Origin of the sequence: Fodinibius sp., from assembly GCF_034521915.1 — a bacterium.
In the GTDB taxonomy this organism is placed as follows: Bacteria; Bacteroidota; Rhodothermia; order Balneolales; family Balneolaceae; genus Fodinibius.
Map to the genome: position 1 here is coordinate 1 of NZ_JAXHLU010000009.1, position 57,671 is coordinate 57,671.

Sequence of the window (57,671 nt, forward strand, 5' to 3'; positions counted from 1 at the left end):
CAGGCTTATTTATTTTATAAAGCTTGCTTAAGCAAGCTTTAATAAGATTAGCCTACTTATTTTATCGTTGGGTCACTATTACATTCATCCGACTGCACACTCAGCATTCGGATGAAATTCTATCAAATAAGAAAAGGCGGCCCAATAGCCGCCTTTTCTTATGATTGGATTAAATTTACGAAGGGCAAGTACCCCATTCAGGCTTGTTGCTTTCTGCTAAAGCACTGCCGTCAGAAAAGCTAACCGGTTCATCTGAAATATTTTCAACACACCATTCGGTGAGGTCTCCATTAAAGACAGAAGCATTTTCAAACATATTACTCATATCTCCCACACTGCTGACATCCCATAGACTTATGCTGCTACTAAATGAAGAAGCTTTAAAGAACATCCCACTCATATCATATACCCCGGACACATCCCAGCTTCCTATATTTCCATTAAACGAAGTAGCCTCGGCAAACATCGAACCCATATCTTCTACACTGCTAACATCCCAGTTATTTAACCCCCAATTAAAGGACTCCGCACCCCAAAACATTTGATACATATTTTTTACACTGCTGACATCCCAGTTGCCGATATTTTGATCAAACACTGTTGCGCCATGAAACATCCCATGCATATCTACAACATTACCTACATCCCAGCTACCGATATCACCATTGAAGGAAGAAGCATTCTGAAACATTTCATTCATCACCGTAACACTAGAAACATCCCAGTTATTTAAATCTTGATTGAACGATGAAGCATTATCAAACATTAAATCTATCTCCCATACATTAGACACATCCCAACTTCCTATATCACGATTAAAGGATGTAGCATCATGAAACATAGCACTCATATCCGAAACACTGGATACATCCCATCCACTAATATCTCCATTAAAGTCAGTAGCCTCATCAAACATTCTTGCCATATTCTGCACACCAGACACATCCCAGCTGCTGATATCACCATTGAAGGACGTGGCACCGGCAAACATTGTTTGCATCTTGTTTACTGTGGTGACATCCCAATTGTTGAGATCCTGATCAAAAGAAGAAGCTCCAAAAAACATTCCGACCATATTCATCACGTTGGAAACATCCCAGCTGCTAATATCCCCATTAAAATCGGTAGCACCATCAAACATGGATTCCATACGTGTTACACTGCTGACATCCCAACCGCTAAGATCTTGATTAAAGGAGGTAGCGTCACGAAACATATCATTCATGTTTGTCACGTTAGAGACATCCCAACTTCCTATGTTGCCATTAAAGATGTCGGCCTCAACAAACATTTGTTCCATATCTTCTACGGATGAGACATCCCAATGACTGAGATCACCATTAAAAGAGGTAGCACCATCGAACATGCGATACATGCTGGTTACACTACTGACATCCCAGTGACTAATATTACCATTAAAGGTTGACGCATCCTGAAATAACTCATGCATACCTATAATGTCTGAAGTACAGGTAGTTTCTACATTGGAAGTAGTAATCTGGGACTTGTCACGCTTGGTATAGGTAACCCCATCCACCGTTCCGGTATCACCCACCTCAGCGTTTTCACATTTTATGGTAACCCCGTTTTCAGCCACATAGAATTTTGCTTGTTTCTCCTCAAAAACGGCCGTTACTTCTTTGGGTTCATCTACTGTAATTTGCTTGGGATTTTCCGAGCCAGTTAGATCTCCGGTCCATTCAGAGAATTTATATCCATCCCCCGGTTCTGCGGTAAGCTCCACAACGGTGCCGTGCTCATACTCTTTTGACGTCTGCTCTACAACTTCTTCGGCAACCTGACCTTCGCCCTCGGTATTTATCGTAAGCTGATAGGATTTTAATTCAAAGGTGGCCGTCAGCTCGTAATCCTGGTCCACCGTAAGCGATAGAGGATTCTCTGGACTCTCCACATCCCCAGTCCATTCGGTAAACACATATTCGTCATTGGGCATCGCTTCCACTTCAATCTCTTCTCCTTCATCGTAAGAATCCTCCAGATCAGAAATGCTTCCGGCATCAGAAGGATCCATATCCACGGAAATGGTATAAGTGGTTGGCTCGCTGTTGTTGCCATCATCCTCGTCCGTATCGGGCCCCGTGCTCGACTCTCCGCATGCGGCAAGTGTTATCGTGATCATGGTTACAATAGAAATGTATAGTAGTCGTCTCATAGTAGTTAGCCTCTCTTTTGGCTGATTAATAAACGTTAGTATCCCAAACTTTTCTAAACTGAATAGTTTATTAAACTAATACTAACAGAAAAAAAGCAGCTTGTAAAATTTTGAGCATATATACCATGCTAAAAGACTGTCATTCTTCTTCTTGGGTACTCATTTAATGAGGTCTCAAGTACTTTTATCAGTTTCAAAATATTCTTCAGTATTGCTAAAACATCTTACTATATCCACTAAAATGTGGTTAAAGCCATAAGCCTGATCAATAAATAGCCTTGCTTGGTCAAGCTTCTGGCACATTTATCACTAATTCTACCGAGGAGGTAATGACACATGAACATCCTATTCATTAGTTCCCATATACTTCCAAGGATTCTACTGCAGCCTGATACCCCCGCTCAATCATTTTGGTCGTGCCTTTGGTATCACTGCGACTAAACTCCGCTAAATTCGGTTGAATAAGCAGGTCAATTTCATTCGTATTAACATTGGCTAAATGCTTTAGCGCAATTTCCAGCGTATTATTCAGGATATCTAAAATATTTTCCGGACGCTCATAATTGCGGTGGGCATTTAAGTCAACGCCAATGGTGTATTCTGCTCCAAACGACTGAATAGCTGATAGTGGCACGCTCTCCTTTAATCCACCATCAACAAGAAGACGTCCGTCGAATGTGACAGGCTCAAAAAGCACGGGAATACAGGTACTGGCTTTAACTGCTTCGGAAACATCTCCCTCACTAATAATTACTTTTTCTCCTGTTGATATATCTGTGGCTACGACCGAAAATGGAATTTGGGCCTCATCAAACTGAACATCCCCCAAATGGGTATCGATCAGCTTACCCATGGCATGATTTGTAAGCAATCCCATTTTGGAAAGAGTTAAACCAGACACATCAGGCCAGTCAAGCTCCAGGGCAATATCTTTAATTTCATCTACCGGCATCCCAAAGGAATAAAACGCTCCCACCATTGCTCCAATGCTTGTACCCGCTATGCAATCAACTTCAATTTTAGATTCCTCTAACGCCCGCAGCACACCTACATGAGCAGCGCCCAAGGTTGCTCCACCTCCCAATGCCAGTCCTAGTTTCTTCTCTCTTTTTTTGCTATTCCAAAGCTTTTCAATCATTTCTTTCATTTGTGGTCTGCCATCTTCAAAAGTCAACGAGTAATTTTATTACTTTATGAGTGTACAAAATAGATAGACAAAATTGGAATTATTTAGGCTTCATATTAATTTAACATTGAACTAATATCAGTATTGAAATCCGCGGGATAAAATCACAACCATGGCAGAAAAAGGTATACATCATATTACAGCAGTAGCTGGAAATCCTAATGAGAATTATAAATTTTATACCCAAGTTCTGGGTCTGCGGTTGGTAAAGAAAACCGTAAATTTTGATGATCCTTCCGTTTATCATCTTTATTATGGAAATGAGTCCGGGGATCCCGGAAGTATTCTCACTTTTTTTCCCTGGAAACATCTACAAGATGGTGATCCCGATCGCGGACAAGTTGTAGCCGTTTCCTTTTCAATTCCTACCGGCTCAAAGGCTTTTTGGCTTGATCACCTTCGCGACCATAACCTTGATATTGAAGAACCTTTCTCTCGCTTCGGAAAAGAAGTCATTGGACTGCAAGATCCCGATGGACTGCATCTTGAACTCGTCCTCGATCCAACAGCAAATAATTTTGAAGGCTGGCCTGAGGGCCCAATCCCAGAGGAGCATACCATCCGTGGCTTGCATGGGGCAACCCTGGCAGAAGAAAACTATTCCGGAGCAGGAAGACTGCTCGAAGAAGATTTGGGATTTAAGCTAACCAATCAGTTAGAATCCCGGTATCTGTATGAAACAGATGCTGACTTTGGATCTGTAATTGAAATTATTGATGGGTTCGATCTCAATGGACGTCCGGGCAAAGGCACCGTGCACCACATCGCTTTTAGAGTAAAAGATGAGAAAGAGCAAGATTCACTGAGAAAGCAATTGCTAAACAAAGGGTATTATCTTACCGAAGTAAAAGATCGCGACTACTTTAAATCGGTCTATTTCCACGAACCGGGCGGCATTCTGTTTGAAATTGCTACCGATCCACCCGGCTTTACCAAGGACGAACCATTGGATGAACTTGGGTCTTCACTAAAGCTGCCTAAATGGCTTGAAAATGAACGAAACATTATTGAAGAGGAATTACCAAAACTAAACAATTAGTTAATTTTATCATGTCTAATCACAGAGGCCTTCATCATATTTCAGTTATCGCCAGTGACCCTCAGGACAACTACGATTTTTATGTCAAAAAGCTGGGCATGCGGATGGTTAAGAAAACGGTTAATCAAGATGACCCTACGAAATATCACCTATTTTATGCCAACGCAGAGGGTGGTCCAGGATCCAGCCTCACCTTTTTCCCGTGGCCGCGCGCCCGACAGGGAACCCCCGGATCGGGAGAAGCAACTGAGGTTTCGCTGGTGGTTCCCAAAAGTTCTCAGGATTACTGGCAAGAACGACTGGAGGAACAAAACATCCCTCACAGCAAACCCTTTGATCGCTTCGGAAAAACACACATTTCCTTCAAGGATCCCGATGGACTTCAGCTTCACCTGGTTTTTGATAATATTGAAGTGAGTCTCAAATCTTGGGACAAATCCTCTGTCCCTAATGAGCATCAAATCCAGGGTTTTTGGAGTACTACCTTGAAGTTAGATTGCGTTGAACAAACCGAAGAAATTGTAACTTCCGTATTAGGATTTAAAAAGGTCGATACTGAAAATAACTTGACGTTGTACAATACTGACAGCAAGCTTGGTCATAGTCTGATCATAGAAAAGGTAGAATCCCAATCCGGTCAAAATGGAGCCGGCATTGTCCACCATGTGGCCTTTCAAAGCAAAGACGAGGAAGATCTTACGGAGATGCGCTTTGAAGTCATCCGGAAAGGGTTACAGCCTACTGAAATTATCGATCGACACTTTTTTAAATCAGTTTATTTTCGAACACCCGGCGGTGTTCTTTTTGAAATGGCTACCCACGGACCGGGCTATTTTGTTAACTCTGACCCTCATGAAGATCAGACCGAAAAGCTAGAACTTACGCCCTGGCACGAACCAAAACGAGAACAAATCGAAGCCGCCCTGCCATCTATTAATACGTAATAAAAGTCCCTCTTACGCGCCCCGAGTAATTCGGTGGGAAAAGAGGGATTTAGGAAAATTGATTACAACAATTCATTCTCTAACTATAATAAAAAATAAACATGCCTTTATTCCGAGTCGATCCTGAAAATCCTTTTAGCGGTCCACATCAAAATCAGCAAATTGTTACCGGCGGCGTGGATCTGGATGAGGCAAAAATGGCTATGATCTTAATCCATGGTCGTGGCGCATCGGCCCAGAGCATGCTGATGTTTGCTGACGAATTTGAAGCAGAGCAAATCCATTATCGTGCAATCCAAGCAGAGGGACATACATGGTATTCCCGCTCTTTTATGGCACCTAAGGAAATGAATCAACCGGGTATTAAAAGCGGGCTCCAAGCCATTTATGACCAGATTGCAGAACTTAATAATATTGGAATCCCAACCAACAAAGTCGTGCTATTGGGCTTTTCCCAGGGCGCATGCCTGACAACCGAATTTGCTGCCCGGCATCCCCAACAATTCGCAGGCATAGTAGGACTTAGCGGAGGATTAATCGGGGATGAAATCAACCTTCAAAACTATAAGGGATCGATGAAACAAACACCGGTGTTTTTAGGATGCAGTGATCGTGATCCCCATATTCCGCAGGAGCGTGTTGATCTTACTGAAGAAATATTTCAAAAGATTGGCGCTAATGTCACAAAGAAAATTTACGTAGGCATGGGGCACACCGTAAACCAAGATGAAATTGCCCATGTCAATCAAATTCTATCATCTTCATAGCGATTTTTTATCTGCACAATATTCATACGAATCTGCTCAATCAAACATTAATTAAGCCAACTATTGTGACTTTACAATCCGCATTTTTTGAAAAGTATTTACGCAATAACAACTCAATATTTTTGATCACTTTCTTCCTGCTGATTATTTCCGCTACCTCCACATTTGCCAATGCTGAAGATTCAGATCCCTCTATCTTGGATTCCGGGGTGTTGACTGTAGCCAGTGAGGATACCAGCAACTACCTGAATATCGGCGGAGCCCTACGTTATAATCTCTACCTTGAAGATTATGGCGGTTCCATTGGGGAATCAGACAGTCAATTCACTTTTGATTTGTGGCGGATTAATGTAGAAGGACGTGCCGAAGGGATTAATATTAACTTTGAGTATCGGTTTTATCCCACTTTCGGGACACACTTTATCAAGCAGGGGTGGCTGGGCTATGACTTCTCAAAACAAACTAATCTGCAAGTGGGAGTCACCCAAGTACCTTTCGGACTGCTTCAGTATGCTTCTCACAACTGGTGGTTTCAACTGCCCTATTACCTGGGCTTGGAAGACGATCATGATATGGGATTCAAACTAACAACAGCCCGCGGCAATTGGAATTTCCATCTTGCTTATTTTATGCAGGCCGACCCCAACGGTGTTGCCCAGTTTGCTCCACAAAACACCGCAAGGTATTCGTATGATATTGTCCCATCTCAAAATCAAAGCAACGCTGAAACCAGTCAATTCAATCTTCGAACCACCTATAATTTACAACATAGCTCATCCAGCAATACTGAACTCGGAGCTTCCGTGCAATATGGTGGAATCTATAATTCTGAACTTGATGCTGTCTCCGATCACTTTGCCATTGCACCACATATCGACGGGACGTACGGCAATTTTAATATTAAGACCGAATATATCTACTATAATCACAACGCAAAAAACGATGCGAGTAATAACACTAACATTGTTCGAATGGCAGCCTACGGAGTAGCTCCATACGATGTGGCTGCCGAAGGAAATATGTATGTACTCGGTGTTTCGTACTCTAAAGATGTCGATTGGGGTCCGGTTTCGAATCTTACCTTCTACGATAACTATACCTATCTGGATAAGTCTAATGAAACCTTCACCGATTCCCAGCATAATGTTCTTGGAGTGATGGTCACAGCGGGAAAAGTATATACGTATTTCGATATTGCCTCAGGAAAAAACCAGCCCTGGCTGACAGATACCTTCGGAGAAGGATTAGGAGCTGGTGTTATTGATCCCCGCTGGAATACACGTTTTAATATCAATATCGGCTATTATTTTTAAACACTTACCAAGCTTTCAATGAAAGCTTGATTGCCCTTATTGTTATTGTCATTTCGAACAGCGCAGCACCGTGAGAAATCTATGTTTTGAATAATGAGAAACAAGGATCTCTCACTAACGTTCGAGATGACAAATCAGGTTATTGTAGTTATCCAATTGTTGTTGTCCTTTCGAATGAAGTGCAAACGAAATGACAACTCTATGTTTTTACTGCTACTGTATGATAGTTGTTCAAAACACAGATCTCACACGCCGTTCAAGATGACAAGCTTTATTAATATAACTGCTAAGACTATTATTATTTCAAACGTTATTAAGAAATTCTAGTACTAAAAAACTGTAAGGATTAAACCTTTCTGAGATCTTACTATAAACTTCAGGAGAGGATAATTTATGCCTTACTACGTCTATATTACAACTAATCCCGGTAGAACCACTTTGTATATTGGCATGACAAATGAATTAAGCAAACGCTTAAAAGAGCACTATGAAAATCGAGGAGATCCTAAAACTTTTGCCGGACGATACTATTGTTATAAGCTGATATACTATGAAGCTTATAAAACATCTCAAGAAGCGATTGAGCGAGAAAAAGAATTAAAGAAATGGCGCCGGAAGAAGAAAGAAACACTCATCAACAACGTAAATCCCAATTGGAAATTTTTGAATTATAAAGATGATTTCCGAGTGGGAAGGATTTAGTTTTTTTCATTTCGAAAGAATCATGGTTTATCTTTTCTCTATTAAAGAACTCTCGCACATTCTCTAAATGACATCATCCAATTATTACATAAGTGTGTTGTCATTTCGAACAAGCGTAGTGCTGTGAGAAATCTTTGTTTTGAATAATGGGAGAACAAGGATCTCTCGCTTACGCTCGAGATGACGAATTTGGTTATTAGTACTTCCAATTTTAGTTCTCATATCGAATGAAGTACAAACGAAATGAGAAATCTATGTTGCGAGTAAAAAAAGAAAAGCCCGGATGAGAAACCCGGGCTTTAAAATCAAAAAGGATTATTCAATTACTTAGCCGGCTGTAAATATTCGTCCATCGTAATAACATTGTTATCGCGATTGATATCAGCCATGCGCTTGGTGGGATCAATCTCAACACGCTTAATCTCTTTCGCCGGACGAGGAACTTCTACTGTATATGTTGGATTCACCCACGGCCAATCCTTCTTGATAGTGCGAGGAATATCAGGATTTTCATTGGGCTTGGTATTCCGCATAATTCGCATCGGAATATAAAACTGCTCCTTACTGCCATCCTCATAGGTAACCATAAGGTCAACCGGCATTGGCATCAGGTCTTCCCGTTTTAATGTTACGTAGGTTGATCCGTCAACACCGAGCAGCGATGCTATTCCGTAGTCAATATGCTTGGTACTCTCGATAAAATATTGATAGTACCAGTCCAGTACCATATTCGACTCTTCTTCCATCACACGCAGAAAGTCACGTCCATCGGGATGTTTGAACTTCCACATATTAAAATAACGCTTTATACCTTTATCAAATGTTTCGCCACCTACAATATATCGCAATTGATTTAGAAATACGGCTCCAGTTGAATAAACGGCGGTGCCGTAAGCACGATTGGTATGATAGTGGTCGGCATGCGTATCAAGTGCTTCCTGCTTGCCATCTTCTATAATATTGAAATAGGATTTATACGAACGCTGATGTAAGTTTTCGCCCTGTCCATTATTAAACAGCTCATCCATAACAATTGCTGAGGCATACGTGGTAAAACCCTCATCCATCCAAGGATACCGGCTTTCGTTATTAGCTAACACGCCTTGATACCATGCATGAATTAACTCGTGAACCGAGACACCTACCAAGCTTCCAAATGAGCGGTTACCTGTAATGAGTGTGGCCATTGGGTATTCCATGCCACCATCGCCGCCTTGAATAAACGAATATTTATCATAGGGATACTCCCCAAAGTGCTCATTCATATATTCAAAAGCTCTTATCGCATATTCGGGCAGCCGCTCCCAGTTTTCACGCAATTGCTCCTGGGAGTAACGATCGGCATTAACGGCGACGGTATCTTTTTGATAAAAGAAATGGAGTTTCGTTCCATTAGAAAGCTCGGCCTTGGTGTGGGTAAAATCTGGATCGGCGCCCCACATAAAGTCATGAACCTTATCTGCTTTCCAATGCCAGGTTAATTTTTCTGAATCCGGACGATCATACGTTTCGGCATAACCGTGACCAATTTCTTCGGGATTTTGCAGGTGCCCCGTTGACCCCATGACATATGAGCTGTCAATAGAAATCTCGACATCAAAACTACCCCAGACACCGTGGAATTCTCGTCCTACATAAGGATTGGAATGCCAGCCATTGTCATCATATTCCGAAATTTTGGGATACCACTGACTCATCGAAAATTCCACGCCTTCTTTATTCATCCATCCACTGCGACGAATTTGCCGCGGCACCTGGCTTTCAAACTCCATATCAAAAACTGTGGATTCTCCGGGCGCAATAGGTTTATTCAGAGTAACTTCCATGATGGTGCCCTCAACATTGTATGAAACGGCATCACCATCCTGTTTTAGACTATTAATATGATGGTAGCCGATCTCATCTTTGGGCAATTTCTGAATGCGATCACGAACGCGACTATCCGGATCTTCGATCGTACGCGAACGCACATCCATCATGCTGTTAGGTTGAAAAGCATTGAAATACAAATGGTAGAACACCCGGTGTAACGTATCAGGCGAATTGTTGTGATACGTCAGCTTTTGGGTTCCCGTAAATTGATGGTCTTCGACATCAACGTCGATATCCATTTCATACTCTACCTCTTGCTGCCAGTAATTTTCATCCTGTGCTTGGGCAGAGAACGTTATCCCCAAAAATAGTAGCGGTAAAAGTAAATGTCGTAATTTCATAATATCGTTTTTTGATTAATTATTTGATACCAAACATGAAAAGCAGTCAAACTCACGAAGCTAAGTTTTCAATTGTTATTAAAACGTATTTCGACTTGCAAAAGCCCGTCCCAGCGTAGCTTCGTCAATAAATTCGAGCTCTGTTCCCATCGGAATGCCATATGCAATGCGCGTTACTTTTACTTCATCAAAAGGTTTAAGCAACTTGTTTATATAGTAGGATGTTGCTTCGCCTTCCGAGTCGGGATTGAGCGCTAATATCACTTCATCAATCTCTTCGTCATCCTCGTTGATCCGCTGCATAAGCTGTTTAATGCGAACATCATCAGGACCAATATTATCGAGTGGAGAAATAACCCCACCGAGTACGTGATAACGACCGCGAAACTCATTGGTTTTTTCAATCAGAAACACATCCTGCGATTCTTCAACAACACAAATTTGTCCGGTTTCACGTTTTGCATTTTGGCAAATGGAACAGGGATCCCCGTCGCTAATTACGCCGCAGGTAGAACAACGAGTAATAGATTTTTTGAGACTTATCAACGCCTCCGCCAAATTGATCACCGACTCATCATTTTGCTTCAGCAGAAACAATGCAATGCGTCGCGCCGACTTGCGTCCCGTTCCCGGAAGCTTGGCCAACTGTTCAATAGCCTGCTCCAGTATTTCTGATGTTCCTTCCATGTAGCAATTATTTTTAAAAAGCTACGTGTCACCCTGAATTTATTTCAGGGTCTGTTAATATAATAGATGCTGAAACGAGTTCAGCATGACACGATAATTAAAGTCCCAATTTGCTCAGATCCATACCGGGCATTCCGCCGCCGGGAAGAATATCTTTATAAGTTTCCTGCATGCGTTCCTGGGCAGCTTCTTCGGCTTTATCCAGCGCCTTGTTAACACCGGCCACTACCAGATCTTCCATCATCTCAGCATCTTCAGGATCAATAACATCCTTATCCAGCTTGATACTCAAAATTTGGCGCTTGCCGTTTGCTTTTACTTTAACCATACCACCACCGGCTTCAGCCTCAACTTCAAGTTTGGCAAGTTCCTGTTTTGCTTCTTCCACTTTTTCTTGCAGCTCGGAAAATTTCCCGAACATGTTAGCCATATTTTGATTCATAACAATAGGTTTTAGCGTTTTGAAATGTTTAATTCATCCAACACAATCTGTCATCGATTGTAATAAGATAAGAGTCTTAGTCTACTGATTTAAATTATAATCCAATTCGGCGCCAAAGAGTTCAACCAGCTTCTTGATCGTGGGATCGCGCTCCTGAAGTTTTTTAAACCGCTCATACGGACTCATAGAATCCTCCTTATTTTTCTCCTGCTTTTTAACAATACAGGTAAGATTGAGAAAAGCTCCAATTTCGTCCTCCAAAAGCTTACCGAGCCGACGCCGGTTTTCATCCACAATCTTTTTGGCAAAATCATCATTAGCCCGAAGTTTCAAATCCCCATTTTTTAATTCAACAGGGTCAACACGCTGCATCTGAAAGTAAAGCATTTGCGGTACGTGATCACGAAGATTGTCCAAATAATCCTCCCAGCAATCTTTTATTTCTTGCAGGGAAACATCTTTGGGAGCACGTTTTGTTGCCGTTGCGGTTTCACTTTTAGCACTCTGTTGTGGTTCTGATGTTTTATTCTCATTCCCATTTTGCGGTTTGGGATTGCCCAACGACGAAGCCCCAAACAGATTATCAAACTCATCATCTTCATCAACCTGAGGTTCCTCTTCTTTGGCCGATACCTCGTTTGTTACCGGCTGTTGCTCTTTAGAATTGAGATCCTCACTGGGCGAAGCCTGTCCATTTGAATCGGACGGCGTCGGAGTCTCACCGGTTATATCTGTTGATTCTTCAGTAATTTCCTTTGGATCATACTCCGATTTTTCCTCATGTGAGGTGGATTGATCGGTTGTATCAGAAGTCAAACTTGTTGATGCAGATTCAGACTCGGTACTTGTTTGTTCTTTTTTCTCTTTCGAAATTTCTCCATCCGTACCTGTGTCGGCCGATACAGGAAGCTTAGAATTATTTAGCTTTTTTTTTAACTGCTCCAGTTCAGTCAGCAACGTGTTCAGCTTTTGAGTGCGCTCCATATGGATAAGCTTGAGGAGCGTTATCTCAAACTGGATTTTAGGCTGATGAGCTTCTTTAATCTTGTACTGTGCCTCACTTACAATGTGAAGCATCCGCATCAGATCGTCTTCCGTAAAAGTATTTGCAGATTCCCGATAACGTTTCTTCGTATCGGGCGATGCTTCGACCAAGTGCATTTGCTCCGAACTCTTGGCCACATAAAGATTCCGCAAGTGCTCGGTTAACCCAACCAGGTATTCCTGAATATCATAGCCTTCCTGCAGCAACTCGTTGATCAACTCCAGCCCGTGACTAGCATCCTGCTTCTCTACTGCATCCATAAAGTCGAACATGCGCTCGGTACTAACCACATTGAGCGCCCGGAGCAGCTCTTCATGCTGAATGTTATTGCCGCAAAAAGCGATGGCCTGATCCATTAGGCCGAGAGCATCTCGCAGGGCTCCGTCCGCTTTTTTGGCAATCACATGGAGTGATTCCTCATCGATGTTAATGCCTTCGTTTCTAGCCACGTTGGAAAGACGCTCCACAATTTGGTCAACGCTGATGCGTTTAAAATCGAAGCGCTGAACACGCGATAATATAGTTGGCAGTACTTTATGGGGCTCGGTCGTGGCAAAAATAAAGATTACATGATCGGGCGGCTCTTCCAGCGTTTTGAGCAGGGCGTTAAACGCCGACTTGCTAAGCATGTGAACCTCATCGATGATATAGATCTTATAGCGACCGTTTTGTGGAGGAATACGTACCCGTTCGCGCAGATCGCGGATATCATCAACGCTGTTATTCGAAGCCGCATCAATTTCAACAACGTTAAGAGTCTGATTTAAGGATTCACCATCCAGCTCGCGGTCAATGTCATTCACCGTTCGCGCCAGCACACGTGCCATCGTGGTTTTACCCACTCCGCGCGGACCACAAAACATGTAGGCATGAGCCAGTCGATTCTTTTTGATCGCATTTTTGAGCGTACTGCTCACATGTTCCTGTGATACAATATCGTCAAAAGAAGTGGGGCGATAGGTACGTGTTAACGCGCGATAATTATCAGACATCAGAGGCTCTTGTTGAGCTATTGGTTATTGCTTTAAACAACGGATAAATCTACAAAAAATGAAGCCCATTTCGCAGTTCAATTTCTAGTATCCGGTGGAATGATTAATCTCCAACTTCGTAGTTTGTAGGCACACTATTTGCTAAACGTGCATCAGCCCAGTCTCCGTAGGAGATCAAAGAAATAGGATTGAGTAGGTTGCCATATTTATCCACCAAAAAAATACGGCTTTCAATATTAGCATTGATAGCACCTTCTTTATAGATGGGTAACGAGAAGGTCTTACTATTGAATTCGAATTCAGCCTGTCCATGATATTCAATATCAACTTTTCGTGTTATTTTATAGCCTTTAATAGCAGCTCGATGAGCTCGAGATGCTTGGCCTCTATCCAATAATTCATATCTTGTTTCACCTTTTGAAAGCCCTGAAATATTATTTGGACTTGAAACAGAAAAGTCGCTCTCATTTATGCGTTCATGGTACAGTGTTTTAAGAAAATGATTAAACGAACCAAGATAACTTTGAGCCCGATTCTTCTTCCATTCAAGCTCTTGCTGAGCACTTTCGGGAGAAATTAACTTGTAACGTACAAAGAATCTATAACTGCCCCCTCTATTGCTGTAGGTTGGCCATCTAAAATCGATAAGATCTACATGCATTTTATAGCCCAAGCTCCTGTTAACTATTTTTAGAGGTTGTTGAGCCGTAGCTTTAAGTAAGTTGTCATTTTCTTCGAACTCTAGAGCCCAGGAATTTTCAATAGTAACACCTTCGGCCCGTTCTGTTCGTCCGACAAACTGCTTAAAAAAGTATTCGTATTGATTTTTCCATTTTTTATTGGATGCTTTTACTTCAACTTCACTCAGCTGGTATATATTTTCTTTAAGTGAAATATTAATGGTTTTTGAGGATTCGTTCTTCAGTTTCAGTGATTTAGCTTTCTGCCCATATCCGACAGAGCTAAAAACAAGATTGTATGAACCCCGTTCGGATGTACGTAATTTATAAAACCCGTTCTCATCCGTAGAAGCTCCAAGAGTAGTTCCGGAAAGATAGACATTTACACCCGGCAGAGGATTGCCGGTTTCCGCTTCAGTTACGGTGCCTTTTATAATTGACTGTCCAAATGCCATTGATGACAGTAAAAGTAATAGTAGTACGAAAGAAAGTAATGATTGCAAGTATCTCATGATAACTTGTAAATATTCTAAGAGATAATTATTAAGTTTGAAGCACAATTTTTTAATTACCCCTGATGATTACAACACTATTGTGATGAGCTGTGAAATAGTGTGATCAGAATTAATCTAAACCAATTTCTCTAATTAGCTCGTATACATTATATAATGATCCAAAAGGCCAAATCAATTAAGCAACCTCTGAATTTATATTCGGTTGTTTTACGTAGCTGTGACAGGATTCACCATGTTCAAGACTCATGAAATCCTTTTCTGAAATCTTATGCTTCCGGCAGGCTTTTCCCAAATCCTCCAGGGGTTCATACATCCCGTCATCGGCCATGGGAAAGGTCCCAAAGTGCATACCAATACTCCTTTCGGATTCCAGTTCTTGATGCGCCTTAACTGCTTCTTCGGGCGACATGTGAATGACCTCCATAAACCAGCGGGGTTTGTATGCTCCAATGGGGAGAATTGAGGTATTGATAGGGCCCACCTGTTGCTTGATCTCTTTTAGGAAATCTCCATAGCCGGTATCTCCGGCAAAGTAGATATTGCCAGACGGCTTTTCTAACACATACCCACACCATAGGGTTTTATTTCGGTCAAAGAGTCCGCGTCCTGAAAAGTGTCGTGCCGGCACGGCTGTCAAAGTGATATCATTACCCAAGCCGTATTTATCCCACCAGTCCATGCGAATCGTCTTATCTACTCCCTGACTGTGTAAATAACGCTCTACACCAAGAGGAACGATAAATTGAGGGTCAAATTTGTTTTGCAGATGCTTTACCGTATCAATATCCAGGTGATCGTAGTGATTGTGACTCAGTAAAACAGTATCGATGTGCGGCAGTTTTTCAAAATCAATGCCTGCCGGACGTTTTCGCTTGGGGCCAATCCACTGGTAGGGACTTGCCCGAAAACTCCACACGGGATCAGTTAAAATATTTTGTCCATTAACCTGAATTAAAAAAGTGGCGTGATTAATAAAAGTGATACGATGATTTCCGTGATCAACAGATGGTTCCGGAGCGGGATGATCGGGCAAATCATCCTTACCATAATCATGCCAAATCCCCTTATCGTTGCCGCTCAGCCACCACTTAAGTACCTCTCCGTAATGGTGGGTCCCGGCATCATCGGGATTAACAAATTTCTTGCCGTCAAAATGGTCGGAATTATCTTCGTTGTATTTGGGGGCGGACAATAATTTATCCACCACAAAAAGAGCGGATGCAAATGTCACCGCAAATGCAAATATCCAGATCATTAAAATTATGCGCTTGTTCTAAAAGTTTTCAAATGGTTACAACTGATGCCAATACGTTTTGTTTCCCCGAGATTTAATTTGCCTCATTTTGAAGATGCTTATTGAAAAAGTCAAAAATGCGAGAGTATTCATCAAACCACGCATCCGGATCTTCAAAGCTGTGACGTTCCGAGGGATATATCATCATGTCAAACTCTTTGCCTCCATCTTGTATTAGCTTTTCAACATATTGGGCCGCATCCTGGAAACCGACGTTGTTGTCAGTTAATCCATGCAGAATAAGAACAGGATCTTCCAGCTGCTCAACATAGGTGATGGGCGAACTGCGGGCATAGTGCGCAGAGTCGGCTTCGGGCGTACCCAGCCGCGGCTGCGTATACCACGGATTAGTATAATAGTAGTTCTCCCAATTGGTAACTGCACGCAATGCCGCTGCGGCATCAAAATAACTTGGAGCCACGCTGGTAGCATACAACGCCATAAATCCGCCATAACTGCCTCCATAAACTCCTACGCGCGAAGTATCGGCCTGCGGATAATGTTCAGCCAGGTAATCGATACCATCAATGATATCACGGGTTTCATATTTGCCCATCCAGTTTGTGACATCTTCCCGAAATTCACGTCCATAGCCAGTGCTATGACGATAGTCGACTTCGATTACATAATAGCCGCGCGCCGTTAAATACTGATGAAACATATATTCCCGGTAATAATTGTTCGACCATCCCTTATACACATTTTGCAGCGATCCCGCCCCGTGCACAAATACCACTACCGGATGATTTGATTTTTCTGTTTTGTTGATGGGTTCCAAAACTGATATGGACAACTTGGTTTCTCCATCTCTGGCAGTAAAACGTATATAATCTTCTTTTTGCCAGTCTATCTTATCAAATCGATCGGGAATGGTGTATGTCAATCGTTTTTCATCGGAATCATTACTTAAATTAAGTGAGTAAACCTCAAACGGCTCGTTAAAGTAACTGTACTGATATACAAGATGTGTGTGGTCTTCACTCAACTCAAAATTCTGTCGATACCCCTTCTCAGTCGTCAGCTTCTCTGTTTCACTTTTGTCAATATTCATCCGGTAGATATGCCGTTCTCCGGGACCAACTTCAGTTGAGGCATAAATAATCGTTTCATCATTGAGCCATTCCGCCCATGGTACTTCGTATTCTCCACGGGTATGTTGACGAAGATTCGATCCATCAGGACTAACCGTATAAATATGATTCCATCCATCCTTTTCAGAAAGGATCATCAGTTTATTACCCGATGGAGCAAAAGCGATCTCTGTGTTATATAGCCAGCCCTTGGTCGAATCTTCAAAAACCGTTGTAGGTTTCTTTGAGCTCAGATTAAAAACCTTGATCTCACGTTTCTTCATTGGCGGACCGGTAACATCAATAGCAAGATAGTTACCTTGGGTACTTATATCCGTCTCTATATACCCTTTATTTTCTAACAGGCGATTAACCTCCTTGCTTTGCAGATCCACAACTGAAACAAGTTGACTAGCAATACCACGGCGCGTAGATCCGGGTTTTACATATTGGTCAACATACTCCGGAAAATAATATTCCTCATAATCCGAGGTATCAAATTGAGTAAGAACAAGCTGGTCATCTCCTGCCCAGCCCTCAACATTAAACCCGGGCTCATCGTCTTCTTTATTGGTGACCTGAGTAAGCTTTGACGTACTGATGTTAATCATCCAGATATTCCCATCTTGAACAAAGGCAATCCGTTTACTGTCGGGACTCCACATTGCTCCGTACTCTTCGGTTTTGGAATCAATCAGTTGTCTTTTGTTTTCAAAATCAAGGTCTGCCATCCAAATATCACCTTGATCAACATATAACAACTTTTGACGATCTGGCGATACACGGAAATTTCGATTCACATCGTCAGAAACAAGGTGGCGTTCTCCTCCCGTAACAGGACGTCGGAATAGCTCTTCCTTTGTCATGGATGAGTCATTAGCCTGATAATAAATTTGGGACTGATCAGGAGAAAAAGAAATGATATCGGGCCTGTTACCCGCCAGCAATGGATCGTAAAAAATTGATTCTAAACTTAAGGTGTCAACACCACTTTGACCAAAACCCAATGCCGGGATAAAAAGAAGTACAAAGAAAATCTTTACAAATGATCGCATAGAGAAAAAACTATTTTTTGTTAACTGATCGGTAATAAAGAAAGGTTTTTTGAGATGGGCAAAGAATACAATGAAGTTTTACTTATTTAATCAAACTAGCCAACCCTAACGATAAAAAAGGTTAACTTTTCTTGTGGGCAGCAACCATGGCAGCCCCGACAATACTGGCATCATTTAAAAAGCTTGCCGCTTTAAATGCCGTATTAATTTTTATAAAAGGAAATGTTTTGTCTGCTTTGCGACTTAACGGTCCACCCAAAATAAACAGATCGGGATGAAATATTTTCTCAAAATGCTCCAGAACAAGTTGCAGTCGTTTGGCCCACGTTTTTTTGCGAAGTCCTTCCTCTTTACGAGATTTATTTGATGCACGTTCTTCAACTGTAATACCTCGAATCTCCATGAGTCCAAGTTCGGTATTGGGTAGGAGCCTATCATCCATAAAAACAGAAGAACCGATACCGGTACCCACGGTAAGTACGATGGTTACCCCATCCTGTTTTTGTCCCGCTCCAAAGTGCATCTCCGCAAGTCCGGTGGCATCCGTATCGTTAATCACAGAAAATTCATTTTCAGTAATCTCAGAAAAAAGTTGTTCGGCATTCGCATCAACCCACGAATCACTAATGCGTTTTGCGGATAGTACAATGCCTTTATTCACGGGTGCGGGAAAGGCACACCCTACAGGGCCATCCCACTTGAATTCTTTATTTACAATCTGGTGCATCTTTGCAAGAATCTTGTGGGGCGTAGTATCTTCAAGTGGAGGCGTACTTTTTCGCTCTGATATGATCTCTCCCTTCTCAGTATCTACGATACAGCCTTTTATACCATAGCTGCCAATATCTATTCCTAAGACTTCCATATGAAATTGTTATTTCTCTATAAGCACCCAACCCTCTTCATCGATCATGCGCTTGGCTTTCTTCCATTTGATGTCGATGACTTCGCCGCTGTTCATGTTTTGTATTTTAACATAGTCGTTACGGCCCGGCTCTTCTTCAACGGTAACGGGCTGCGGCTTCTGGTCGCTGCGCTGTTGCTGTTGTCCTCCATTTTGTTGAGCTGCGCCTCCTGATTTGAAGCCCATATTGGTAGCATCAGAATGCTGGGTTTTAGCGCGATTCATATCAACCTTGGCACGCTCTTCAGGCGCTTGCTTAATTTTCTCTTCGTCAGCCTGCATCTCGGGAATCGCCTTCCAGATCAGCGAAATAGCATCCTGATTAATTTCATCGAGAAGTTGCTTAAACATTTCAAACGCTTCTTTCTTGTATTCAAGCAGGGGATCTTTCTGTCCGTATGCACGCAGGCCAATACCCTCTTTTACGGAGTCCAGCTCTCGGAGGTGATCCATCCATTTGCTGTCGATGGTAGAAAGTACGGCCGTTCGTTCAAGAGCTCGAGCAACTTCTTTACCTTCATTCTCATAGGCTTTGTCAACATCTACGACTACACGCAAACGGCGAATGCCGTCGGTAAAAATAACCTGTACTTTCGTCGGTTTATTATCGGCATCCGACTCTTTAATATTTTTGATAACCTGATACAACGGCTTGGAGATCATCTCCTCTTTCTGGCGGTACACTTCGTAGGCCCGATCGATGATATGGTCGATAAGCACATCGGGACCCATCTTGCCCATTTCTTCGCGGTCAAGCTGGATATCAACAGCCAAGAAACGCAGTATTGTATCACGAAGCTGGTCAAGTTCACCCTGCGGATAATGTTCTTCAACAACACTTTCTACAAGATCTTCAAGCATATCATAGATATCGCTGCGAAGCTCATCTCCCTCCAGGGCGTGTTTCCGTCGCTTGTAAATAACTTCACGCTGATTGTTCAGTACATCATCATATTCCAGCTGTTTCTTACGAATACTGAAGTTATTTTGCTCAACTTTGCTTTGAGCACGCTCCAGTGATTTCGTAATCCAGGAGTGCGTAATGGGTTCGCCTTCTTCAAAATTGAGACGCTCCATGACATTGGCAACCCGATCGGATCCAAAAAGCTGCATCAAGTCGTCTTCAAGCGATACAAAAAACTGTGACTCTCCGGGATCACCCTGTCGACCGGCACGTCCGCGAAGCTGCAAGTCAATTCTTCGAGATTCGTGGCGTTCCGTTCCCAATATCGCAAGTCCGCCGCGCTCCTTAACTCCCGGAGCCAATTTAATATCGGTACCACGACCCGCCATGTTGGTAGCAACCGTAACAGCACCGGGCTGACCGGCATTTTCTACAATCTCGCTTTCTTTAGCGTGTTGCTTGGCGTTCAGCACGTTATGAGGAATACCCTCGCGTTTAAGCATGCGGCTGATCGTTTCCGAAACATCCACGCTGGTGGTACCCACGAGCACCGGCTGTTTATTTTCGTGATATTCACGGATGCGTTCAATTGCCGCATTATATTTCTCACGCTTGGTTCTAAATACGAGATCTTCCTTGTCATCCCGGATAACCGGTTCATTGGTAGGGATAATGACCACATCCAGATCATAAATTTCATTAAATTCGCCCTCTTCGGTAGCCGCCGTACCGGTCATTCCAGCCAGTTTGTTATACATACGGAAGTAATTCTGCAGCGTAATAGTTGCATAGGTCTGCGTTGCCGCTTCAACGCTTACATTTTCTTTAGCCTCAAGAGCCTGGTGCAATCCGTCGGAATAACGTCGTCCCGAAAGCACTCGTCCGGTGTGCTCATCAACAATCTGGACTTTCCCATCCTGCACAATGTATTCCTCTTCGCGCTCGAACAGCGTATATGCTTTAAGCAATTGATTTACGGTGTGAATACGATCGCTGCGCTCGGCAAACAGTCGGTGTAATTCGTTCAGTCGTTTCTCACGCTTCTGGGCAACCTCCTGCTTAGCTTCTTCAATTTTCTCTTCTTTGTATTCCTCGCTCCACTCTTCATTATTTTTAATTTCCTCAATTTTCTCTTCTCGAAGCTCATCCATCTCTTCATCGAGGTCAGTAGTCTCAGTTCCAAGATCCGGAATCACAAAAAATTCTTCTTCTTCATCAGCTTTTGTAATAAAATCCTGCCCCTTCTCAGTCATCTCGATGTTGTTCATCTTCATATCTACCGAGTAGTAGAGAACTTCATCAACTTCCGGCAGACGACGGGCGTTATCCTGCAGGTAAAAAGCCTCTGTTTCCTGAACCAGCTTCTGGTTTTCAGGAATCTGCATCATCTTGCGAAACTTCTTATTCTTCGGAAATCCACGCTGGGCACGATACAGCGCAAGTCCGGCTTCTTCTCTATTTCCTTCTTCGAGATGTTCTTGACCTTCCTTAACAAGGTTAGCCACCAGCTTTTTCTGGGCACTAACCAGAGACTCAACCCGTGGCTTAAGCTCTTCATACTTTTCGGACTGCGTATCTTCGGGCACGGGACCAGAAATAATCAGTGGCGTGCGAGCTTCATCAATGAGAATAGAATCAATCTCATCAATAATAGCAAAGTTGTGATCGCGCTGTACCAGTTGTTCAGAGTTGACTACCATATTGTCACGGAGATAATCAAAACCAAACTCGTTGTTGGTTCCATAAGTGATATCAGCCTGGTACGCTTTTCGCCGCGGTTCGGAGTTGGGATCATACAGATCGACACAATCTACCTCGAGGCCATGAAAGTTGAACAACGGCTCATTCCATTCGGCATCACGCTTAGCCAAGTAATTATTAACTGTAACAATATGCACACCCCGTCCGCTTAGGGCATTCAGATAAGCCGGCATAATGGCGGCCAACGTTTTACCTTCACCCGTCTTCATTTCAGCAATTTTACCTTGATGCATCGCAATAGCACCGGCAATCTGAACATCGTACGGTACCATCTCCCATTCGTTCATATTACCGCCAACCATCCATTTTTCGCCCAAAAACCGCCGGCAAGTATCCTTCATCACGGCGAATGCTTCCGGCAAAATATCATCCAATACATCTTCAATAGTATCAGTTCGCTCCTGCTTGAGTTCATCTAACTCTTCAGCAAGTTCGCGCCGGCGATTTACTGACAAAGGCTCATCACTGTTGAGCGTATCTTTTAAAGACTCTATTTCTTCATCAATTTCTTTGGTAGCATCGCTTATTTTCTGACGGAACTTTTCTGTCTTTTGCTTTAGTTCATCATCAGAAAGCTGGTCCATGCCCTCGTAGTGTTCATTTACTTCTTCAACGATAGGCCAGATCCTTTTGAGGTCGCGATCGCTTTTGGTACCAAAAATGGAGGTTAAAACATCTCCAACCGTTTCGGCTAATGTATCGAACATAAAATATTACGGGTCTCGTGCAATTTTTGTGATTTGTGAAAGTTACAGTTTACACAGTGCCTGTTCAAATTATTTAACGGCAGATCAGGTATTTTTGCAAATCATCTTTTCAATACCTGCGCACCTTAATGTAACCGATAATTTAGGGTTCTTATTGTCTAATTTTATTTTTATTTTAGGAGACTCTCTAAGAATTGAATTTTCATAAACCGATTTTTAACAATGAAACGTACTTACCAACCAAGCAGCAAGAAGCGTAAATCCAAGCATGGTTTCCGTAAGCGCAACAGCAGCAAGAACGGAAGAAAGGTATTGAAGAACCGTCGCAAAAAAGGACGTCACGGTTTAACCATTAGTGATGAACAAGGACCGAAGTAACAATATTTATGGCTCTGGTGAAGACGCAAGTTTGCCCAGAGCCAGAATATTAAGGGGCCGGAAGAACTTTCAGCGTCTGTTTGAACAAGATGCAAAAACCATCCGCAATACTGTTGTTGACTTGCGGTTTAAAATTTTCGAATCAGACTCTCCCGGCTACCTTATGGGATTTGTCGTCAAAAAAAGCTTGGGAAAAGCAAATAAGCGAAATCATATGAAGCGGCTCCTCAAAGAAGCATATCGGCGTCATCAGAATATCTTATCTGAATCCATTGAAAATGCCGGCAAAATGTTTCATGGGGCGCTGATGGCAAAGACGACAGATGCCAGTTACACTGATGTTGAACAAAATGTTATTGCTTTGCTTCGCAAAGTTCGAGACCAACTCTCTACGACTTCTCCCGGCCATTCATGAAGTATCTCTTTATAGGACTTGTCCGCTTATATCAATTGGTCATTTCTCCGTGGATGCCCAACAGTTGTCGGTACCATCCGACCTGTAGCCATTATAGTATCGAAGCTTTTCAAAAACATGGTGCCCTTAAAGGATTGTGGCTGACAATAAAACGGGTTGGCAGCTGTCATCCCTGGAGCAAAGGAGGTCATGACCCTGTGCCGGAGCAAAAAAATAATTAATAATATAGACTGAGGATTTCTTTTGGATCGTAACACCGTAACCGGATTTATATTAATATTTTTAGTAATGGTTGCATGGACCTACTATTCCATGCCATCGGAACAGGAGCGACAGCAGCGACAGGCCGAGCAGGCTCGTCAGGATAGTATAGCTGCTGCCCAGGCCGATAGCCAGCAACAAAAACAGGAGCAGGCACAAGACCTTACCCAACAACAGCAGGAGCCTGAACAGGATGAGGAGCAAACCAATGCCCGCCTGACCCAAGATCAGGAAAAAGTATCTGAAATGGGAATGTTTTCTGAAGCCAGTATTGATGATTCCACAAAAATAGTAGTGGACTCTCCTCTGTTTAACGCCACTTTCACCAATGTTGGAGCGGGCCCTTCCAAGATCATATTTAAAGACTACGAAACATGGGATCATAAACCGGTTCAGATGATCAAAGATACTACTGAATCGGCATACTCATTAGGGTTCCTCACCAGTGAAAATTATAATGTGGAAACCGACGAGTTGGTTTTTAAGCAGGTTACACCCGGCGATACGGTTTCCATCGGAAAAAATGATACTACCGAAGTTAAATACGCGCTAAATATCAGCGATGATAAACGTCTGGTTTACACCTATACTCTGTTCGGGAATTCCCATCAGATCAAACTAGATGTTGAATTTGAAGGACTTGAGCGTCAGATCATTGGCGGTACTGTTGATATCGGATGGAAGTCGCCGCTGAACTTCACTGAAAAAAATCCGGCAACCACCGAAGCTACCTATGCATCGGCATATGTATATACCGGTGGAGAGATGGAGCAGCTTAAGCTAAGCGAAGCCGGTCGCAATACTCAAGATTACAACGGGACGATCGACTGGGTGGCCACCCGAACCAAGTTTTTTGCCCAGATAATAAAAACGGATAATCCCACTCAGAGTGCGCTGCTAGTTGGGGAGCAAAGCGGTGAAACCGACCTCTCCACAACCGAACATCGTTATCGATCATATATAACAACTGATCTTTCGCAACAGAATGCCGCCTCTTTCCATATGTATGTGGGTCCGTTAGACTATTACGCCCTGCAGGATTATGATGGAACCACATACGGCATGGTAGATACCGGTTATAGCTGGATAAGCTGGATTTCAGATCCGATTGTTGAGTATCTCGTTATTCCATATTTCGGCTTTGTTGATGGATATATGAGTTACGGATGGGCTATCATCCTATTTGCAATATTAATTAAAATGGTGCTATATCCGCTCACCAAGAAAAGTTACCGTAGTATGGCGGCTATGAAAGAGCTGCAGCCCAAGATGCAGGAGATCAAGGAGAAGTATGATGATGACCCTGAGAAGCAGCAGAAGGCTACCATGAAACTGTACAAAGAGGAGGGTGTAAATCCGCTGGGCGGTTGTTTACCCAACCTGTTACAGTTACCTATTTTGATTACGCTCTGGCGCTTCTTCCAGAATTCTATCATGATTCGTCAACAGGAATTCCTATGGGCAGCTGATCTTTCTGCACCAGATTATATACTCAGCCTTCCCTTTAGCGTACCCTTTTTGGGCGACCAAGTAGCAGGCTTTGTACTATTGATGACGGCTGCGATGTTTGCACAAAGTAAACTAACGGGTGGCATGGGCCCCGGCGGTGGCGGTGGCGGTGGCGGACCTGGCGGCGTAAATATGAAAGCACTACAATACGTCTTTCCATTTATGCTACTGTTCATTTTCAACAACTTTGCAGCGGGACTCAGTCTTTATTACCTAATTTACAACGTCATGAATATTGCCCAGCAGTTGATTATTTACCGCCAGATGGACAAGGAAAAAGAGGCGGAAGCAGCGTAATAAGAACAACAAAAAAATTGCTATAGAAAGGCTCCGAATTTCGGAGCCTTTTTTATTTTTAGTTCATCTCATTCGTAGAACTATAATTGATCATCTTTTCGAAAACAGAAGATCTATTTTAATTGACCCTCCACCATGAAATATAGATCTCTCGTTCCGCTTTGGCTACATTCGAAATGACAAGTTGGGGAAATTACGTTTGTTCATCTCATCTTGACCGTAAGGGAGAGATCTATGTTTTAATGTATTTAAGAAAGGTGAACAAAGATTTCTCTGTTAACTATGTTGCGTTCGAAATAACACGTTCTTCAACTTATGAACGATATCACTTGAAACTTGGCCCTTCATGAATCATCCCTATATTTGGCCTTATGCCAAGCATAGCAAAACATATTTATCCGCAGATGGTGTGGCGCGACCGGGAGAAAAAGCTGTGGAATTCCATCCATAAAAAAGCGCTCAAGAACCTGCCCGAGGAACGGGTACGGCTCCGCGTTATGGAAGCATTGATTCAAAGGGGTTGGTCAAAACATCGCATATCAACCGAGGAAGCCATTGGCAAGCTGGGCGATACCTCTATGCGGACCGATCTGATCTGCTACTCTCAACAGTTTGATCCCAAGCTGTTAGTTGAATGCAAGGCAGAATATATATCCATATCTGCGAAAACCGCTGAGCAGGTAGCGCGATATAATCAAAAGGTGGGCGCCCCCTATTTGTTGATGACCAACGGCATTTCAGATTTCTGGTACGCCATAGATGAGAATTCAGGTAAAGTGAATGAACTGCAAAACCAGCCAGAACTTTTGAATAAAGAACAACAGCAACTGGAGTACGACTTTGATGACTGGAAACAGCGGGGTTTCGCCGGCGAAAAAGCATCACCGGAACTTCGGTTATGGCTTAAAGAAACATTACCTGATCTTTGGCTGTCGAGCAGTGATGCAAAAGTCCAATTTCTGACATTCAGCAATAGTCCTTCTGATATTGACCTCAATCATTATTATCGAATCGTACAAACATCAGAAACACGGCGTCTGGCTTTAACGACGTTGAATACGGCCTTTGGAGGCAATCGCTTTGTGATTATTCTCAATAAAGAAAATGAAAACAAGGCCGTACTGGAAATAAACCTGGATGTACTTTTCGCCGAAAAAAATGGGAATAGTTCGGTGTATTCTCGTCAGGGCATTAAAACCTTTGATCTTAGCAATTATATAGACCTGAAATCGATAACCAAAGTTGATAATATTGTAAAAGAATTTGATAAATTATTTATAGAGTATGTCGATTAACTCAGGCTTTAATTAGTTTGTTGGATACGAATTTTACTGTAACTTCCATCTCTCATTTTCATTAAAAAATATTGTTTTATGCATCATTTACACCGGGAAAAATTGTTCTCACTGCTTGATGACGAGGAATCTGCCATTGTATATATGAAAGGCGCTGAATTGATGTACCGCCATGATACGGACTATGAATTTCCTTTTCGTCAAGAGTCGAATTTCTGGTACCTAACCGGTGTAAATGAGCCGGATTTTCATCTCATCCTTGATCTTAAAAATCAGGACTATCACCTGTTTACTCCAAACCGTGACGCCCAGTATGCAGTTTGGCACGGACGCGTAAAATCGAAGGATCAGCTTCAGGATGAGTATCAGCCCGATCATCTTCATTACGAGGGGAAGCTGCCTCAGGTCCTTAAAGAATTAGCTCCCAAAAAAATCTACTGTCTGGAAGAAGAACAAGCCGAATTCATAGAAAAGTTTGAGCGAGACCTGCCCATCGACCTCGATACGCTTGAAGATGCCTTGACCCACTGCCGGGTATTTAAAACAGACTGGGAGCTCGACCAGATGCGGGAAGCGGCTCGCGTAAACAACATCGCCCATAAGGCGGTTCTGGAAGCATTGGAACCCAGCAAGTATGAGCACGAAATGAAGGCAGTGTTTGATTACCACCAGATTAAAAACGGTTTGATGCAGGACGCCTACAATGGCATTTTTGCAGCGGGAGAAAACAGCGCCATTCTTCACTATGTTGAAAATAACCGCGAGATAAAAGATGGCGACCTGTTTTTGATCGATGCCGGTTATGAGTGCAATGGCTATGCCTCGGATTTTACGCGCACCTACCCCGCAAACGGAGCGTTTACGGATTCTCAGGCCGAAATTTATGAGACAGTCTTGGAAGCTCAAAAACAGGTTATTGATGCCGCCGAACCCGATGTAAAAATGGAAGATCTGCATATTTTGGCGGCGCGCGTGATGATGCAAGGGCTTAAGGATGCAGATATCGTAAAAGGATCGGTCGATGATCTTATGGAAGAAGATATTTTTGCTCTCTTCTTTCCCCATGGGCTCGGCCATTTTCTTGGGTTGGACACCCATGATGTGGGCGGATATCCGAAAGGGGTAGAACGCATTGAACGCCCTGGCATTAAGTATCTACGGATGCGACGTACGCTGCAGCAGAGTATGGTTCTAACCATAGAACCGGGTCTCTATTTTGTTCCTGCACTCTTAAAACCCGCCCTTGAAGATGATAAGGCTTCAAAGTTCCTGAATGCTTCGAAGCTAAACGATATGATGGATTTTGGCGGCGTTCGCATTGAGGATAATATTATCGTAACTGAAGACGGTTGCGAAAATCTGACGACCGTTCCAAAAGAGCGTGATGAAATAGAAAAGGTTATGGCTGGATAATTCGTTTAGATAGAGTCCACTTCGAAGTGGACTCTATCCACACTCCATCCACAGGCTCAAAATAACAAACTTGAATTTCTGGGTTTTGCAAAGCTCTCATTGATGGAACTTACCTTGAAGTGATCTCCAACAATTTTAACTAAACCCATAGATATGACTGTTCTATTCAGAAAAGAGAAGCAAGCCCTAAGTGCAGTTTCCAAGGAGTTTTCCTCTGTAATATGTACGGTATTTCTAGTAGTACTCTGGGGATTTGTATCACCGGCAGAAGCTCAAAATATGACGTTCGAGTCGGGATCAAATACGTCTTTTTCGCTAAAAATAAGTAGTATCACACCGGCAGCAGGGGTTTCATTAGCTCTTTCCAGTAAAAGTGAAGTTCGGATACTTGGGTTCGTTACTACCTATTCAAATTTATCTGATCACGATAATCAACTGTTTTTAGATTTTAGTTACCTCCGATATAAGCCGTGTTCAAGTGATTAATGCAACACAGCGGTGTTTTAGCGATTGTTGAATAGGATTAAGGTAATCAAATTTTCGAACTGGTCGAAAATTCAGGTATTGCTCGACGGTTTTAATGCGCTCTTGGGAGATCTTTCGCAGGTCTGTTCCCTTCGGGAAGAACCGCCTGAGTACCCAAATCCGGTTTTCTACGGTTCCTTTATCCTGGGAAGTATACGGGCGGGTAAAGTAGGTATCAGCTTCCAAGTTCTCGGCAATATCCTGATGTCGGGCAAAGGCTTTGTCATTATCAAACGTCAGGGTTTTGACAAAAGAGGATGGAATCTGGCCCAGGCGTCCGGTGATCTGATTAGCGATTTCCTCAGCCTTTCGGCTGGTAACTTTCTGAAGAGCCGTCAGCAGGGTGGCCCGATCAGTTAGCACCAACAACGCCGACTTATGGGCTTTGCCCATCATTAGATCCACTTCAATGTCTCCCAGTCGGGAGCGCTCTTCTACAACTTCGGGTCGCTTGGTGATCGATACCCGGCCTTTAATTCGGCCTCTGCTGTCTTGTCGATTGCCGCGCCTGCGCTTATGGCGGCCATGTTTGAGGTGCTTGTAGAGTCCTTTGTCAGCCGGATCACCGGTTCGCTTGCCGGCCCAGATCCACTGGTAGAGGGTCTCATGGGAGACCCCGTCGATGCCCATCACACTCCATCGGCCGCTGATAAGTTCTGGGGAAAGTTTTTCTTCGATCAACCACTGGCGGGCCTGAGCTTTGAGGACGTCGGTAAAGCGTCGGTGTTTAGGCTTGTCGGCGTGGCGCTGGTCGGTCAACTGCTGGGCGGCTTTCGGACAATAGGCCTTGTCCTCCGAGTTGCTGTTGGTTACATTGCGGTTGAGCTCCCGACAGATCGTTGAGCGGTGTACGCCAATGGTTCGGGCAATCTCGCTTTGGTTATGACCTGCATCGAGCAGAGCTTTGATTTGATAACGATTTTCTTCGCTGAGTTGGGTGTATTTTTGCATGACAACATGAATATAACCCGCTTGGCTGAAGACCTCAGGGAAATTTCCCTGAGGTCTTTCTTCATGTTGCACTTATTACTTGAACTCAGATAATGATTGGATCGCAAATGAGTCTTTCAACGCCTACTGGGGTATTGATTTGAATATGCTATTGGAAGACCCAAAGATTGGTCCCGGTGCACTTATCGGAACCAATTATTGGTTAAGTCCACGATTTGCAATTTTTGGGGAAGTTGGAGTGAACTTATTTGTGGAAAGCGATGGCGGGAATCCTACTTTGGGATTGCATAATTCAGGTGTGGGACTGAAGATTGCTTTTTAACCAATGGTTTGACATTCAGATAGAGCCCACTTCTGATGTGGCTCCCAATCATTAATTTTAGCTGTACTAAACCCGCAGGGTTTATTTTGATGAAAAGAAAAATTGGAAAATAGATCAGTCGTATTATACTACGAAAACCCTGTGGGTTTTTGTAAGGCTACTACTCATTAAAACTATCCGGAAGATCATTTTCATAAAGCACGACATCGCCCTTTTGGGCAAAATCCCGCATCGTTCGGTTCGCTTCATAAAGACTGTTCACGGACTTAACCTTTTGCATATCAAAATCCATTGAAGCGATTCCCTCTTTAATAGGTTCTGTTCGATTTTGTCCGACTAAAATAACCATATCTAAATTAGCTTTCCCGATCTGCTCACCAAATTCCCGGTTCTTTTCCTCTTGCAGATCGCCCAATTCAATCATTCCGGGAGTAATGATAATTTTACGTCCATTGTTAAATGCAGCCAGTGTTTCAACGGCATTCTTAGCACCTACCGGATTAGAGTTAAAGGCATCATCAATAACCGTTATGCCGTTTTGTGATTTCAGCTCCAGGCGGTGTTCAACGGGCTCCATCCGCGAAGCGGCCATTGCCATGGTAGTGAGCCGAAGCCCGAATGATCGTGCAACGCCCACAGCCAACAGCATATTCTGTACATTGTGTGATCCCAGCAGTTGCATGGTAAATGACCGCTCTTCATTATCGGTCACAACAGTAAACGTCATTCCTTCCGGCCCATATTGAATATCTTTTGCACAAATATCTCCTGATTTCAATCCAACATAGGTGACATCCAGATCATCGCGCAGCTCGGCCATGGCCGTAACACGTTCATCATCGGCATTAAGTACCGTCTTGCCGTTTGGCTTGGTCCGCTTTACGATAGTGGATTTTGTTCGGGCAATAGCGTCCTGCGAGCCAAATGTTTCGAGATGAGCAACGCCAACATTCGTTACAACAGAAATATCCGGTTCGGCGATATCACAGAGCTCATCAATATTACCTTCGTAGCGGGCTCCCATCTCGAGCACAAGAATTTGGTGACGAGCTTCCAGGTCGTTATTAATGACTTTGCAAATACCCATGGGCGTATTATAACTGCCAGGCGTTGCACAAACAGAGTAACGTTCGCTCAAAAGATCACGAATCATAAACTTGGTACTCGTTTTCCCGTAACTGCCGGTAATGGCAATAACCGTTAAATCAGGCATTCGGGAAAGCTTCTGCTTGGCCAACTTGATAAAATGACGATGTACATATGCTTCTATGGGCTTAGTGATTATTGCAGCTGCAAAAATAAAAAATGGCAGCAGAGCATTTCCAAGCACCCATCCAAAAGCCAACAGGTACATATCGGCCGCATATAATGCCGAGCTTTTGATCGTCATTTCAGTAAAGGGTATGTATCCTACATAAGAGATATAGGTAACTGCCACTGGTATTAAAAGAGATAATATTGCGAAAGGAATCATAAGCCGAATCATCCGAGGAGTAAATACAAGCGGCTTTTTTGATTCTTCACCTCCGTAATAATTGAAGGGCCCGAACCAGGAAATCCCAAAAACAGCCAGAATAATAATGGCCGCGCTACCGGTAACCGCATTAGAAAGAAAAATAAGTAACACAAAAATGATGACGTTATATAACACGTGTTCTACGGTTATGACGCGCCGATTCCAGTGTTGAACAAGCCAGTGCCAAAACTCGTTGAGCTTATAGCCGTTCTGCTGAAAGATGTGTAAAAAATAACGTCCCCTGAGCAGAGTATGTCGTGCCATAACAAGCACAAAACCCAAGATCAGGATATCAATAAAATTTAAATACCAGTTCAATATGCAGCAGTTTGATTAAAGAGATTGCAAATGATGAATGGTCGCTAAAGTTTGGAACATCCGTTATATTAACGCGCTAGATAAAATAGATAATCTTTCATCTAAAATTTGTTCAAATATATGAAATTAATAATCCCAATGGCAGGTCGAGGCACGAGAGTTCGACCCCATTCACATACCGTTCCCAAACCATTGCTGCCCGTCGCCGGAAAGATGATTGTGGAACGCATAGTAGAGACGTTTGCGCGCACGCTTGATCGCAACATCGATGAAATTGTATTTATTCTTGGTCCTGATTTTGGTCAGGAGATTAAAGATGCTCTAAAAGCAATGAGCGACCGCCAGGATGCCAAAGCCACTTTTCGTGTTCAGGAATCGGCGGAAGGCACAGCCCATGCGGTGTATTGCGCCGAAGAGGATCTTGATGGCGAATGCATTATTGTTTTTGCTGATACCATTTTTGATATGGAAGGTTCTGTTTCGATTGAAGATGCCGACAGCGTTGTCTGGCTGAAAGAAGTGGAAGATCCCTCCCGTTTTGGTGTAGCCGTAGAGAAAGATGGGAAGATTACGGATTTCGTTGAAAAACCCGATGAACCAATCTCAAATCTGGCAATAATCGGTGTCTATTACTTTAAAGATGGCACCGAACTCAAAAAAGAGATTGAATACCTGCTGGATAACGATATTCGCGGAAAGGGCAATGAATTCCAGCTTACCGATGCCCTTGATCGCCTGCTAAAGGATGATAAAGTGTTTAAGAAAGCGACGGTTGATCAGTGGCTGGACTGCGGCACATTACCGGCCTGGAGAGAAACGTCCGGTATTATTACGGAGAAAGAGTACGAGGGAATTGACGAACACCGCTTTCCCGACACTAAAATTATTCCTCCCGTGTATATTGGGGATGATGTGGAACTTGAAAACTGCATTATTGGACCCAAAGCCAGTATTGCCGAGGGTTCAAAACTCAAAAAGTGCACGGTTAAAAACAGCCTGATTCAAGAACATGCACAGCTAGAAGACTGCAAAATTGAGAATTCAACCATCGGTCGACATGTGGAACTCAAAGATGTAGATCAGGAAGTGCACCTTGGCGATCACACAAAAATTGGGGTAGAGGTATAGGCTATATCACGAGCGCGGGATTTAAATCCCGCGCTAATTTATGATCTTTGATCACAGCCTGGGGATTGAACTTCAGTCAATCTTTTTGATAGAAATGCCCGGCACTTCGAAAGTGCCGGGCATTTATCATCGATAAAAAGTTGTGAAGGAGTTGAACTTCTGAGCCCTCTGGTAACGGGAGTACGACTCCCTCTTAGCTTTAAAGTTGAACAAAACCCTTAAAAACTCCCGAGTCTTCGGATAATGGGAATAAACTATTTTTAAAAGCGTGTTTTAGCTAGCTTTTATTCTCATTACTCACATCTCATGACTCGATACTATTACTAAATAAAATCTTCGAGCGGTCGATTCTGATCCGCATCTTTTAAGGTATCATGCACCTCCTCATGGCTACCCTCCGGCTCCAGGTGGATCGTAACAATGACATCCCCCTTAACCGCATTTATAAGACGTTTTTCCAGTAGTGTTGACTCATCGTGCGCCTGTTCCAGATTTACGTTTTCCTTAAAGATGGCATGGAATTCAATCCAGGTTGTATTGCCGGTGGTACGGTGACGCAAGTTATGAACGTTAATCATAGATCCCGGCAGTTCTCTGGATAATTCTTCGCGGATAGCTTTATCTACTTCCGGATCACGGGAATCCATAAGTCCATCTACCGAATATTTGAGCAGTTTGAACCCCTCGTACATTATATAAAAGGCCAGTGAAATAGCGACCAAAGAATCCAGGATAAGAAAATCTGTAAACTTAATAATGAGCAGCGTGGCCACCGCCCCGGCGCTGGTCCATACATCGGTAAGGGTGTGCTTGGCATTACTAACAACAATCATATTTTCTTCGCGCCGACCGACTTTTAGCAAATAACTGCCTAAGGCAAGATTCACAATCCCCGCACCGCCAATGAGGTAAACGCCGATCATCAACTCGCGCAAATTATATCCATACAGGTAGTTTTCGACAGATTGATAAATAATAGTAATTCCTGCAAGGGTGATAACAGCACCTTCAATTCCCACAGACAAGAACTCGACGCGTTCGTGTCCATAAAGATGTTTTTCATCCGCAGGTTTGGTGCTCAACAGTAATCCGTAATACACAAAAGCAACGGCAAGAACATGGATCACTGATTCTGCGGCATCGGACAATGCGGTATTCGAACCGGTGATACCAAAGCCTGTCACTTTAAGCGACAGGGAAAGAACCGATACCAGTAGGCTAATGCGTAAGGCTGTTTTTGCGGGTGATATTTTCACTAACGATTTTAAAAAGTGTAGGTTAAAACGGAGCTAAAAGATTACGCAAAGAATACCTGAAAGCAAGTGTATTTGTTCTTATTTTTACGCTCGTTTTATGACAAGTAATTAATGAAAGACAGCGAAGTGAAAGATATCCCTCCCAAGCATCAGAACGTATTTAAAGAAATATCAGAGGCCGGAAAAACGGTTGACCAAGAGGTATATGTCGTTGGAGGCTATGTGCGCGATTTCTATCTCAATCGTACCAAAGATGCCGATAAACTGGATATAGATTTTGTGACGGTGGGATCGGGTATTGACCTGGCTCAAGAAATTGCCGATCGCCTGAATGCCGATAACCTTTCGGTATATAAGCAGTTTGGAACCGCGCACATCAGGCACGATGATATGGATCTGGAATTTGTGGGAGCACGCAAGGAAAGTTACCGAAGTGATTCCCGCAAGCCTATCGTAGAGGACGGTACGCTGGAGGACGATCAGCTGCGCCGCGATTTTACGATCAACGCGCTTTCCTGGTCGCTCAATGAGGAAAACTATGGGCAGCTTGTAGATCCCTTTGGCGGCATACAGGATCTAAAAAAGAAGCTTATTCGCACGCCGGTTGATCCACTCAAAACCTTTGAGGATGATCCCCTGCGGATGATGCGTGCTATCCGTTTTGCCACACAGCTACAGTTTGATATCGAAGAACAAACCTACCGCGGCATCGAAGAAATGGCCGAGCGCATCGAAATTATCTCCAAAGAGCGTATTATAGAGGAGCTAAACAAAATTGTGCTGGCCGAAAAGCCCTCTATTGGATTCAACCATCTATTTAAAACGGGCCTGCTGGAACATTTCTTTCCCGAGATGGTAAAGCTGCACGGCGTTGAGGAGGTACGAGGTGTTCGTCATAAAGACAACTTCTGGCATACGCTCAAAGTACTCGACAATGTGGCTGAAATGGGTGGAGATTTGTGGCTTCGATGGGCGGCAATTATGCACGATATTGCTAAACCGGCTACTCAGAAATTTGTGGAGGGTACGGGCTGGACATTTCACGGTCACGATGCTCTGGGTGCCAAATGGGTTAAACCTATTTTTCGGCGATTGGGGCTGCCGCTCGATGAGCGGATGAGGTACGTTCGCAAGTTGGTACGCCTGCATTTGCGTCCCATTGCTCTTGTTTCTGATGATGTAACCGACAGTGCCGTGCGTCGCCTTATTTACGAAGCCGGCGACGATATTGACGATCTGATGACTCTTTGCCGTGCTGATATCACCAGTAAAAATGATTACAAAGTAAAGCAGTACAACCGCAACTTTGATTATGTAGAAAAGAAAATCGAAGAGGTTGAAAAGAAAGATCGTATTCGCAATTGGACGAATCCAATCAGCGGGGATGAAATTATGGAAGCCTTAGACTTAAAACCCGGTCCCGTTATCGGGGATATCAAAGATGCGATCAAAGAAGCTATTTTGGATGGCGAAATTCCAAACGAGCGCGATGCCGCTTATAATTATATGATTGAAATTAAAGACCAGTTTTTAGAAGAGGAATAAGCTAAATAACGGTTTATACTTTGCGGATTTTAGGTGGTAGATCCGAAAAGTTTGTGCAGGAAATAAAAAATGGTTTAAAAACTCTAATGATATATTAATTAAAACGCGTTTTTCGGTTGAAATGTAGTCTTTTGTGTCAACCACCCCTGCCCCCTCCTTTATGTACAGACTTGGGACATCCTTTACAGGTGTTCGGAAACATGGTTTACACTTCTAAGTTCAACAATTTTGGGTACTCTTTGGCTAAAAAGGAGGTCAAGTGCCCTGGAAAAACCAGCAAACGACCATGGAATTACGAGCCGAATTTGTACAATTAGCAGATCAACCAACCGCAAATATGAGCCAGTTGTGTCGCCGCTTTGGCATTAGCCGCCCAACGGGATATAAATGGTTACGACGATGGCGCCAAGAAGGGAAACCCGGACTGGCCGATCGGTGTCGGCGGCCCCACCACTCTCTGAATAAAACACCGGAGCATATCGAAGCGGTCATTATCCAGGCGCGCAGGCGGTTCCCCGGCTGGGGCGGACGTAAGCTGCGCCGCTGGATTCGCAACAAAATCGATGATGGCACCTTCGGCCTTTCGGTCGAGCAGCTGCCTGCCCCGTCGACGATTACTCGTATTCTCGACCGCCATAACCTATTGGGGAATCCATCTGAGACAAGGCGCAATAAAACGTATAAGCGGTTCGAGCGGGATCGTCCGAACCAACTCTGGCAGCTCGACTTTAAGGGGGAGTTTCCGCTGATGGGCGGCCAACTATGTTATCCGCTGACGCTGGTCGATGATCATTCCCGGTTCTGTGTTTTGCTGCAGGCTTGCCAGAACCAGCGGCGGGAAACCGTACAACAACTGTTAGAGACCGCCTTCCGCCGGTATGGACTCCCAAAAGCGATTCTTCTCGATAATGGTCCGCCATGGGGAGCCGGGATAGGGTGGAGAGCTGATGGTCCGTACTATACTGGTCTGACCGCCTGGCTAATGCTATCGGGGATTAAGGTCATTTATGCACGGCCGGGTCAACCGCAAACAAAAGGAAAAAACGAACGATTTAATGGGACCCTGCAGGCAGAGGTGTTGGAGTGGCGACAATTTTCTGGCTGGCCTGAGCTCAACCAGAGCTTTACCCGTTGGCGGCGAATATACAATACCGAACGTCCGCATGAGGCGTTGGACATGGAAGTGCCAGCTCGCCATTTCCAGCCAAGTCCGATGGACTTTCCCACCAAGCTACCGGAGGTTAGCTATGGTCCCGACGACCAGCAACGAAAGGTAGATATAGACGGAAGAATAAGCTTCCAAGGAGACGAATATCGCGTGGGCAAGGCCTTTGGTGGTTATCCTGTGGCCCTTCGGCCGAATGGTCAGCCCGAGAAGTGGAACGTATATTTTTGTCATCAACACATTCGAACCATACATTTAACGGACTAAATGTGTAAACTATCTCCCAAAACAGGTGTTAACCATGTCTCCGGTCTTTACACTTTAAAAGGAGGGGGAAAAGTGGCAACTAGGAGTTTCTCCCCTTATGAAGGGGAGATTAAGAGGGGTTGTTTAAGTACATGGATTATATCTCAACCGTACAATACGCTACTTTAAATTATTGTTATTTAATAATGATAGTATACCCTTAGCATCAAAACCCCGAGGGTCTAAAATTATCATAAGTTATTATTGGATTTTCTGAGTTTTGCAAAGACCTCAGGGTTTAACGCAAATAAAATTATGTTATATGGCTAACGACGTCTGGATTGCCGATTCGTATGCGAAAATCAATTTAGGATTGCACGTTCTGGAACGCCTGCCCACCGGTTATCACGCCATAGAAACAGGAATGTGTTTTCTAGAATGGCGCGATCATTTTGAGGTAAAAAAGGCTCCGGAAATGAAGCTGGAGATGGATGATGAGCATATCCCTACTGATGAAAGCAACCTCATAAACAAAGCTATAGAAACGCTTGATAGATACATCGGCCTGCAGCATAATTATTTAATTCGCGTTGACAAACGAATTCCTGCAGGGGCCGGACTTGGCGGCGGCAGCAGTAATGCAGCACTTACGCTGCGGATGCTTAACAAAATTGAGGAACTGGGACTTACTGACGATGAACTCATTGACTTGAGCCGCGATCTCGGAGCCGATGTCCCTTTCTTTATCAAAGGGAAACCTGGCATTGCCAAGGGCATTGGTCATGAAATTGAACAGCTGGACTTACAACCTAATTTCTGGATTGTTACCTGCTTTCCCAATGAGCAGAGCAGTACGGCCGAAGCGTATCAAAACTGTGTGCCCGATCCTGAGCCAGAATTCGATCTTAAGAAGATACTTACCGAAGAAGATATTGACGAATGGCAATTCATCCTCAATAATGATCTGGAGAAATCAGTGTTTCCGCGCATTAATGTATCCGGGAATATGAAAGATCAGATGTATGAATTTGGGGCTACCTATGCTTCGATGACGGGAAGCGGCTCAGCAGTGTACGGCATTTTTGAGCAGGATTTTGTGGCAACCAATGCTTATAAGGGATTATTAGAACTGGACTTCCCAACGAATTTAACGCGTCCCGGCTTTAAACCTGATTACGGGATTTACCGAAAAGCATGAAATAAATTGTAAATATTAAGAGATATACAACAAGATGCCTGGCATTTCAACAGTGTCGGGTATCTTAATAATATGGCCGACAAGAAAAAGGAAGTCTTTTTCATCATATTTTCTCTTTGGTTATTGGTCTTTGCCGCCAGCAGCCAAATTATGATTATTGCGCCTATCCTCCCGCGCATCAGTGAGCAACTGGCTGTTTCAGAAGCGCTGCTCGGCACCCTTGTTACCGCTTATGCTGTAATGGTTGGCATCTGTGCTTTGATTACAGGACCCATTTCTGACAAGATTGGTCGGCGCAAAATATTACTTATAGGCACGGGACTTATGACATTCTCCCTGTTCCTTCATGGCTTTGTCTTCAATTTTACGAGTTTCTTGTTTGTACGGGGATTGGCGGGCGCTGCCGGCGGAATTCTCAGTGGCGCATCGGTTTCTTATGTGGGAGATTATTTCCCCTACGAGCGACGCGGGTGGGCGAATGGATGGATCATGAGTGGCATCGCCATGGGACAAATTTTGGGAATACCTATAGGTACCATTTTAGCAGAATATTTTGGTTTTCGAGCCCCATTTCTTGCTTTTGCCATTCTCATGTTGCTAGCCCTACTGTTAATTTGGCTTACCGTCCCACAACCGGATATCAAACTCCAGAAAGCAAAAATTACAGTAGTCGGATCCATCCGAAAATACCTGATTATGCTTCGCAAGCCCGAAATTATTGCTTCAGCCGTTAGTTATTTTCTGATGTTTTTAAGCCTGTCGGTGTATGTGATTTACCTGCCCACCTGGTTAGAAACTACTTTCAATGTATCCGGAAATGAAATAGCTTCACTCTTTTTGGTGGGTGGGATCGCAAATGTCGTAACCGGACCACAGGCAGGAAAACTTTCAGATCTGTGGGGACGAAAAAGCATTATCATTATCTCTTGCATTGGGTTAGCTCTGGTTATGGGGCTGACCATTCCCCTTGTTCAATCGTTCTGGGTAGCCTATGTGCTATTTTTTGTGATTATGATTCTGGTGGCCATGCGAATAAGTCCGTTCCAGGCACTTACCACGGAGTTGGTTTCGGGGCGCAAGAGGGGTACGCTAATGAGTCTACTCGTAGCTATTGGTCAGGTCGGATATGGGATAGGCGGCACCATTGCCGGACCTGCTTATGTATCACAGGGATATATTAGCAATACACTGATTGGAGCTGCTATGATCTTGGGAATGGCCTTGATCGTTTGGAAATATCTTCCCGAACCTGAGCTAAAACATTCCAATTAATTTACTTCATTTTCCGTTTTTAATTCTTGTATTTTCCTCATTACTTATCTCGTCACTAATTTAGCAACCTAATTGTCTTTTCAGATGTCAACTGATACAACTCTTAATCCCCGAACCGGAATGGACGTCGATTCTTTTCGGGAAGATATCAAGCAGCACCTTCATTATACCCTAGCAAAAAATAAATATTCCTCCACCGACTGGGATCACTATCGCAGTGTAGTATTGGCCGTAATGGATCGGCTGCATGACCGTTGGATCAATACCCAGCAGCGCTATTATCAGAACGAGTCGAAGCGAGTTTACTACTTGTCGATGGAGTATTTGATTGGCCGGTTGATGGATAACATGTTGATCAATCTGGGAATGCAGGATGTTGCCGCCGAAGCTATTGAAGAACTCGGCTTCGATTATGATAAAGTTCGCGAAGCAGAAGTAGATGCCGGGCTTGGAAATGGCGGGCTTGGACGTCTGGCTGCCTGTTTCCTGGATTCGATGGCTACGCTTGGCGTGCCGGCACTGGGATACGGCATCCGGTATGACTACGGAATTTTTGATCAGGATATCGAAGATGGTTGGCAGATCGAGAAACCCGATATGTGGCTGCAATACGGCTATCCGTGGAGCGTCGTGCGTCCCAAGAAAAAATTCAAGGTGCAGTTTTATGGGGATACCACAGCCAGCGAAGACGGCAATGGACGCCTGCATTACGAATGGGTGAATACTCATAATGTAACAGCGCTGGCTTATGATACGCCTATTCCCGGCTTCCAGAATGATGTAGTCAACAATCTGCGCCTCTGGAAAGCAACTTCTGATGAAGGCTTCGATCTCAAAAGCTTCAATCAGGGGGATTATATCGAGGCGGTGCGCAGTAACCTGCTTGAGGAAAATATTTCGCGCGTACTCTATCCCAATGATAAAGTGTTTAAGGGACAAGAATTGCGGCTCAAGCAGGAGTACTTCCTGGTTTCTGCCTCGCTGCAGGACGCGATGAATCGCTTTAAAAAGCAGTTCGATGACTTCCGAAAAATTCCGGATCAAATGGCCATTCAGTGCAATGATACACATCCCAATTTAGCAGTCCCCGAACTAATGCGCATGCTAATGGATTTGGAAGGATTGAAGTGGGAACCGGCCTGGGATATCGTCTCGAAGACCATTAACTATACCAATCACACCCTGATGCCGGAAGCACTCGAAAAATGGCCGCTTTCGCTGATGTCGAACTTACTGCCGCGCCATGTACAGATAATCCGGGAGATCGACCGGCGATTTCTCAACTCAATTGATGTATCCGGCGATGATCGCGACAAAAAGAATCGGATGCGGGTGATCAGCAACGAGATGGACGCCCGCGTACGGATGGGGAATCTGGGCATCATTGGCGCAAAAAAAGTAAATGGAGTATCAGAGCTGCACAGTGATTTGATGAAAAAAACCATTTTTAAAGATTTTGCCAATCACTTCCCTGAAAAGTTTACTAATGTGACGAATGGCATTACGCCCCGTCGCTGGCTCCGACAATGTAATCGCGAGCTGGCCGATTTAATTTCTGAACGAATTGGAGATGAATGGGTTACACATCTTGATCAGCTGCAAGAGGTTGAGCAGTTTGCCGAAGATGAGGATTTCCAATCAGCATTCAAGGAAATTAAGCTCCGCAACAAACAAAAGCTGGCTAATTATATTAAGGATACGATGGGCGTGACGGTTAATCCTGAGTCCATTTTTGACATCCAGATCAAGCGTATCCACGAGTATAAGCGTCAGCTGATGGCATTAATGCATGCCATTACGCTGTATAACCGCATTAAAGATGATCCTAATGCAGATATCGAGCCGCGCACGCTGCTCTTTGCAGGGAAAGCTGCTCCCGGCTATACGATGGCGAAATTGCACATCAAGTTAATTAATAGCGTAGCCGAAGTTATTAACAACGACCCGGAAGTAGCCCCCAAATTAAAGGTCTTGTTCTTGCCAGATTATAGTGTTACACTAGCTGAAAAGATGATACCGGCTGCAAACTTATCCGAGCAGATTTCCACAGCGGGTATGGAGGCATCTGGAACCGGGAATATGAAATTTGCCCTGAATGGCGCTTTAACCATCGGCACGCTGGACGGAGCGAATATTGAGATCCGTGAGCAGGTGGGCAAAGAAAATATCTTTATCTTTGGGCATACCGTTGATGAAATTGAAGAAGTCCGAGCTCAGGGATATAATCCACAGGAAATTTATGAGTCGGATGAGGAACTCAAACAAGTAATCGACCAGATCCACAAAGGATATTTCAGTCCCGATAATCCCGATCTGTTTCATCCAATAACGAATGCGTTACTTAATCAGGGTGACTACTTTATGGTGTTGGCTGACTACCGTAAGTACGTAGAGAAACAGGAAGAGGTCGAAGCTAATTACCGCGATCAGTTTGACTGGAATCGCAAAGCAATTATCAACGTGGCCAATATGGGACACTTTTCATCCGATCGCTCTATTAAAGATTACTGTGAGCGTATTTGGGATGTAGAAGTCAATCAATAAAAACCATCTTACTCTAACTTTTATTAAGTGCCGGGGAATGTAGCCTTGCTCGGCACTTGATGTATTAAGCTTGAAAAGAAACAATTTTTAACTATTTTATTTGTATGCTCAACTAAATTAGGAGTTATGGCTAATAGACTAACAGAAAACAACATCTTTTTTCTTACCTCAGCATTTGCTCGAAAGCTGGGTAACCAAGCTGATCAAATATTTGAAACCGTAGGTTTATCCTCTTCTCACGCCCTACTTCTACATTTAGTTAATAAAAATCCCGAAGTTCAACCAAGCCAATTGGCAAAAATGCTTCATTTAAAACCATCTACAATAACCCGGTTGGTTCAAAAGCTTGATCGTCGCGGATTAGTTAAAAAACAATCAGCAGGGCGTGCCAAAAAAATTGTATGTACAAGTGATGGACAAAATACTGCTGAGGAAGTACAGAAAAAGTGGGAGAAGCTAATCCAACTAAAAAGAGAGGAGTTGGGGGAACGCTATGTTGAAGTGTTATCAGAGATGATTTCGAATGCTCTGGATACCATGGAAGAGAAATCAGAATAAAAACTAACTAAGTCAGAAATCAAGAATAATATTGCCTCGTTTTTCTATCATAACTCTTCTAAAAGTCTACAGACGAGACAGAAAAAATATCAAAAAAGATTGGCCTGTTCGCTGTCTTCCTTGGGGGCACGTTCAATCTTGGGATTGGTAATTTCGCCCTGCTCAACCTTAAGCATATCGGATTTGAACTTTTTCCCGTAAATTTGCTTAGCGATACCTTGAAGTGCCTTTTCTCCACGGGGAGTAATAAGCAGACGATCATGGTCGTCCAGCGATAAGAAGCCAAACTCCTTTAAATCATTAACAATCATATAGGCAAGCTTACTTACCGCACCGCAATTTTGCTCCACATAATTTCGACGTGGTGCTTCTTCATTCGCAGCATAAACGAGACCAAGAACATTCATTTCAACCTCGGTAAGTGGAAAGCCCTCCGATCCCCGGCTTAGCATATCATCCCAAGCCTCTTGGCTGTAATAACGGCCAAACCACCATTTCCCTTCCTTGATAAGCTTATTGGTTACCGTACAGGCAAAATATTCTCCGGGTTTAGCTTTCTTGGGGATGCCCCGCTCTCGATACATCGAAACCAACGTTGCCAAATCCAGTTCATGAAGATTCGGCGGATAGCTGAAATATGTATCAGATTGTTTTTCCATGACGCCTCAAGTTAGAAAACTGGAACCTTATTGTCATGTTAAATTTACACGATTTTTAATCGCGTATCCTGAACTTGTTTCAGAATCTTCCTTTAACAGATGCTGAAATAAATTCAGCATGACACATCAGTCTTACAAGATGATAATCTGTACAAGAAACAATCTTCTCACTTATCCTTTTCCTTTTTCAGTAATAAGCTGCACCGCAATATCCATATTCACATCTTCAGGATCAAAATCGTCAGGAAGGCTAATATTGGTTTTACCATACTTGATGTAGGGTCCGTATCGCCCAGTCATTACCCGGACTTTTTTCCCGTTGTCAGGATGATCGCCCAGCTCTTTGATTACATTGCTTTTGCCTGATTTCTTATTCTTTTTCTGCTCTAAAAGCTCAAGAGCTCGATCCAGCTCAACATCAAGCACATGATCACTTTTGCGAAGTGATGCAAAGGTACCGTCATGCACCACAAAAGGACCATAACGTCCTACCCCGGCACGAACAACCTTGCCGGTTTCGGGATGCTCACCCAGCGGGCGCGGCAATTCTAACAATCGCAACGCCATATCCACATCTACATTTTCAGGCTTCATGTCTTTGAGAAGCGAAGCGCGCTCCGGTTTCTTATTATCTTCAGTACGTTCCCCAACTTGCACATAGGGACCGTATCGCCCATTGAGAACATAAATCGGCTCACCCGTTTCGGGATGATTACCGATAGACTTTGGTCCCTCTTCTTCTGCTTTAATCAACTCTTCCAACTTTTCTCCCGTAATATCACTCGGCTTCCAGCTTTCCGGAATGGACGTCGTCAATTCTTCTCCGTTCACTTGTTTTTTAATGTATGGTCCATACCGTCCCACGAAAATTTGAATATCATCGAGATCCTGTATAGGCAGGTCAAGCTGACGAGCTTCTTTGGGATCAATTTTATCTTCCTGTTCCTCTACTTTGGCCTTTAATCCTTTTTCACCTTTGTAGTACGTTTGCAGATACTCTTTGGTATCTAACTTTCCTCTGGCAATTTCATCCAGCTTCGCTTCCATCTCTGATGTAAAATCACTGTCTACCACATCGTGCAGATTTTCTTCGAGCAATTCCGTAACCGCAAAGGCCGTAAATGTAGGTACCAGCGTCTTACCATCGGCCTCACAATATCCCCGATTCTGGATGGTGCTGATAATAGATGCATAGGTACTCGGACGACCGACACCCCGCTTTTCAAGCTCTTTAACAAGCGTTGCTTCCGTAAATCGCGCCGGCGGTTTAGTCTCGTGGGATATGGGCTCGATCCCTTCTTCGATCACTTCTTCCCCTTCACTCAGTTCGGGCAAAAATTTCTCCTGATTTTCGAGTGCCGCATCGGGATCGTCACTGCCTTCCACATATGCTCTGAAGAAACCGGGAAATACAATCGTTTTTCCACTGCTTTTAAACTCGGCAACTTTGCCGTTGGCTTCCGCTTTAATCGTTACATTCGTAAATTCGAGCTCGGCCTGCTCCATCTGGGTAGCAATCGTTCGCTTCCAAATCAGATCATACAAACGAAACTGATCACCGCTTAATCCTGCCTCTTCCGGCTTCCTGAAATAACTGCCCGCCGGACGAATGGCTTCATGCGCTTCCTGGGCATTGGATCCGCCTCCGTAATTCCGTGGTCGGTCAAACAAATACTCTTCGCCGTACTCATCTTTTACCGCATTTCGGGCCGCATTGATTGCTTGTCCAGACAGACGAGCAGAATCAGTACGCATGTAGGTAATGTATCCATTTTCATACAGCTTCTGTGCAACGCCCATCGTACGCTTGGCCGAAAAGTTCAGCTTTCGGTTGGCCTCCTGCTGCAGGGTAGAGGTAATAAAAGCGGCCGAAGGATTTCGCTTCTGGCGATTTTTCTTGACTTCAGTCACTTCCCATTTCGACTTGTCAAGATCATCACGTAATTCACCGGCCGTCTTATCATCCAGTAAGACAACTTTCTTTGGCTTTTTGAGCTTCCCGGTATTTTCATCAAAATCCTTACCCGAAGCCAGTCGCTTGCCATCAAGATGAGTAAGATCAGCTTCAAATATATTACTGTCATCCTGTTTGTGAAGCTGTGCTTTTAAATCCCAGTAGCGTGCCGAGCGGAACTTCATACGTTCTCGCTCACGCTCAACCAAAAATCGGACGGCTACGGACTGCACACGTCCCGCCGAAAGGCCGGGAGCAATTTTCTTCCAGAGTAGTGGCGAAATAGTATATCCCGCAAGCCGGTCAATAATTCTGCGGGCCTCCTGAGCATTTACCAGATCCATATCGATATCACGGAAATGATTAAGGGATTCTTTAATCGCCTCCTCAGTAATCTCACGAAACACCATGCGCTTGACCGGTACATCAGGTTTTAGGAGCTGCGTCAAGTGCCACGAAATAGCTTCCCCCTCACGATCTTCATCTGTTGCCAGAATAAGCTCATCAGAATTCTTAAGCTCTTTTTTAAGGCGGTTAACGACTTTCTTTTTACCATAGGGAATGACATATAACGGCTCAAAATCCTTATCGGTATTTACGCCCAGGTTGGCCCATTCTTCGCCCTTGAACTTCTTGGGCACTTCCTTGGCATTTGCTGGAAGATCACGGATATGCCCCATCGACGAATCTATGGTATAATCTTTGGGCAGATACTTCTTGAGTGTTTTAATTTTTGTGGGTGACTCTACAATTACAAGAGACTTCATATACCTCGTTTTCTACAAATTCTTGATCACATCCTTTAACTCGGAGGCATGATCTTTAGTATTAATTTTTTCAATAATGGCCTTAACCGTGCCATCGGTATCGATCACATAAGCAGAACGTGTTGACGCCTCAAACTTATTGCCAAACATATTTTTCTCCATGATTGAATCAGTTGCTTTGGCAAATTTATAATCACGATCAGAAGCTAGCACGTAGTTGATACCCAACTTCTCGGCATAGTTTTTATGTGATCCGCAGCTGTCTTTGCTGATCGCTATGAGATTATATCCCTGCTCGTCAAACCAATCGGCATGCTCGGCCAGACTTTTATTCTGTTTGTCACATCCCGATGTATTATTACGCATATACACCGAAACAATTGTCGGGCGATCCAAAAGATCATCAAACGATACAGTTTTTTCTTCACCGTCTTCGACAATATCCAGCGAAAAATCAGTATCTATTTTTGTGCCGGTTTGAATCATATTTTTAGCTAATCAAGTTTTGGGAGATAATAAGTTGAACTGTATAACTACAATTGTGCTCGATTTCGTTCTACCTGTCAGCAGTTTGGGATCTTATATAATAAAGTGATCAGCTCCATACTGCAATAAATCTTTTTGATTGCGGAAGGTATTGCTATTAATTGAAGATTAGATGAAGGCAGACAAAGCAAGAAGTGAGAAGCAAAAGAATTCCTTTTTACTTTTCACTTCTCGCTTCTTGCTCGTTCTTCAACAAAAACCGCGCTACAGCCGCTACCATAATGCTATGATGGATGGTCCCATCGGCAACAAAGTCCAAGAATTTATCTACAGCCAGTCGATGCACATTAATGCGTTCGTGCTCGTCTCCTCTAGGTTTTTCGGATGTTATCATCTCACAGTCTTCAGCCAGGTACAAATGCGTATAATTGGTCATAATTGCAGGATTCGAACTCACTTTTCCCAAACTGCTCCAATTTGCTGAACTATATCCGGTTTCTTCGATAAGTTCCCTTTTGATAGATTCCAAAGGTTGTTCTCCGGGATCAACCATACCGCCTGGGATTTCCAACGTAGGCTGCTCAATCCCATATCGATACTGTTCAACCAATACAACTTCCTGGTTTTTTGTTATCGGTATAACATTTACCCAATCCGGAGCCTTTAACACGTAGAAATCACCCTCATTTTTTTCATCTTTTGCTTCCAATTTCATTTTTCTATGCAAAAGATTGAAAATTGGGGTAGGATATTCCTTATTTTCACGGATAACCGACCACGGTTCAATAGTAAATTGAAATGATTTTTCACTCATAAGGCGAACAGGTTAGGATTTATGTCAGATCGATTTGAATTTGAAACAGAAGAAGTAAACTCCCAAAAAGAACTCCACGAGCGCATGGTTGAAGCATGCAATACGATGGAGAGAATCTATGAAAACGGTGAATATCCTAAAGTACTGGTAAAACGTTCGTGGTCAAAACATAATCCCATTATTACGGGTGAAATGGCTAAACCCGGAGCATACCGATGGTACTTGCTGCGCGAGCTTAAAAAGCTAGGCGAAAAGGGAGCGGTTATAAAAATCATACCCTCACGTGAACGCCTGCCGCTTAACGATCCCGACCTGCTCGATAACACCGATGAGGACGACTGGGATATTACACAAAAAAAGCTATTCCTGTTTAGTCCCGAACGGATAGAAATTTCCCTTAATCGACTTGAGCATTATACCGGCACCGATCCGGAAGATTTTCAACGCTATATTCTATTTACCAACTACGACATGCACGTTGATGTTTTTCAAGAGATGTTCCCTGATTGTGTGACACCTGCCCGGGAAGGTGTTCAAATGCCTGCCTATCATCACAAACAGGAAAACAATAAAGGCGTCACACTCATCAATATTGGCGTGGGACCTTCAAATGCTAAAACTATTACCGATCACGTTGCCGTTCTTCGACCCGACGCCATGATTATGGTAGGCCATTGTGGAGGGCTGCGCAACCACCAGGATATCGGCGACTTTGTGCTTGCTACCGGTTTCATGCGCAATGATGGGGTGCTGGATAATATCCTGCCGCTCAACATTCCTATTACTCCCAACTACTTGATGAATGTCTTTCTAAAGGAAGTGCTGGATAAATATAATCGCAACCATCGCATGGGCACTATCTTTACTACGGCCAACCGAAACTGGGAATTCATCAAGCGTCGAACAGTCGAAAAAATACATATGAGTCGCAGTATTGCTGTTGATATGGAATCGGCCACAGTCGCCACCAACGGCTATCGCTATCGCATCCCCAATGCCACCATGCTCTGTGTCAGCGATAAGCCCCTACACGGCAAACCCAAGCTTAGCGATGATGCCCAGGAGTTTTACGAAGACTCTAAGCAACTGCACGTTGAAATGGCTGTCGAAGTACTCAATATGTGTAAAAATACCTATCCCGAGGGATTGCCCAACGCCAGTATCCGCGCCATGAACGAACCGCTGATGGGTGGACCCGACGACGATTAGTTCCCAAACGACAGAGGATAAACAGCTAAAGTCGAACCATTAGGTGTGAGGGTGAGACGTAGTTTATGTAAGTGATGTGTATTTCGTAATGCGTAATATGTAACGAGTGATACATAATTAAAAACTGTTGCCTATTACTCATTACGCATCACTCATTATTCGCCACTTATTGCTTCTAGCTCTTCACCTCGAATTCCTACCCACTTTAAACTTTACCAGACCCACACCCTGCTTATATTTACCATTAAACAACAATTATTTATTGTTTATCAATAAAATTTTATTGCAATTCAATAATTATTATTTTTACTTATTGGTGAACATCAAGAAATAACCGATACGTATGGCTTGGAAATGGTTTAAAAACGATGGGAGTATTGCTGGTTTTCTTTACTTCTTTGCTCTGCTTGCATGGGGTATTTACTTCATTTCAATTTTAGGCGGGTCGCTATTATTTGTAGCTGATATTTTTATTGGTGATCTACATTTCCTTGAATTACCTGCTCGAATTCATATCTATGACTTTACAGAAATCATCGCCAACAGTGACACAGTTAACATTTTTAACAGTTCCATTATGGAAACGAATGCAAGCTTAGAAGATATCGAGCCTGAAAACAAATGGAGCTATTATCTGGCTTCTGTTATGACGATCGGTCTTGATGGAATTATCCTTTACTGACTTACCCTACTCGGACGCATACTACGAAGCTTGCGACGCGAGGAGCCATGGAATAAACAAAACTCAAAATACCTTAAGACTATTGGTTATTTAATGTTGCTTGCCGTTCCTTATAAGTACGGTATTGGGTGGCTTTCGTATCTGATGATCGACCAAATCCAACTTCCAGAAAGCATATCGCTACTTTGGCCACCGATTGCGTGGGAGCTAGGACTTGCCGGGCTGGCAGTTTTACTAGTGGCCTACATTTTTGAGGAAGGTACACGCCTGTACGAAGAACAAAAACTTACGGTGTAGTATTATGAATAGATTTGGCAAAAAATCGACCGCATACATTTGCTATCTGATCGTGAACGTGTGGTGGTATCTATCCTGTGTTTTAGGATTTATCTTCCCCGCTACGCTAATCTATGAATACTTCCACAGCTCCCACCCGGATTCTATAATGGGGATAACCCTGCCCCTGGAACCATCACTGGTAACGCTAAACGAAGAAGCCAACTACGAGTTTATCGAGATTGATTCGGTTACCGGAACATTAGATTTTGATTTCATCTTACACAGCAATCCCTTTACCTATTTAATCTGGAGCAGTTTTATCTGCATTGCACTCGGCCTTTTTATTTATGGATTATATCAGCTGCGCATCCTACTAAAACAAACCGTGGATGGATCTATATTTACAGCTGCAAATATCCGCCGAATCAAAACTATCGCCATCCTTCTGATTATTGTTGAACCTCTACAGTGGCTTGTCCGATATTTTATTCGCAACTCACTGGCTGACAAAGCACACTTGCTGGCATCACAACAGGCAGATATCAGCATTAACATACCCATGGTGGGCGAAGATTGGATGTTCATTATCATGGGATTGCTGGTCTTTACCCTGGCCGCCGTATTCGAAAAAGGCAACGAAATGTATCAAGAACTAAAACTGACGGTGTAACGATATGTACACAAAAAAATACCGGATAATCACCCTCGGCTTACTATCTGTTTTTACTCTTTGGATGGCATACAGTGGATTTAAGCAATATCAAACCATAAACACCTTGTTGGATACGCAGATATTAACCCCCCCCTCAATCGATGATAAAAGTCTAGAAATCGGGGATCTCAGAATCACAAAAGCAAGTGTCCAAGATTTTGACCAGCCGGACCGGCGAAAGTACGGCAGAACATTTGTTTCGGTAACCAACCTGGATCACCAAACGCCTTCGCCACAGCTGGATAATACTCTGCTCAACCTGTCGCAAAGACAGCAAAATCGCACTATTTACGGCCTGTGGGGATATCCGTCATTTTTAGTATCGCCGGATGACCTTTCATTCTGGCGATCCCAACTTTACCTACAGATCTTGTTTTATTTTGGTGGACTAGCCATCATTGGCATCTTCTTCATATTATTTTATGAGCTCAATTATCGAAAAGACAACAAGCTGTTTGTCCCGGCCATCAAAAATGTGATTTTGGGGCTTTCAATATTATTCAGCGGCGGTGCCATCTTAAAATGGGGCTTAGATTTTCGGCTGTATAACTTTCTTAATGACCAATTTTACTTCGGGGAACCATTACCCCCTATTGACAATAATATGATATTTCTCGGTGGCACATTGCTTTTTACCGCTATCATCTTACAGCGCGCCGTCGAGCTTCAGAAAGAACAAGACCTCACGATTTAGTATTATGGCCATCAAGGTAAACTTGGATCTCATGCTGGTTAAGCGCGACATGACGCTTACTGAACTATCTGAGGAGGTAGGGGTCACGATCTCGAACCTCTCGATCCTAAAAACAGGCAAGGCCAAAGCCGTACGCTTTTCGACGCTAAATGCTATTTGTGAAGCATTAGATTGCCAACCGGGTGATATTCTGGAATATGAGTCAAATAATAACAATACTGATTAACCCAAAGTGCCAGCAATATCTTTCATACTAAGTGAATTAATAACATATGATTTTACAAGCTGAAAACATTTCCAAAACCTTTAAAAAGTCAGGTAGCAATTCTTTTCATCTGAATATCGATCATCTTGAAATTAAAGAGGGTAGTTTTACCGCTATATTAGGCCCAAATGGATCGGGGAAATCAACTTTTTTAAAAATAATCCTGGACCTTCTTTTTGCTGATTCCGGAAACATTTCGCTGATGGGCAACAATCATGAAGATAAACAAGCAAGGGCAAAGGTGAGCTATCTTCCCGAAAATTATTCCTTTCCCGAGTATTTTACGGTAAAACAAATGCTTCATGCTTTCGCTGATCTCAAAGAATCGACGCCGGGACAGATAGATCGTAAAATAAACGAATTGGCCAACGCTTTTAATGTAAATTATCTGAACAAAAGGATTAAGAATCTCTCCAAAGGCATGAGGCAAACATCAGCGCTTATGCACACCTTTTTGGCTGATGATCAATTTTATATCCTCGATGAGCCCTTCAACGGACTCGATGCCGTACAAAAAAAAGCCATCATGGATTACATCTTCAGGCTGCAACAAGAACGCAATATTTCCATCCTGATCACCACACACATTCTCTCAGACATCGACAAAACCTGCGATACCCTCTACCTTATCAACGATGGACGTATTATCAATTCGGCCAGCAAAAAAGAGATTCAAAAGCAATTTGGCTCCGTTGAAGACTACTACCTCAATCATTTTGAAACCAAAGATCCCGCCATATCATGATTCGTTATACCCTACGAACCCTTCTCAAAAATAAAACGCTATGGGCGTGGCCCGGCATTTTTATGCTCTTTGTTGTAGCCATTACTGTATGGGGCGGTGTCTCCGCAGATCCCTCCAGTTACTCATATGCAATAAATTTGGGTGGGTTACCCTTGCCAACAGGGATAGTGATAAACCAACTGGTTTCTATTACAATCCTCATCTCAATTATTGGTATCCCCACACATTTTTCAGAAAATATAAAACCGGAGCGAGCATCTCTGCTCCTATCCAAACCCCTATCGCGAAGTGAATTATTCTTCTCAGATTTTATGGGTGTATTCACCTTTTGTTTTGCTTACACCGTCATTAGTGTACTACTTTTAGCTGTGCTAACCACAGTACACGGAGTGCTTTTTCCATTGCATCATGCTATTGCTATCATCGTATTTCTTCCCCTAATATTATTAACCTACTATATAACAATCGTCCTATTCCTGATACTCACCAACTCTTATCTAGGAGCAGTTATACTGGGATATTTTTTAACGGATTTTTCTGCTCTATTCTTAAATGCTGATCAGTTTCTACAGATGTTTGGTTTAACGGATACCTGGTTTGAAACACTCTTACAAATACTGGCCTATCTTATACCCAGCTCCGAAGCTTTTCAACAAATTATGAGTCAAATTTTTGACAGCGGATTTTCAGGTGTTGATATCAGTTTACTGGGCTTTGCTTTTGTCAGCTGTGTACCTTTGGCGTTGCTGGCTTTTTACCAATTCCGAAAGAAACAGTTTTAGTATCAGCTGCGGATTAAATACTGAAATTTCACAAAAAACTGGCGGTCGGTCTCTTTAAAACCGGTATATCTATTGGGACCGGCCTGATCAAAGTGATTCAGGTAATCAGTCATCCCAATATAAAATTTAGTAAATGGGTTGGCTTTATAATAAACAAGAGGATAGATCTGCAGCTGCTCATTAAAAGAATTGTACTGGGTAATGAGTCGTGCAAAGAACTTTTTTGAAAAATTGTAATTGCCCTTTAACCGGTAGATATCACCGCTAAAATATTTTTCCTCTCCATTTGCGGCCGAAAGTTTCGAGTAGTTATAACTAAGCGACATTTCCAAACGAGAAGTAGGTTTTACGGTGGCATCCACAGAAAAATTGTACCCTTCTCCCAACGTTGGGTTCTCCTGTCGGTTGATGTATTTTCCAAAATCCACATGCCCGCTTAGTGATAATTCGTTTAACGGATTTGTACTCACATCAATCATGAGGCGATTCATCTGGGTGAAAAGTCGACCACGAAATCGTTCATCATTTAATGGTAAGAAGCTAAGTGACAAGTTCGTTTGTCCGCCAAAGTTATTACTCCACCTGGTAAAAATATACCGCTCCTGAAACTGCCCCCCAAAATCGTATCGCCAGCCAGTGTTTATACTTATATTTCCTCTGGACAACCATTCCCACTCGGGATAATAGGAGAGACTTTGTGAGGCATCGAATTTCCGTTGGTCAACCTGATTAATGAATCCGTTCTGTGTTTGAAAGGTAGGCGAATAGGAAGTGTAACCGAATGAAAAGTCATAGTACTTGGCCTGACGTGAAAACCGAGTAGTCAACAAGGTACCTCCAAACTGTTCTCCATTAAATGCTGCATCATATGAGCTCTGCCCAAGAATCCTTGGCTCATCAAAAAGTTCTGGCTCATCTAATTCCTTTGTATTAGCATAGGCCGCCTGGCCGCTAAAATAATAGTTGTCGGTCAACAAAATATTCCAGTCGATACTACCCACATAATTATGTCCATCTTGTTGATTGCGAGTTGTAACCAATCCGCCAATATATGACTCGGATCCAAAATTATATGTCCCGCGAACCACATTATTATAGGCTTCAACATCCGATTGAACCAGTGAGCTGCCGTATCGCCCCGGAATGATAAAAGGAGCTTCCCGATCGTAAGCGGTTAAAAATGCAATGCTGAAATCTTCTGCCTGATGAGTTACTTTTCCGGCAGCCAGCGGACGGTTAATCATCCGGGAATAAAACAGATTTTCTCTTGTGTTAAACAAATCGCTGCCTTTCATAAAGAAGGGACGTTTTTCGGAATAATACAGTGCAAAGGTTTCATTAGCAGATATTTGAGCCTGATCGGTTTCCACCTGGCTAAAGTCGGGATTTATAACAGCATTAAGAGAAGTCGTCGAGGTGGGCTCATACATCACACTCCCGCCAATACGTCCATTAATACGCCCATGATCCAATCCAGAATTAGGATTCCCGGCATTATTAATGGTGCTACTTTGATAACTCATTCCGTACGGCAACAATTCTACTGTATTTGTATTTTCAATATCTTTTAACCCAACAAGACGTCCATTTTGGCAAAGCATACAGGAATTATCTAATCGTACATTGGTCCATGTAAACATATAACGACTATTGCGCGGATAATTTCTGATAAACTGAATTGACCATTTATGGATATCTCGATCTGGGAAATTCAAGCTTTTAAATGGAATTTTCAGCGTTACTTGATATCCTTTATCGGTAATCTTCCCATCTGAATACCATAGCATATCAAAGTTCATATCCTCACTGTTACCCGTACGCATTCCATCCATTTGTATACCTAACGGATTTACGAAAAGTTCATAAGCCTGCTGGTTGTTATTAAAGGGATCCAGGAACACTCCCACGAAATCGTCTCCAAAACTGTTATCACGATCAGATATATTTGCCCGAATATCTTCAGGGGACGGATCACTGCTGATAAAACCTACATAGATGTTTTTCTTACTGTAAAGCATCTTCACCTCAGTTTCGACAAAGGCCCGTACATCATCATTTGGCTGTATCTGATGTTTGATATAAGCCGATTCTGCCTGTTGCCATGCCGGATGCGACAAATCAGCTGAAATATCAAAATCCTCTTCTATCGCGTAGGGCGATATCTGTTCGAGCGTATCTGTTACCTGCTGAGCTTTCGAGATATTAAATACGACTGTGAAAAATATAATTGTCGCAAAAAATATTTTCCCAATGGATGTATGCAACATTTAAGAACTATATTCTTAGAATTTATATGCCAGCTTAATATTCTTGTATTCTCTTACGAATTATTCACAAAATGTTACAACGAAAATCTTATAGAAAAAGTAGAAATAATAGTCTAAACATTTTAAAGGTTGTTAAAAATAATGCGCAATTATGTTTTCTACATCAACATTTTTGTAAGGATCCATGTTAATAATGCTCTTACTAATAAACCCAAATCAAGAGTACATACATATGTCTGATCAAGAGCAGTTTGAAGCCAATGATTTTTTAAAGCGTACCGTCAAAGAGATGAATCCCGATGAACAGCCGCGCGAAAAGCTTACTAATTATGGCAGAGAAAGCCTTTCGGATGCAGAACTATTAGCGATTCTTTTACGCACCGGCAGTCCAAAAATGAATGTGATCCAGATGTCACAAGCCCTGCTCGATCATTTTGACGGGTTGCGTTATCTCGCACGAAAGGGATGGCAGGACTTGAAAGTCATACCCGGCATGGGAAAAGTAAAATCTCTGACGCTGGAAGCAGTATTCGAGCTATCGCGACGAATTCAGATGGCCAGCTTAGGCGAACAAGTGCAAATTACTTCGCCCGAAGATGCCGTTGCCTATTTTGGTCCCAAGTTGCGCGACCTTACCAAAGAGGTATTTATGGTGGCCTTTCTCAATAATGCTAAAATCGTAATGGGATATAAGAAAGTAAGCTCTGGCGGTTCTACGGCTACCATTGTTGATCCGGCGGAAGTAATGCGTCAAGCCGTAATGAATGAGGCCAATAGTATTTTGCTACTGCATAATCATCCCAGCGGTAACAACAACGAATCGAAGGCAGATATCCAGCTTACAAAACGGATTTCAAAATCAGGCAAATTGCTCGGCATTCCGGTAGATGATCATATCATCATCGCCGGCGACGGGTATACCAGTTTCCGCGCCAAAGGACTTGTTGGATTAATAGAATTTGGAATTACGGAATTAAAACAGATATCCACTGAAAATTATTATGCTATGTAAGAAATTGACCGGACAGATTATTGAATCTCATTATAAGGTTTATAACAAGCTATGATATGGATTGCCCTGCAGAATAGTTCATATTAAATCGATCTCCAGGTTGAACTTGACAAACAGCCGAATTAGAATGTGTTACGTCACTATCCCATAGCAGATTCATTATAAGCGGCACATCGATTGGTGCCAATATTGAGGAAGCTATTAGAGCACAAAGTCGAAGAGATTTTAAAGCAAAACTATCTATATCATATAAAGAAGCTCGTGAAACACATTATTGGCTACGGTTACTCTCGAAGCTACAAATATTAAGGTCAGTCTTTTATTAAATTTCGGCTAACGGCTTCAATTGAAAAATGTGACGAGTTACACAAATAATAATTGGCTCGAGTATCAGCAAAACCTGTGTAACATCCGCGGTCTATTCCTAATTCTCAATTCCTAATTCAACTGCTTATATTTACAGCCAATTAAAATTCTGCTAACAGTTATTTCATGAAGGATTACCTGCGTTCTATTATCAACAATTCGCTGCAACAGTTTGATCTCAGCGAAGACGACATCCCCGAAATTCAGATCGAAAAACCCAATCAGCCCGAGCATGGCGATGCGGCCTCTAACATAGCAATGAACCTGGCCAGCGTGCTCAAGATGAATCCGCGCAAGATTGCCGAGCAAATTGTAGAGGGACTTAAATACGATAATCAAAAAATCCAATCTGTAGAAATTGCCGGTCCCGGCTTCATCAATTTTCGATATGCCGAGAACTACCTTTTTGATGAACTGGCCGTTATTCTTAGCAAGGGCTCAACTTTTGGAAAGTCTGATTCCTTAAAAGGTAAGCGCATTCTTATAGAATTTGTGAGTGCCAATCCCACAGGACCGCTTACTGTTGGTCATGGTCGTAATGCCGTATTGGGAGATACCGTTGCCAATCTACTGGAATGGATCGGCGCCGAAGTAGATCGTGAATATTACTTTAACAACGCCGGCCGACAAATGCGCAAGCTTGGTGAAAGCGTCCGGGCACGTTATCTACAGCTGTTAGATAAAAAAGCCGAGTTACCGGAGGATGGTTATGAGGGCGAATACATTAAAGACATTGCCCAAAAACTTATTGATGAACATGGCGATAATCTCATTGAGACAAAAGAAGTTGATCCTTTTAAGGATAAAGCCGAGCAACTCATCTTCGATGATATTCAAGCTACGCTACAGCGTATGAATATTGAAATGGATTCGTTCTTTAACGAAAAAGAAGTTTATGAAGATGGCTCTATTAAACAAACAGTAGAAAAGCTTCGCGAGAAAGATTTAGCCTATGACAAAGATGGAGCCACTTGGTTTCGCACAACGGAGTTTGGCAAAGATCAGGATACTGTACTTATCAAAAGTACCGGCGAACCGACCTACCGCCTGCCCGACATTGCCTATCATGCCAATAAGCTCGATCGCGGCTATGATCAATGCATTGACGTATTTGGCGCCGATCACATTGATACTTATCCCGATGTTCTTTCCGGTATTCAGGCACTGGGCTACGATCGCAGCAAAGTAGATGTTATTGTTTACCAGTTTGTAACGCTTGTCAAAGACGGAAAGCCCTTCAAAATGAGTACCCGTAAAGCCAATTTTATTACTCTTGATGAGCTGATGGATGAAGTGGGTGCTGATGTTACGCGCTTCTTCTTTGAGATGCGCGATCCGAATACACATCTCGAGTTTGATGTTGGCCAAGCTAAAGAAGCGGGTGAAAAAAATCCCGTTTTCTACCTGCAGTATGCACATGCCCGTATACACAGCATCTTGCGAAAAGTAGAGCAAGAATACACCTTTAATATT

49 protein-coding genes and 1 pseudogene (1 of these 50 running past the window's edge) are annotated in these 57,671 nt (G+C 43.1%); 31 read left to right on the forward strand and 19 right to left on the reverse strand.

The features are described from left to right. Positions 1-175: 175 nt before the first annotated feature. On the reverse strand, positions 176-2,173 hold the full coding sequence (locus tag U5J89_RS06515; protein WP_322574796.1) for a BspA family leucine-rich repeat surface protein: 1,998 nt from the start codon (positions 2,171-2,173) through the stop codon (positions 176-178). A gap of 352 nt (positions 2,174-2,525) precedes the next feature. Next, positions 2,526-3,320 carry a patatin-like phospholipase family protein gene (locus U5J89_RS06520; protein ID WP_322574797.1) on the reverse strand — a complete coding sequence of 265 codons (795 nt, stop codon included), beginning with the start codon at positions 3,318-3,320 and terminating at the stop codon, positions 2,526-2,528. Between the two features lie 151 nt (positions 3,321-3,471). Here U5J89_RS06520 and U5J89_RS06525 point away from each other — a divergent pair, with 151 nt between their 5' ends. The 5 genes from U5J89_RS06525 (at position 3,472) to U5J89_RS06545 (ending at position 8,124) form a co-directional block, all read left to right on the forward strand. Next, a complete protein-coding gene (locus U5J89_RS06525; protein ID WP_322574798.1) occupies positions 3,472-4,398 on the forward strand; it encodes a VOC family protein in 927 nt (308 codons plus the stop codon). Positions 4,399-4,409: 11 nt separating this feature from the next. After that, positions 4,410-5,342 (forward strand): ring-cleaving dioxygenase, encoded by a 933-nt coding sequence (locus U5J89_RS06530; RefSeq protein WP_322574799.1) that lies wholly within the window; start codon positions 4,410-4,412, stop codon positions 5,340-5,342. Positions 5,343-5,443: 101 nt separating this feature from the next. Continuing rightward, a complete protein-coding gene (locus U5J89_RS06535; RefSeq protein WP_322574800.1) occupies positions 5,444-6,109 on the forward strand; it encodes an alpha/beta hydrolase in 666 nt (221 codons plus the stop codon). A gap of 65 nt (positions 6,110-6,174) precedes the next feature. Next, the gene (locus U5J89_RS06540; protein ID WP_322574801.1) at positions 6,175-7,422 is read left to right on the forward strand and encodes a hypothetical protein; all 1,248 of its coding nucleotides are present in this window, start codon (positions 6,175-6,177) and stop codon (positions 7,420-7,422) included. Positions 7,423-7,815: 393 nt separating this feature from the next. Continuing rightward, positions 7,816-8,124 carry a GIY-YIG nuclease family protein gene (locus U5J89_RS06545; protein WP_322574802.1) on the forward strand — a complete coding sequence of 103 codons (309 nt, stop codon included), beginning with the start codon at positions 7,816-7,818 and terminating at the stop codon, positions 8,122-8,124. 323 nt (positions 8,125-8,447) lie between these two features. On the opposite strand, the gene U5J89_RS06550 is transcribed toward U5J89_RS06545, so the two are convergent. From U5J89_RS06550 to secA, 9 genes are all read right to left on the reverse strand, one after another. After that, a complete protein-coding gene (locus tag U5J89_RS06550; protein WP_322574803.1) occupies positions 8,448-10,337 on the reverse strand; it encodes a M1 family metallopeptidase in 1,890 nt (629 codons plus the stop codon). Between the two features lie 78 nt (positions 10,338-10,415). Beyond that, the gene (gene recR, locus U5J89_RS06555) at positions 10,416-11,024 is read right to left on the reverse strand and encodes a recombination mediator RecR (RefSeq protein ID WP_322574804.1); all 609 of its coding nucleotides are present in this window, start codon (positions 11,022-11,024) and stop codon (positions 10,416-10,418) included. A gap of 97 nt (positions 11,025-11,121) precedes the next feature. Continuing rightward, positions 11,122-11,466 (reverse strand): YbaB/EbfC family nucleoid-associated protein, encoded by a 345-nt coding sequence (locus U5J89_RS06560; RefSeq protein WP_322574805.1) that lies wholly within the window; start codon positions 11,464-11,466, stop codon positions 11,122-11,124. An 81-nt stretch (positions 11,467-11,547) separates the two neighbouring features. Continuing rightward, positions 11,548-13,503 carry a DNA polymerase III subunit gamma/tau gene (dnaX, locus tag U5J89_RS06565; protein WP_322574806.1) on the reverse strand — a complete coding sequence of 652 codons (1,956 nt, stop codon included), beginning with the start codon at positions 13,501-13,503 and terminating at the stop codon, positions 11,548-11,550. Positions 13,504-13,606: 103 nt separating this feature from the next. After that, positions 13,607-14,695 carry a carboxypeptidase-like regulatory domain-containing protein gene (locus U5J89_RS06570; RefSeq protein ID WP_322574807.1) on the reverse strand — a complete coding sequence of 363 codons (1,089 nt, stop codon included), beginning with the start codon at positions 14,693-14,695 and terminating at the stop codon, positions 13,607-13,609. Positions 14,696-14,873: 178 nt separating this feature from the next. Further along, on the reverse strand, positions 14,874-15,953 hold the full coding sequence (locus tag U5J89_RS06575) for an MBL fold metallo-hydrolase (protein WP_322574808.1): 1,080 nt from the start codon (positions 15,951-15,953) through the stop codon (positions 14,874-14,876). A gap of 73 nt (positions 15,954-16,026) precedes the next feature. After that, a complete protein-coding gene (locus U5J89_RS06580; RefSeq protein WP_322574809.1) occupies positions 16,027-18,117 on the reverse strand; it encodes an alpha/beta fold hydrolase in 2,091 nt (696 codons plus the stop codon). 121 nt (positions 18,118-18,238) lie between these two features. Further along, positions 18,239-18,982: a polyphosphate--glucose phosphotransferase gene (gene ppgK, locus U5J89_RS06585; RefSeq protein WP_322574810.1), complete on the reverse strand. Its 744-nt coding sequence runs from the start codon at positions 18,980-18,982 to the stop codon at positions 18,239-18,241. A gap of 9 nt (positions 18,983-18,991) precedes the next feature. Next, on the reverse strand, positions 18,992-22,393 hold the full coding sequence (secA, locus tag U5J89_RS06590) for a preprotein translocase subunit SecA (RefSeq protein ID WP_322574811.1): 3,402 nt from the start codon (positions 22,391-22,393) through the stop codon (positions 18,992-18,994). A 222-nt stretch (positions 22,394-22,615) separates the two neighbouring features. Here secA and rpmH point away from each other — a divergent pair, with 222 nt between their 5' ends. The 7 genes from rpmH (at position 22,616) to U5J89_RS06625 (ending at position 28,447) form a co-directional block, all read left to right on the forward strand. After that, entirely contained in the window at positions 22,616-22,771 is a 156-nt protein-coding gene (gene rpmH / locus U5J89_RS06595; RefSeq protein WP_322574812.1) for a 50S ribosomal protein L34, read from the forward strand. Then, positions 22,752-23,186 carry a ribonuclease P protein component gene (locus U5J89_RS06600; protein ID WP_322574813.1) on the forward strand — a complete coding sequence of 145 codons (435 nt, stop codon included), beginning with the start codon at positions 22,752-22,754 and terminating at the stop codon, positions 23,184-23,186. Before rpmH ends, U5J89_RS06600 begins: the two co-directional genes overlap by 20 nt. Continuing rightward, positions 23,183-23,407 (forward strand): membrane protein insertion efficiency factor YidD, encoded by a 225-nt coding sequence (yidD, locus tag U5J89_RS06605; RefSeq protein ID WP_322574814.1) that lies wholly within the window; start codon positions 23,183-23,185, stop codon positions 23,405-23,407. The genes U5J89_RS06600 and yidD overlap by 4 nt, the downstream gene beginning before the upstream one ends. Positions 23,408-23,429: 22 nt before the next feature. Continuing rightward, the gene (gene yidC / locus U5J89_RS06610) at positions 23,430-25,253 is read left to right on the forward strand and encodes a membrane protein insertase YidC (RefSeq protein ID WP_322574815.1); all 1,824 of its coding nucleotides are present in this window, start codon (positions 23,430-23,432) and stop codon (positions 25,251-25,253) included. A gap of 371 nt (positions 25,254-25,624) precedes the next feature. Beyond that, entirely contained in the window at positions 25,625-26,548 is a 924-nt protein-coding gene (locus U5J89_RS06615; RefSeq protein WP_322574816.1) for a type I restriction enzyme HsdR N-terminal domain-containing protein, read from the forward strand. A 78-nt stretch (positions 26,549-26,626) separates the two neighbouring features. After that, positions 26,627-27,961, forward strand: coding sequence for an aminopeptidase P family protein (locus tag U5J89_RS06620; protein ID WP_322574817.1), 1,335 nt, complete (start codon positions 26,627-26,629; stop codon positions 27,959-27,961). Positions 27,962-28,114: 153 nt separating this feature from the next. Next, positions 28,115-28,447 carry a hypothetical protein gene (locus tag U5J89_RS06625; RefSeq protein WP_322574818.1) on the forward strand — a complete coding sequence of 111 codons (333 nt, stop codon included), beginning with the start codon at positions 28,115-28,117 and terminating at the stop codon, positions 28,445-28,447. On the opposite strand, the gene U5J89_RS06630 is transcribed toward U5J89_RS06625, so the two are convergent. Next, on the reverse strand, positions 28,436-29,437 hold the full coding sequence (locus U5J89_RS06630) for an IS30 family transposase (protein ID WP_322574819.1): 1,002 nt from the start codon (positions 29,435-29,437) through the stop codon (positions 28,436-28,438). The genes U5J89_RS06625 and U5J89_RS06630 overlap by 12 nt on opposite strands. Before the next feature lie 79 nt (positions 29,438-29,516). Between U5J89_RS06630 and U5J89_RS06635 the strand changes: the two genes are divergently transcribed. After that, positions 29,517-29,759, forward strand: coding sequence for a hypothetical protein (locus U5J89_RS06635; protein WP_322574820.1), 243 nt, complete (start codon positions 29,517-29,519; stop codon positions 29,757-29,759). 160 nt (positions 29,760-29,919) lie between these two features. On the opposite strand, the gene U5J89_RS06640 is transcribed toward U5J89_RS06635, so the two are convergent. Continuing rightward, the gene (locus U5J89_RS06640; RefSeq protein WP_322574821.1) at positions 29,920-31,593 is read right to left on the reverse strand and encodes a UDP-N-acetylmuramoyl-tripeptide--D-alanyl-D-alanine ligase; all 1,674 of its coding nucleotides are present in this window, start codon (positions 31,591-31,593) and stop codon (positions 29,920-29,922) included. A gap of 120 nt (positions 31,594-31,713) precedes the next feature. Here U5J89_RS06640 and U5J89_RS06645 point away from each other — a divergent pair, with 120 nt between their 5' ends. Further along, complete coding sequence (locus U5J89_RS06645; RefSeq protein ID WP_322574822.1) at positions 31,714-32,721, forward strand: sugar phosphate nucleotidyltransferase; 1,008 nt, start codon at positions 31,714-31,716, stop codon at positions 32,719-32,721. Between the two features lie 323 nt (positions 32,722-33,044). On the opposite strand, the gene U5J89_RS06650 is transcribed toward U5J89_RS06645, so the two are convergent. Continuing rightward, positions 33,045-33,977, reverse strand: a complete 933-nt coding sequence (locus tag U5J89_RS06650; protein ID WP_322574823.1) for a cation diffusion facilitator family transporter — start codon at positions 33,975-33,977, stop codon at positions 33,045-33,047. A gap of 111 nt (positions 33,978-34,088) precedes the next feature. Here U5J89_RS06650 and U5J89_RS06655 point away from each other — a divergent pair, with 111 nt between their 5' ends. From U5J89_RS06655 to U5J89_RS06680, 6 genes are all read left to right on the forward strand, one after another. Further along, on the forward strand, positions 34,089-35,522 hold the full coding sequence (locus tag U5J89_RS06655; RefSeq protein ID WP_322574824.1) for a CCA tRNA nucleotidyltransferase: 1,434 nt from the start codon (positions 34,089-34,091) through the stop codon (positions 35,520-35,522). A 337-nt stretch (positions 35,523-35,859) separates the two neighbouring features. After that, positions 35,860-36,954, forward strand: coding sequence for an IS481 family transposase (locus U5J89_RS06660; RefSeq protein WP_416208504.1), 1,095 nt, complete (start codon positions 35,860-35,862; stop codon positions 36,952-36,954). A gap of 301 nt (positions 36,955-37,255) precedes the next feature. Next, the gene (gene ispE / locus U5J89_RS06665) at positions 37,256-38,131 is read left to right on the forward strand and encodes a 4-(cytidine 5'-diphospho)-2-C-methyl-D-erythritol kinase (RefSeq protein WP_322574826.1); all 876 of its coding nucleotides are present in this window, start codon (positions 37,256-37,258) and stop codon (positions 38,129-38,131) included. Between the two features lie 72 nt (positions 38,132-38,203). Further along, positions 38,204-39,403 carry an MFS transporter gene (locus U5J89_RS06670; RefSeq protein WP_322574827.1) on the forward strand — a complete coding sequence of 400 codons (1,200 nt, stop codon included), beginning with the start codon at positions 38,204-38,206 and terminating at the stop codon, positions 39,401-39,403. A gap of 84 nt (positions 39,404-39,487) precedes the next feature. After that, positions 39,488-41,947, forward strand: coding sequence for a glycogen/starch/alpha-glucan phosphorylase (locus tag U5J89_RS06675; protein WP_322574828.1), 2,460 nt, complete (start codon positions 39,488-39,490; stop codon positions 41,945-41,947). Positions 41,948-42,073: 126 nt separating this feature from the next. Next, positions 42,074-42,505, forward strand: coding sequence for a MarR family winged helix-turn-helix transcriptional regulator (locus U5J89_RS06680; RefSeq protein ID WP_322574829.1), 432 nt, complete (start codon positions 42,074-42,076; stop codon positions 42,503-42,505). 89 nt (positions 42,506-42,594) lie between these two features. Here the strand turns inward: U5J89_RS06680 and U5J89_RS06685 are convergent, their stop codons facing one another. The 4 genes from U5J89_RS06685 to U5J89_RS06700 all read right to left on the reverse strand — a co-directional run bounded on the left by U5J89_RS06685 (position 42,595) and on the right by U5J89_RS06700 (position 47,185). Beyond that, a complete protein-coding gene (locus tag U5J89_RS06685; protein WP_322574830.1) occupies positions 42,595-43,164 on the reverse strand; it encodes a hypothetical protein in 570 nt (189 codons plus the stop codon). 171 nt (positions 43,165-43,335) lie between these two features. Continuing rightward, entirely contained in the window at positions 43,336-45,885 is a 2,550-nt protein-coding gene (topA, locus tag U5J89_RS06690) for a type I DNA topoisomerase (RefSeq protein ID WP_322574831.1), read from the reverse strand. Positions 45,886-45,897: 12 nt separating this feature from the next. Further along, on the reverse strand, positions 45,898-46,371 hold the full coding sequence (locus U5J89_RS06695) for a peroxiredoxin (RefSeq protein WP_322574832.1): 474 nt from the start codon (positions 46,369-46,371) through the stop codon (positions 45,898-45,900). 217 nt (positions 46,372-46,588) lie between these two features. Continuing rightward, positions 46,589-47,185: an NUDIX hydrolase gene (locus U5J89_RS06700; protein ID WP_322574833.1), complete on the reverse strand. Its 597-nt coding sequence runs from the start codon at positions 47,183-47,185 to the stop codon at positions 46,589-46,591. 21 nt (positions 47,186-47,206) lie between these two features. Here U5J89_RS06700 and U5J89_RS06705 point away from each other — a divergent pair, with 21 nt between their 5' ends. The 8 genes from U5J89_RS06705 to U5J89_RS06740 all read left to right on the forward strand — a co-directional run bounded on the left by U5J89_RS06705 (position 47,207) and on the right by U5J89_RS06740 (position 52,553). Further along, positions 47,207-48,394, forward strand: a complete 1,188-nt coding sequence (locus U5J89_RS06705) for an AMP nucleosidase (protein ID WP_322574834.1) — start codon at positions 47,207-47,209, stop codon at positions 48,392-48,394. Between the two features lie 343 nt (positions 48,395-48,737). Then, on the forward strand, positions 48,738-49,076 hold the full coding sequence (locus U5J89_RS06710; RefSeq protein WP_322574835.1) for a hypothetical protein: 339 nt from the start codon (positions 48,738-48,740) through the stop codon (positions 49,074-49,076). An 18-nt stretch (positions 49,077-49,094) separates the two neighbouring features. After that, positions 49,095-49,373, forward strand: coding sequence for a DUF2975 domain-containing protein (locus U5J89_RS06715; protein WP_322574881.1), 279 nt, complete (start codon positions 49,095-49,097; stop codon positions 49,371-49,373). Between the two features lie 4 nt (positions 49,374-49,377). Next, on the forward strand, positions 49,378-50,025 hold the full coding sequence (locus U5J89_RS06720) for a DUF2975 domain-containing protein (RefSeq protein WP_322574836.1): 648 nt from the start codon (positions 49,378-49,380) through the stop codon (positions 50,023-50,025). 4 nt (positions 50,026-50,029) lie between these two features. Next, positions 50,030-50,761 carry a hypothetical protein gene (locus U5J89_RS06725; protein ID WP_322574837.1) on the forward strand — a complete coding sequence of 244 codons (732 nt, stop codon included), beginning with the start codon at positions 50,030-50,032 and terminating at the stop codon, positions 50,759-50,761. A gap of 4 nt (positions 50,762-50,765) precedes the next feature. Further along, the gene (locus U5J89_RS06730; protein ID WP_322574838.1) at positions 50,766-50,987 is read left to right on the forward strand and encodes a helix-turn-helix transcriptional regulator; all 222 of its coding nucleotides are present in this window, start codon (positions 50,766-50,768) and stop codon (positions 50,985-50,987) included. 46 nt (positions 50,988-51,033) lie between these two features. After that, positions 51,034-51,771: an ABC transporter ATP-binding protein gene (locus tag U5J89_RS06735; RefSeq protein ID WP_322574839.1), complete on the forward strand. Its 738-nt coding sequence runs from the start codon at positions 51,034-51,036 to the stop codon at positions 51,769-51,771. Beyond that, a complete protein-coding gene (locus U5J89_RS06740; protein WP_322574840.1) occupies positions 51,768-52,553 on the forward strand; it encodes a hypothetical protein in 786 nt (261 codons plus the stop codon). The genes U5J89_RS06735 and U5J89_RS06740 overlap by 4 nt, the downstream gene beginning before the upstream one ends. Before the next feature lie 2 nt (positions 52,554-52,555). Here the strand turns inward: U5J89_RS06740 and U5J89_RS06745 are convergent, their stop codons facing one another. After that, on the reverse strand, positions 52,556-54,820 hold the full coding sequence (locus U5J89_RS06745; protein WP_322574841.1) for a carbohydrate binding family 9 domain-containing protein: 2,265 nt from the start codon (positions 54,818-54,820) through the stop codon (positions 52,556-52,558). 232 nt (positions 54,821-55,052) lie between these two features. Here U5J89_RS06745 and radC point away from each other — a divergent pair, with 232 nt between their 5' ends. From radC to argS, 3 genes and pseudogenes are all read left to right on the forward strand, one after another. Beyond that, entirely contained in the window at positions 55,053-55,832 is a 780-nt protein-coding gene (gene radC, locus U5J89_RS06750; protein ID WP_322574842.1) for a RadC family protein, read from the forward strand. Between the two features lie 164 nt (positions 55,833-55,996). Next, positions 55,997-56,137 (forward strand): annotated as a pseudogene (locus tag U5J89_RS15915) (four helix bundle protein); the annotation flags it as partial. Positions 56,138-56,324: 187 nt separating this feature from the next. Further along, positions 56,325-57,671, forward strand: partial view of an arginine--tRNA ligase gene (argS, locus tag U5J89_RS06755; protein WP_322574843.1) — the 5' portion only. The gene runs 294 nt beyond the window's last position; 1,347 of the gene's 1,641 nt are visible here — the first part of the coding sequence; it begins with the start codon at positions 56,325-56,327; the stop codon falls past the right edge of the window.

What these genes read in the sequence shown, in the direction of transcription:
- U5J89_RS06600 (WP_322574813.1), top strand. Translation starts at nt 22,752, where the DNA reads ATGAACAAGGACCGAAGTAACAATATTTATGGCTCTGGTGAAGACGCA.
- secA (WP_322574811.1), bottom strand. Translation starts at nt 22,393, where the DNA reads ATGTTCGATACATTAGCCGAAACGGTTGGAGATGTTTTAACCTCCATT.
- U5J89_RS06725 (WP_322574837.1), top strand. Translation starts at nt 50,030, where the DNA reads ATGTACACAAAAAAATACCGGATAATCACCCTCGGCTTACTATCTGTT.
- U5J89_RS06720 (WP_322574836.1), top strand. Translation starts at nt 49,378, where the DNA reads ATGAATAGATTTGGCAAAAAATCGACCGCATACATTTGCTATCTGATC.
- U5J89_RS06645 (WP_322574822.1), top strand. Translation starts at nt 31,714, where the DNA reads ATGAAATTAATAATCCCAATGGCAGGTCGAGGCACGAGAGTTCGACCC.
- recR (WP_322574804.1), bottom strand. Translation starts at nt 11,024, where the DNA reads ATGGAAGGAACATCAGAAATACTGGAGCAGGCTATTGAACAGTTGGCC.
- U5J89_RS06745 (WP_322574841.1), bottom strand. Translation starts at nt 54,820, where the DNA reads ATGTTGCATACATCCATTGGGAAAATATTTTTTGCGACAATTATATTT.
- U5J89_RS06525 (WP_322574798.1), top strand. Translation starts at nt 3,472, where the DNA reads ATGGCAGAAAAAGGTATACATCATATTACAGCAGTAGCTGGAAATCCT.
- U5J89_RS06660 (WP_416208504.1), top strand. Translation starts at nt 35,860, where the DNA reads ATGAGCCAGTTGTGTCGCCGCTTTGGCATTAGCCGCCCAACGGGATAT.
- radC (WP_322574842.1), top strand. Translation starts at nt 55,053, where the DNA reads ATGTCTGATCAAGAGCAGTTTGAAGCCAATGATTTTTTAAAGCGTACC.
- U5J89_RS06735 (WP_322574839.1), top strand. Translation starts at nt 51,034, where the DNA reads ATGATTTTACAAGCTGAAAACATTTCCAAAACCTTTAAAAAGTCAGGT.
- U5J89_RS06700 (WP_322574833.1), bottom strand. Translation starts at nt 47,185, where the DNA reads ATGAGTGAAAAATCATTTCAATTTACTATTGAACCGTGGTCGGTTATC.
- U5J89_RS06530 (WP_322574799.1), top strand. Translation starts at nt 4,410, where the DNA reads ATGTCTAATCACAGAGGCCTTCATCATATTTCAGTTATCGCCAGTGAC.
- U5J89_RS06520 (WP_322574797.1), bottom strand. Translation starts at nt 3,320, where the DNA reads ATGAAAGAAATGATTGAAAAGCTTTGGAATAGCAAAAAAAGAGAGAAG.
- U5J89_RS06580 (WP_322574809.1), bottom strand. Translation starts at nt 18,117, where the DNA reads ATGCGATCATTTGTAAAGATTTTCTTTGTACTTCTTTTTATCCCGGCA.
- U5J89_RS06535 (WP_322574800.1), top strand. Translation starts at nt 5,444, where the DNA reads ATGCCTTTATTCCGAGTCGATCCTGAAAATCCTTTTAGCGGTCCACAT.
- U5J89_RS06710 (WP_322574835.1), top strand. Translation starts at nt 48,738, where the DNA reads ATGGCTTGGAAATGGTTTAAAAACGATGGGAGTATTGCTGGTTTTCTT.
- U5J89_RS06680 (WP_322574829.1), top strand. Translation starts at nt 42,074, where the DNA reads ATGGCTAATAGACTAACAGAAAACAACATCTTTTTTCTTACCTCAGCA.
- U5J89_RS06670 (WP_322574827.1), top strand. Translation starts at nt 38,204, where the DNA reads ATGGCCGACAAGAAAAAGGAAGTCTTTTTCATCATATTTTCTCTTTGG.
- U5J89_RS06675 (WP_322574828.1), top strand. Translation starts at nt 39,488, where the DNA reads ATGTCAACTGATACAACTCTTAATCCCCGAACCGGAATGGACGTCGAT.
- U5J89_RS06730 (WP_322574838.1), top strand. Translation starts at nt 50,766, where the DNA reads ATGGCCATCAAGGTAAACTTGGATCTCATGCTGGTTAAGCGCGACATG.
- U5J89_RS06625 (WP_322574818.1), top strand. Translation starts at nt 28,115, where the DNA reads ATGACTGTTCTATTCAGAAAAGAGAAGCAAGCCCTAAGTGCAGTTTCC.
- U5J89_RS06560 (WP_322574805.1), bottom strand. Translation starts at nt 11,466, where the DNA reads ATGAATCAAAATATGGCTAACATGTTCGGGAAATTTTCCGAGCTGCAA.
- ppgK (WP_322574810.1), bottom strand. Translation starts at nt 18,982, where the DNA reads ATGGAAGTCTTAGGAATAGATATTGGCAGCTATGGTATAAAAGGCTGT.
- dnaX (WP_322574806.1), bottom strand. Translation starts at nt 13,503, where the DNA reads ATGTCTGATAATTATCGCGCGTTAACACGTACCTATCGCCCCACTTCT.
- U5J89_RS06695 (WP_322574832.1), bottom strand. Translation starts at nt 46,371, where the DNA reads ATGATTCAAACCGGCACAAAAATAGATACTGATTTTTCGCTGGATATT.
- U5J89_RS06630 (WP_322574819.1), bottom strand. Translation starts at nt 29,437, where the DNA reads ATGCAAAAATACACCCAACTCAGCGAAGAAAATCGTTATCAAATCAAA.
- U5J89_RS06570 (WP_322574807.1), bottom strand. Translation starts at nt 14,695, where the DNA reads ATGAGATACTTGCAATCATTACTTTCTTTCGTACTACTATTACTTTTA.
- U5J89_RS06515 (WP_322574796.1), bottom strand. Translation starts at nt 2,173, where the DNA reads ATGAGACGACTACTATACATTTCTATTGTAACCATGATCACGATAACA.
- U5J89_RS06655 (WP_322574824.1), top strand. Translation starts at nt 34,089, where the DNA reads ATGAAAGACAGCGAAGTGAAAGATATCCCTCCCAAGCATCAGAACGTA.
- U5J89_RS06685 (WP_322574830.1), bottom strand. Translation starts at nt 43,164, where the DNA reads ATGGAAAAACAATCTGATACATATTTCAGCTATCCGCCGAATCTTCAT.
- U5J89_RS06740 (WP_322574840.1), top strand. Translation starts at nt 51,768, where the DNA reads ATGATTCGTTATACCCTACGAACCCTTCTCAAAAATAAAACGCTATGG.
- yidD (WP_322574814.1), top strand. Translation starts at nt 23,183, where the DNA reads ATGAAGTATCTCTTTATAGGACTTGTCCGCTTATATCAATTGGTCATT.
- U5J89_RS06550 (WP_322574803.1), bottom strand. Translation starts at nt 10,337, where the DNA reads ATGAAATTACGACATTTACTTTTACCGCTACTATTTTTGGGGATAACG.
- rpmH (WP_322574812.1), top strand. Translation starts at nt 22,616, where the DNA reads ATGAAACGTACTTACCAACCAAGCAGCAAGAAGCGTAAATCCAAGCAT.
- U5J89_RS06705 (WP_322574834.1), top strand. Translation starts at nt 47,207, where the DNA reads ATGTCAGATCGATTTGAATTTGAAACAGAAGAAGTAAACTCCCAAAAA.
- U5J89_RS06575 (WP_322574808.1), bottom strand. Translation starts at nt 15,953, where the DNA reads ATGATCTGGATATTTGCATTTGCGGTGACATTTGCATCCGCTCTTTTT.
- topA (WP_322574831.1), bottom strand. Translation starts at nt 45,885, where the DNA reads ATGAAGTCTCTTGTAATTGTAGAGTCACCCACAAAAATTAAAACACTC.
- U5J89_RS06545 (WP_322574802.1), top strand. Translation starts at nt 7,816, where the DNA reads ATGCCTTACTACGTCTATATTACAACTAATCCCGGTAGAACCACTTTG.
- U5J89_RS06620 (WP_322574817.1), top strand. Translation starts at nt 26,627, where the DNA reads ATGCATCATTTACACCGGGAAAAATTGTTCTCACTGCTTGATGACGAG.
- U5J89_RS06615 (WP_322574816.1), top strand. Translation starts at nt 25,625, where the DNA reads ATGCCAAGCATAGCAAAACATATTTATCCGCAGATGGTGTGGCGCGAC.
- ispE (WP_322574826.1), top strand. Translation starts at nt 37,256, where the DNA reads ATGGCTAACGACGTCTGGATTGCCGATTCGTATGCGAAAATCAATTTA.